The organism is Burkholderia dolosa (genome assembly GCF_902499135.1).
In the GTDB taxonomy this organism is placed as follows: domain Bacteria; phylum Pseudomonadota; class Gammaproteobacteria; order Burkholderiales; family Burkholderiaceae; genus Burkholderia; species Burkholderia dolosa.
This window is the reverse complement of the sequence record NZ_CABVPR010000026.1, coordinates 1-56,346: the sequence shown is the minus strand read 5'-3', so window position 1 is coordinate 56,346 and position 56,346 is coordinate 1. Positions and strand designations below refer to the sequence as shown.

The following is a 56,346-nucleotide window of genomic DNA, read 5'->3' as shown; positions in this document are numbered from 1 at the left end:
TAAGAACCTGCCGGCACGTCCGGCGCCACACGCGGCCGCGTCGCACGACCGGCCGCGTGCCATTTAAACCGCCTCATCGAAGGAATTCATCATGGTTGAACTGCATACGAACCACGGCGTGATCAAGCTCGAGCTCGACGCCGCGAAGGCACCGAAGACGGTCGAGAACTTCCTCAACTACGTGAAGAAGGGGCACTACGACGGCACCGTGTTCCATCGCGTGATCAACGGCTTCATGATCCAGGGCGGCGGCTTCGAGCCGGGCCTCAAGCAGAAGCCGACCGATGCGCCGATCGACAACGAGGCGAACAACGGGCTGAAGAACGACAAGTACACGATCGCGATGGCGCGCACCAACGACCCGCATTCGGCGACCGCCCAGTTCTTCATCAACGTGAACGACAACGACTTCCTGAACCACTCGTCGCCGACGCCGCAGGGCTGGGGCTACGCGGTGTTCGGCAAGGTCGTCGAGGGCCAGGACGTGGTCGACAAGATCAAGGCCGTCAAGACGGGCAACGCGGGCTTCCATCAGGACGTGCCGACCGACGACGTCGTGATCGAGAAGGCCGTCGTCGTCTGACGCGGTGACGGAGGCACTTCGATGTTGCAGGAGAGTCCGCCGCGAAGCGTCTCCGCGGGCGTGCCGGGCGAGCGCGAATACGCGCAAGCCGCACGCCCGTTCCTGTTTCTCGCCGATCTGCATCTGAGCGAGGCGATCCCGAAGACGGTCGCCGCGTTTGAGCATTTCGTCAAATACACGGCCGACAGCGCCGACTCGGTGTTCATCCTCGGCGATCTGTTCGAATACTGGATCGGCGACGACGTGCTCGACGACGATCCGTTCGTCGCGCGAATGGCCGCGCTGATGCATACGTTCTCGGAGCGCGGCATCGCGCTCTACGTGATGCACGGCAACCGCGACTTCCTGCTCGGCCGACGCTTCATGAAAGCGGCCGGCGCGATGCTGCTACCCGATCCCGCGCTGATCATGGCGTTCGGACAGCGCATCGTGCTCGCACACGGCGACGCGCAATGCACGGCCGATCGCGGCTATCAATGGTTCCGCCGTTTCGCGCGCAACCGCGTCGCGCAAGCGCTGTTTCTCGCGTGGCCGTTCCGCTGGCGTCGCGCGCTCGCGCGACGGATGCGCGCGAACAGTGAAGCGGACCGGATGCGGCCTGCTTCGTCGATCTACGACGTCACGCATGAAGGTGTGGCCGCGTTGTTCCGGAAGAGTCGCGCGAGCGTGATGATTCACGGTCATACGCATCGTCCGGCACGCCATATGGAGCCGGGCGGCATACGGTGGGTGCTGCCCGACTGGGACCTCGATCACGGCATGCCGCGCGGCGGCTATCTGCGCGTCGATGCCGACGGCATTCATCCGATGCCGCTCGACTGATGCCGCGCTACGACTGACGCTCGAGCGCCTTTCCTTCCAGAACCGCCGACAGCCTGCGCAGGTCGAGGCGCGCCGCATCGGCGCCCTGCAGCGTTTCCAGATGTGTGCCGAGCCGCTCCAGCGCCGCGACGATCTCGTCGACACGCCGGCTTTCCTTCGCCGCGTGATCGATCAGCCCGTGAATCGCGAGCGACATCGGATCGTCGGCGTTCGGCGTGATCCCGTATGCGCAGAACGCCGCGCGCTCGGGCTGCGGTTTCGGTTGCGCCGGCATCACGATGCGCGCCGGATTGCCGACCGCCGTGCCGCCTGCAGGCACCGGCTTCACCACTACCGCGTTCGACCCGATCTTCGCGCCGGCGCCGACCGTGAAGCCGCCGAGCACCTTCGCGCCCGCGCCGACGATCACGCCGGCTTCGAGCGTCGGATGGCGCTTCGCGCCGCGCGTGAGCGACGTGCCGCCGAGCGTCACGCCCTGATAGATCGTGCAGTCGTCGCCGACGATCGCCGTTTCGCCGATCACGACGCCCATCCCGTGATCGATGAACACGCGTCGGCCGATCGTCGCACCGGGGTGAATCTCGATACCGGTCAGGAACCTGCCCACCTGCGACGCGAAGCGCGCAAGCCAGTAGCGCTTCGCGCGCCAGCACGCATGCGCGAAGCGGTGCAGCATGAGCGCATGCAGCCCCGGATAACAGGTCAGCACTTCCCAGGCACTGCGAGCGGCGGGGTCGCGCTCGCGAATCGTCGCAACGTCTTCGCGCAGTCTCGTGAACATGATCCGATCGGGGAAAAGGCCGGCGCGCATCGCCGGCGCTGCCCGGCCGTTATCGCACCGGGTAATTTGTTTATGACGTCCGGGGATTGTAGGGCCAGTCGCGCGCGACCGCACGACGCGTCGCGTTCACCCCGCCGGTCGCGCGGGTATTCGGGCAGGATGCCGTGCCGCGCGTTCCGGCGCGTGTCCTGCATCCCGCGTATTGGAACAAGCGGAACCGCGGCGATCATGCGACCCGGATTCCGCGTACGCGCGAGCGCCGGTTCCACATGTGTGCCGCGTGTGCCGCTTACGCGTCGCCGTCCGGCGTGCCCGACTTCAACAGGATGTGCTTCGCGATGCCGCGCAGAATGTTCACCTCTTCGCGCTCGAGCGCCGTGCGCGAGAAAAGGCGTCGCAGCCGCGGCATCAGTTTCTTCGGATTGCGCGGATCGAGGAACTCCAGCGCGATCAGCGCGCTCTCGAGATGCGCGTACATCCGCTCGATCTCTTCGCTCTGCGCGAGCGTGCCGCCGCCGGCCTGCGCTTGCGGCGGCGGTTCGCGCCCGCCCTCGCATTCGAGAAACGCGACACGCAGCTCATAAGCGAGCACCTGCACGGCCTGCGCGAGATTCAGCGAGCTGTACGCCGGATTCGCCGGAATGTGCGCGAGCGCGCTGCATTGCTCGACGTGCTCGTTCGCGAGCCCCGTGCGCTCGTTGCCGAACACGAGCGCAACGTCGCCGGTGCCGACCTGCACGCGCGCGTGCGCGGCGGCCGCCCGCGGGGCGAGGCGCGGCGGCCCGTATTCGCGCGTGCGTGCAGTCAGCGCGACCGACCAATGCACGCCGGACAGCGCATCGCCGAGCGTCGGCACCACGTGTGCCGATGCGAGCACGTCGTCGGCGCCGCTCGCCATCGCGATCGCATCCGGATCGCTTTGCACGTGCGGCACGCGCGGCGCGACCAGCACGAGCCGCGAAAACCCCATCGTTTTCAGTGCGCGCGCGGCCGCGCCGACGTTGCCGGGATGACTGGGCTCGACCAGCACGAAGCGGGTCGATGTGAAGCCGCCGGACGGCGGCCGGGACGACGACGCGCCGAGCGCGGACGGCACGGCGTTGTTCTGCAAGGTTTCCACTACGGTACGACCCGGTTCATCAGAATGGCCGTATGGTATCGCCCATCGCCGCGACGCGCCCACTCGTCCGAACGGCCAGCACGGGTTTCCCCGCATTCCCGCCGCGTAAGACCGCCGATAATCGGGTAAAATCATGCCCTTACGCGCCGCCGTCCGGGCGACGCGGGTCGTGCCCTGCTCTTTGTCAATTCGCGTCTCACCTCGCCCGACACGCTCGCGCTGTCCCGGGCGGGTTGTTCCACTTCTTGGCGGCCCGTGCCGCCGGCTACAGGATCCAGACTCATGCATCCCATGCTCAACATTGCTGTCAAGGCTGCGCGCCGCGCCGGACAGATCATCAATCGCGCGTCGCTCGATCTCGATCTGATCGAGATCCGCAAGAAGCAACAGAACGACTTCGTCACCGAAGTCGACAAGGCCGCCGAAGATGCGATCATCGAGACGCTGAAAACCGCCTACCCAGATCACGCGATCCTCGCGGAGGAATCGGGCGAGTCCGACAACGAGTCCGAGTTCCAGTGGATCATCGATCCGCTCGACGGCACGACGAACTTCATCCACGGCTTTCCGTACTACTGCGTGTCGATCGCACTCGCACACAAGGGCGTCGTCACGCAGGCCGTCGTCTACGATCCGAACCGCAACGACCTCTTCACCGCCACGCGCGGCCGCGGCGCCTATCTGAACGACCGCCGCATCCGCGTCGGCCGCCGCGATCGCCTCGCGGACGCGCTCGTCGGCACGGGCTTCCCTTTCCGCGAGAAGGACGGCCTCGACGCGTATGCGCGCCTGTTCACAGAAATGACGCAGGCGTGCACGGGCCTGCGCCGGCCAGGCGCGGCGGCGCTCGATCTTGCAAACGTCGCGGCCGGCCGCCTCGACGCGTTCTTCGAGCAGGGCATCAACGTATGGGACATGGCCGCGGGCAGCTTGCTGATCACGGAGGCCGGCGGCCTCGTCGGCAACTACATGGGCGACGCGGATTTCCTGCATCGGCATGAGATCGTCGCCGCGAACCCGAAGATCTATGCGCAGATGATCCCGATCCTGAACCGCTACAGCCGCCTGCATTCGGCCGCGTAAGCGCGCCGAGCCGGGGTCGCATACGCCGACGGCCCGTGTCCGCTTCGTGCGGCACGGGCCGTCGGCATTTGGATCGTGAAACGCGAGCGAGGCTCGGCAGAGTCGCCGACGTTCGGCGTACACAGCCCTTTTATATTGACGTGTTCGAAGCCGGCGAGATCGGCGAGCACCCGCCCCCGCTGTACCGGCCGTCGGCGCCGCCCAAAACACACGCCATCGCGGCCGGACAAGAATCGTTTCGCTGCGCGCATGCGCAGAACGCGCAGCGGCAGCGCGTCACGTAAGCCGGCCGATCGGCCAACGTCCGCTGTAATCGTCGGCGCCGCTGGTAAACTCGGGCAACCCAAGCAACTTTACGCCGGATCTATGACCACGCTGTCGCCCGAGGCCTTCGCAGCCCATACTCCAATGATGCAACAGTACTTGCGCATCAAGGCCGACCACCCCGACACGCTCGTCTTCTACCGGATGGGCGACTTCTACGAGCTATTCTTCGAAGATGCGGAAAGAGCGGCGCGCCTGCTGGACCTGACCCTCACGCAGCGTGGCGCGTCGGCCGGCAACCCGATCAAGATGGCGGGCGTTCCGCATCACGCGGTCGAGCAGTATCTGGCGAAGCTCGTGAAGATGGGCGAGTCGGTTGCGATCTGCGAGCAGATCGGCGATCCGGCCACGTCCAAAGGCCCCGTCGAGCGCAAGGTCGTGCGCGTCGTCACGCCCGGCACGCTCACCGACGCTGCACTGCTGTCCGACAAGAACGACGTCTACCTGCTCGCGATGTGCACCGGTCACAACAAGCGCGGCGTCGTGGTCAATATCGGGCTCGCATGGCTGAACCTCGCGAGCGGCGCATTGCGGCTCGCCGAAATCGAGCCCGAACAGCTCGGCGCCGCGCTCGAACGCATCCGGCCGGCCGAAATTCTGACCGCCGATGGCACAACCGATACCGTGCCTGCCGGCGCAGGAACCATCAAGCGCGTGCCGGCGTGGCACTTCGACATCGCGTCCGGTACGCAGCGCCTGTGCGACCAGCTCGACGTCGCGAGCCTCGACGGCTTCGGCGCGCATTCGCTGACGAGTGCGTGCGGTGCCGCGGGCGCGCTGCTGCTGTATGCAGCCGCTACGCAAGGACAGCAGCTGCGGCACGTGCGCAGCCTCAAGGTGGAGAACGAGACCGAATACATCGGGCTCGATCCGGCCACGCGCCGCAATCTGGAACTGACCGAGACGCTGCGCGGCACCGAGTCGCCGACGCTGTATTCGCTGCTCGACACCTGCTGCACGACGATGGGCAGCCGCCTGTTGCGCCACTGGCTGCATCATCCGCCGCGCGCATCGGTTGCCGCACAGTCGCGCCAGCAAGCAATCGGCGCGCTGCTCGACGCGCCCGCGGACGCAAGCCTCGACGCACTGCGCAGCGCGCTGCGCCAGATCGCCGACGTCGAACGGATCACCGGCCGCCTCGCGCTGCTGTCCGCTCGGCCACGCGACTTGTCGAGCCTGCGCGATACGTTCGCCGCCCTGCCCGCGCTGCGCGAACGTATCGAGGCCATCGCCGCGAACGCCGATGCGCTGAAGCGCATTCATACGGCGCTCGTGCCGCCCGCCGAGTGTCTGGATCTGCTGACGAGCGCGATCGCGCCGGAGCCTGCCGCGATGGTGCGCGACGGCGGCGTGATCGCACGCGGCTACGATGCTGAGCTCGACGAGCTGCGCGACATCTCGGAGAACTGCGGCCAGTTCCTGATCGATCTCGAAGCGCGCGAACGTGCGCGCACAGGCATCGCGAACCTGCGCGTGGAGTACAACAAGGTGCACGGTTTCTATATCGAGGTCACGCGCGGCCAGACCGACAAGGTGCCCGACGACTATCGTCGCCGCCAGACGCTGAAGAACGCCGAACGCTACATTACGCCCGAACTGAAAACGTTCGAGGACAAGGCGCTGTCCGCGCAGGAACGCGCACTGTCGCGCGAGCGCTCGCTCTATGACGGCGTGCTGCAGGCGCTGTTGCCGTTCATTCCGGAGTGCCAGCGCGTTGCGTCCGCGCTTGCGGAACTCGACGTGCTCGCTGCGTTCGCGGAACGTGCGCGTGCGCTCGACTGGGTCGCACCGACTTTCACGGACGACGTCGGCATCGAAATCGAACAGGGTCGTCATCCGGTCGTCGAAGCGCAGGTCGAGCAGTTCATCGCGAACGATTGCCGGTTCGGCCCGGAGCGCAAGCTACTGCTGATCACCGGCCCGAACATGGGCGGTAAGTCGACCTTCATGCGGCAAACCGCATTGATCGCGTTGATGGCCTATGTCGGCAGTTACGTGCCGGCGAAGTCGGCGCGCTTCGGCCCGATCGACCGCATCTTTACGCGCATCGGCGCAGCCGACGATCTGGCCGGCGGCCGCTCGACATTCATGGTCGAGATGACGGAGGCCGCAGCGATCCTCAACGACGCGACACCGCAAAGCCTCGTGCTGATGGACGAGATCGGCCGCGGCACGTCGACGTTCGACGGTCTCGCACTCGCGTGGGCGATCGCACGCCATCTGCTCGCGCACAACGGCTGCTACACGCTGTTCGCAACGCACTACTTCGAGCTCACGCAACTGCCGGCGGAGTTCCCGCAAGCAGCGAACGTGCATCTGTCCGCCGTCGAGCACGGCCATGGCATCGTGTTCCTCCACGCGGTCAACGAAGGTCCTGCGAATCAGAGTTACGGGCTGCAGGTCGCGCAGCTGGCCGGCGTGCCGGCACCGGTGATCCGCGCCGCCCGCAAGCATCTCGCGTATCTCGAACAGCAATCGGCGTCGCAGCATACGCCGCAACTCGACCTGTTCAGCGCGCCGCCGGCCATGCCGGACGATCTCGAATGCGCGGACGCCCCGGCACCGGCTGACACGCCGCATCCGGCGCTCGAGAAGCTTCGCGACATCGATCCCGACGATCTGAAGCCGCGCGACGCGCTCGACCTGCTATATGAGCTGCGCGCGCTCGTCCGGTCACACGATGCCGACGGGCACGCATAAGCGCGCAATGCGCAAACCGCGGCACGCAGTCCGGGCTGCCGCGTGCGCTGCGGCCGCGTTCGTGCTCGTCCAGTCCGCCGCGCTAGCGGCGCCGGCCAAACGCACCGCCGCGACCCCGTCGTCGTTCGCAGTCGTATCCGGCGTCATCAACGTACCCGCGGACGAACCGGCCGCTCAGCGGCTGCTCGAATCGATTGCGCGGGAGCGCAATCTCGCGTTCATCGTCTACGCGGGCGATCTGAAAGGGGCGAAGGAGCCGTGCCGCGACGCGCTGTACGTACAGCGTGGCGCAATCCTCGACGCGTCGCGCGTGCCGCTGGTGTTCGTTCCCGGCCACGACGACTGGGTGGCCTGCAACGCGGCGGCCGGCGGCGGCTACGATCCGGTCGAGCGACTCGATTTCCTGCGGCAGACGCTGCTCGCCGACGCGGCGCTGCCCAACACCGACGCGCTGCAGATCACACGCGAAAGCGAAGTCGCGCGGTTTCGCCTGTATCGCGAAAACGCGCGCTGGATGCATGACGGCATCGTCTACGTCGCGCTCAACGTGCCGGCGCCGAATAATCACTTCCTGACGGCGGGCGGCCGCAACGGCGAGTTCGAAGATCGCATTATCGCGAACGGCTTCTGGATCGATCACGCGGCCGAATATGCGAAACGGCGCGACGCGCACGCGATGGTGGTGATTTTCGAAGGCGATCCGCAATTCGATCGCTACGAGCGCGCAGAGCGCTTTGCGTGGCTGCGTTTCAATCGGCCGCGCGTCCGCGACGGCTTTCGTGAGCTGAAACGAACCTTGGTGAAGGCGGCAGCGACGTTCCGCGGCCCGATCCTGGTCGTGCACGCGAGCGGCGAACCGCTCGCGAACGGTTTTCTGATCGATCGACCGCTGCATGCGGACGACGGTGAACTGGTCGGAAACGTGACGCGCGTCGCGATCGGCCCGCGCCACCCGACGACTCAGTGGGTAAAGATCGGCGTCTCGCCGGCGCGGCAGACGATCTTCAGCGTGAGTCTGCAGGACGTGCCGAAGAACGTCCCGGTGCCGCCGGCACTGCCGCTCGTGCCCCGGGACGACGTCCCGCTGCCTCAGATGCCGGAGATTCCGGCGTTGCCAGCGCTGCCCGACTCGTCGTCGCTCGCGCCGTCGCTGCAAGGCAATGGCGCGGCGCCAGGCGATGCGCCGTCAGGCGTCGCGCCGGTGCCCGCGCAGCCTGCCAGCTCAGTGCAGAGTACGCCCTGACGGGGACTCGCCGTTCTCGTCGTCATCCTCGTCGACGACCTCGATCCCGTCCGCGCCGTGCGCATGTTCGTGCTCGATCTCGTCTTCGGTCGCCTCGCGCACGTCCTTCACGGTGAGCGCGAAACGCAGCGCCATTCCGGCGAGCGGGTGATTGCCGTCCAGCACGACCTTGTCTTCGGCGATGTCGGTGACCGTATAGATCAGCGAATCGACATCTTCGTCGCCGTCTTCCGGCGTGCCTTCGAACTGCATGCCCACTTCGAGCGGCTCGGGAAAACGATCGCGCGGCTCGATCTTCACGAGTTCGGGATCGTAGTCGCCGAATGCGTCCTCGGGCTCGAGCTGAATCTGCGTCTGGTAACCGGGCTCCTGGCCGTCGAGCTGTTCCTCGATCTTGGGGAACGTGCCATCATAGCCGCCGTGCAGATAGACCATCGGCTCGTCGCTTTCCTCGATCAGATTGCCTTGCGCATCCGACAGCTTGTAAGCGACTGACACGACGGTGTTTTTTGCGATTTTCATCCAATTCTCCCAAATACAAGTCTCATTATACGATGCGCAACCGGTCTCAAGCCGAACCGCGGGATGCGGCCGCCCCGCTCGGCGCGCCGCCTTCCGATCTTCCCACTCCACTGCTCGGCGGCCTTACGCCGGCGCAATTCATGCGCCGCTACTGGCAGAAAAAACCGCTGCTGATCCGCCAGGCGATCCCCGGAGTGGCCTCGCCGGTCACGCGCGACGCATTGTTCGAGCTAGCGGCCGACTATGACGCCGAATCGCGACTGATTACCCATTTTCGTAACAAGTGGCAACTGACGCACGGTCCGTTCGAACCCGGCTCGCTGCCTGCCGTCACACGGCGTGCGTGGACGCTGCTCGTGCAGGGGCTCGACCTGCACGTCGACGCGGCGCGCGCGCTGCTCGACCGCTTCCGCTTCATCCCGGACGCGCGTCTGGACGACCTGATGATCTCGTACGCGACGGACGGCGGCGGCGTCGGCCCGCACTTCGATTCGTATGATGTATTCCTGCTGCAAGTCGAAGGTCGGCGGCGCTGGCGAATCGGCGCACAGACCGACCTGTCGCTGCAGCCGGACGTGCCGCTCAAGATCCTCCGGCATTTCGAGCCCAGCGACGAATGGGTGCTGGAACCGGGCGACATGCTGTACCTGCCGCCTCACATCGCGCACGACGGCGTGGCCGACGGCGAATGCATGACCTGCTCGATCGGCTTTCGTGCGCCATCGGCCGGTGAACTCGGCGCCCAATTCCTGTATTACCTCGCCGAACGCGGCGGCCTGCGCGACGGGCGTGGCGACGAGCTCTATCGCGACCCGAAGCAGCCGGCAGTCGACACGCCCGCGCAACTGCCGCCGGCGATGATCGATCGCGTGGCCGAGATCGTCGACGCGATCCGCTGGCGCAAGCGCGATATCGCCGATTTCCTCGGGTGCTATCTGAGCGAGCCGAAGCCGAATGTGGTATTCGAGCCGCCGGCGCGCCCGCTGTCCGAGGCGGCCTTCGTCGCGCAGGCGTCACGTCGCGGCGTGTGTCTCGACAGAAGGGCCGCATTGATGTATAACGCGCGCTCGTACTTCATCAATGGCGAAGAAGGGCCGCTCGAGCAGGCCAGCGAATGGCTGCCTGAACTGGCCGATCGGCGCCAAATGGAGGCGAAACGGTTTGTAACACTATCCCGGGTGCCGGCTATGACAGCCTTGCTTCACGAGTGGTATCGTGCGGGCTGGATACGGGTCGGAAACCGGATTTAGTGGAAGTTGCCCGTATGCCCGTACGGATCAAATTCTGTATGGGAAAGACAACGTATTGACCCCGCATTTGTCGACGGTCGATAGGAAAGTGCATATAATTTCCGCCCAAGCCGTAGGGAAGATTCACGCTCTAGAAGTGCGTCTCCACCAGCGGCCCAGGTCGGTGTTGGAGCACATTACCGGTATTGTTTCGCGCTGTTGCTTACCTTTAACCATAAAAGGACGTGATCATGAAGAAATCCCTCCTCGTAGCTTCCCTGTTGGCCGCTGTTGCACTGGCTGCTTGCAACAAGAGCGCTGACCAATCTGCTTCGTCGGCTGCAAGCGACGCTTCGGCCGCCGCTTCGTCGGCTGCTTCGGCAGTTGCTGGTGCTGCGAGCGACGCGTCGGCTGCTGCTTCGTCGGCAGCTGCTGCTGCAAGCGATGCAGCTGCTGCGTCGGCTGCTCCGGCAGCGTCGGCTGCTCCGGCTTCGGGCGCAAGCCAGTAAGCCTCAGCATCAGCTGAAAAAAACCGGCCCGAGGGCCGGTTTTTTTTCGCCTGTCGTTTTCCGCATCCTCCGCAACCGACGTAGATGATCGCGGCGTGCGGACGCGCAAGCCGATGCGCTCCCGCGACGGCGTTTCGGCAGCTATGCGAGCGCCAGCCAGTCGAAACCGGTGTCCTGCGTGGCGACCACCACATCGTCGCCGCTCGTCCCCAGCACGCCTGCAAACGCTTGGCGCGCCAGTTCCGGCAGATTGTTCTGCTGACTCAGATGGGCCGCGACGAGATGCTGCAGACGGCTGCGTTCCAGCGACGCGAGGATGCCGGCCGCCGCGTCGTTGCTCAGATGCCCGTGGCTTCCGCCGATACGCGCCTTCAGCGACTGCGGATAGCGGCTCGTCGCCAGCATCGCGGTGTCGTGATTCGACTCGAGCACCAGCGCGTCGCAGCCGCTCAGCACGCTCGTAATGTGCGGCGTCGCCATGCCGACGTCCGTCAGCACACCGAGACGTCGGCAGCCATCCATGAAGACGAACTGCAGCGGTTCGCGCGCGTCGTGCGGCACCGTATAAGGCATTACGGCGAGATCGCGTATCGCGACCGTTTCGTCGCCCCACAGGACGTGGAGATCGATATCGGCGTCGTCCGCGCCGACCGCGCGTGCGGTGCCCCAGCTCATATAGAGCGGCAGCGACGCACGGCGGGCGAGCGTCAACGCGCTGCCGACATGGTCGCTGTGTTCGTGTGTGACGAGGATCGCATCGAGATCGTCGATGCCGAGATTCAGGCGGCCGAGCCGGCGATCGACCTCCTTCGCCGAAAAACCGCAGTCGAGCAGCACGCGCGTGGTCGTCGTGCCACTCGAGGCCTCGACGACCAGCGCGTTGCCTTCGCTGCCGCTCCCGAGGCTGGCGAATCGCACGCTCAATTCAACTGCGCGTGCAGCAGCGTAATGATTCGCTGCGCGTCCGCCGAGTTGTCGACCTGGCCGTTCGCGTCGACTACCGCGACCTGCGTGCCGCCATTCCCCTGCGCACGCACGTTGACCAGAAACTCCTTGCCGGGCTTCGCGGCCGACGGGCCGCCGTAGAACAGCTTGCCGAACAGGCCGTCGCGCTTGAGCTCTTCCATCGTATTCGCGTAGCGCACCGTGTACAGGCCCTTCTCGCGGTCGCGATTGTCGACCGCGAAGTTCGTGCGATCGAGCGCGAGACCGACGCGCAGCCATGCGCGGTCGAACGATTCGGCCAGTTGCAGCGTCGCCGCCCCGCTGCTCGTGTCGAGCACCCGAGCCGGCACGGTCGCCGGACGCGCGTCGGTCAGCAGCTGCTTTGCCTGCGCTTCGGTCAGCCCGAACTTCTGCATCAGCTTGGTCAGGAACACGGCCTCGAGCACCGGATTGCGCGGACGCTCTTCCCAGCGCGACGACGTGCCGCCCTGCGGGCCGACCATCATTTCTTCCATCGCGCTATGCGTGATCGAGATGTCGGTATTGCCGGCCGCCGTGCGGTTCACGAGCGTCCGGAAACGGTCGCGCGTACCCGACGAGTAGGCAAAGTCGATCACCTTGCCGATCGTGCGGCGGAACCAGTCGTCGGGAATGTTCGCGCGGTTCTCGGCCCAGTCGGTGACCATGATGCCGGTCGACGGCGCATCGGTCTTCAGCGAAAAACCGTTCTCCTGCCAGAACTCCTTCAGGATCGGCCACAGCTGCTCCGGCGTGCGGCCGTCGACGACGAGCCAGCGGCGGTCGCCGTCGCGCTCGATGTGCATGCCGAGCGGATCCTGCGCGTTCGGAATGCCGTCCGTCGCGTTGCCGGCGGCCGTCGTCGCGCGCGGAGGCAGTGTGCCGAGCCCCGCGTTCGTCGGCGGCGCGACGAACTGCTGCGTGGTCGGCACGGGCTTCAGATCGCTCGGCACCGCGAGCGGCGGCGCCGAGCCGGTGTTCTTGTAGTTGACCCGGTCGGGAGCCAGATAGTCGTTCAGCGTATCGCAGCCGGCGAGCGCGCCCAGCGCCAGCGCCACCACCGAGATCTGGATGGCGCGAGAAGAAAAGGCGAAACGTTTCATGAAATCCTTCGTCTTGCTAGAACGCTCGTCAGGAGCGGCGCCGGACGGAGCCGGCCGGTGCGGGTTGATGATGAGTCGAGCCGACGGCCGCAGGACGCGGCCGCCTTTGCTTCAGGCGAGAACGCCGGCCTCGACGAGCGCCGAACGCACGGCATCGTGGCAGCGCTCGTCGAGCGCGGTGAGCGGCAGGCGGATGCCGCCCTGCATCTTGCCCATCGCCTGCAGCGCCCATTTCACCGGGATCGGGTTCGCCTCGATGAACAGGTTCTTGTGCAACGACAGCAGCTTCATGTGCAGCTCGCGCGCCGTCTTCACGTCGCCGGCCAGCGCCGCGCGGCACAACTCGCTCATCGCACGCGGCGCGACGTTCGCCGTCACCGAGATGTTGCCGTGGCCGCCGAGCAGCATCAGCGCGATCGCGGTCGGATCGTCGCCGCTGTAGATTGCGAAATGCTTCGGCGCGGCCTTGATCAGCTGCGCGGCGCGATCGATGTTGCCGGTCGCTTCCTTCACGCCGACGATGCCCGGCACCTGCGCGAGGCGCAGCATCGTGTCGTTCGCCATGTCGGCGACCGTGCGGCCCGGCACGTTGTACAGAATCACCGGCAGGTCGACCGCCTCGGCGATCGTCCTGAAGTGCCGGTACATGCCTTCCTGCGTCGGCTTGTTGTAGTACGGCACGACCTGCAGCGTCGCATCCGCGCCGACCGCCTTCGCGTGCTTCGTCAGCTCGATCGCCTCGGCGGTCGAGTTGCCGCCCGCGCCCGCGATGATCGGAATGCGCTTCGCCGCGTGCTCGACGGCCGTGCGGATCATCAGGATGTGCTCTTCGACGCTCAACGTCGCCGACTCGCCGCTGGTGCCCACGACGACGAGCGCGTCGGTGCCTTCCTCGATATGCCAGTCGATCAGTTTGCGAAACGCCGGCAGGTCGAGACTGCCGTCTTCGAGCATCGGAGTGACGATCGCGGGGATGCTGCCGCGGATTTGAATGCCGTCTTGGGTGCCGTTAGCCATGAAACGCGATTGATTGTGTACCGGTAAACGTTGAGATTGTAGCGGATTAGCCAGGCAGTTCGTAACGTGGAATTCCCGCCCCCGCGTGCGGGGTCGCGCCCTCGCGCACCGCGCAGATGCGTTGAACGAACGCTTCGCGCGGCGCGGCGACGAAGCCGTCCTCGTACGCGACCACCCGCAACCGGCCGTGCACGGCGTCCAGCAACTCGCCCGGCGCGAGCAGAAACGCAGGATTGGACGGTTTGCCGACCGTTTCGTTTCCGCGCGCGAACGTTTCGTAGATCAGCACACCGCCCGGCATCACCGCATCGAGCAGATGGGGCCAGAGCGGTCGATGCAGATAATGCGTGACGACGACCGCCGCGAACGGCTCGCCGGCCGGCAGCGGCCACGGCGCGCCTTCGAGATCGGCGTCGCGGGCATCGACGCCGGCGATCGCGCGCAACGCGGCGAGCGCAGCCGGATCGCGATCGAGCGCGACGACCGGATGCCCGCGCGATGCGAACCAGCGGGCGTGACGACCGCCGCCGGCGGCGACGTCGAGCACCGCCCCGCCGGCCGGCACGAGCTGCGACCATCGGACGACCCAGCGCGACGGCTCGGTCTGCGCAACGTGGCCGCCGCCGGCGGCGATGACGGGCTCGCGCATGCCGCCGGTCAGGTGTACGACAGGCCCATCGCCTCGCGCACGTCGCGCATCGTCTCCGTCGCGTGCTTGCGCGCCTTGTCGCAGCCGTCGGCGACGATCGCGCGCAGCAGCGACGGGTCGTCCATATACTTCTGCGCGCGCTCGAGCATCGGCTGCTGTTCGCGCAGGATCCCTTCGACGACCGGCTGCTTGCAGTCGAGACAACCGATGCCCGCCGAACGGCAGCCCTTCTGCACCCATTCGTGCGTCGCTTCGTCCGTGTAGACCTGGTGAAGCTGCCACACCGGGCACTTGTCGGGATCGCCCGGATCCGTGCGGCGCACGCGCGCCGGATCGGTCGGCATCGTGCGAACCTTCTTCGTGATCGTCTCGGCGTCTTCGCGCAGGCCGATCGTATTGCCGTACGACTTCGACATCTTCTGTCCGTCGAGCCCCGGCATCCGCGACGCTTCGGTCAGCAGCGCCTGCGGCTCGACGAGGATGATCTTGCGCGCGCCCTCGAGGTAGCCGAACAGGCGCTCGCGGTCGCTCATCGACAGGCTCTGCGATTCCTGCAGCATCGCGCGCGCCTGTTCGAGCGCCTCGTCGTCGCCTTCCTGCTGGTACGCATTGCGCAGCTCGTGATAGAGCTTCGCACGCTTGCCGCCCAGCTTTTTCGCGGCCTCGAGCGCCTTCTCCTCGAAGCCCGGCTCGCGGCCGTACAGATAGTTGAAGCGGCGCGCGATCTCGCGCGTCATCTCGACGTGTGGCACCTGGTCCTCGCCGACCGGCACGAGCGAGCCGCGATACAGCAGGATGTCGGCTGCCATCAGCACCGGATAGCCGAGGAACCCGTAGGTCGACAGGTCCTTGTCCTTCAGCTTCTCGATCTGTTCCTTGTAGGTCGGCACGCGCTCGAGCCAGCCGAGCGGCGTGCTCATGCCGAGCAGCAACGCGAGCTCCGCATGCTCGGGCACCTTGCTCTGGATGAACAGCGTCGCCTGCGCCGGGTCGATGCCCGCCGCGAGCCAGTCGATCAGCACGTCCCAAACGTTCTTCTCGATGACCTCGGGCGTCTCGTAGTGCGTCGTCAACGCATGCCAGTCGACCACGCAGAAGAAGCACGGGTACTCGGACTGCAGCTTCACCCAGTTTTTCAGCACGCCGTGGTAATGGCCGAGGTGCAGCGACCCGGTGGGCCGCATGCCGGAGAAAATACGATCTGGGAACATGATTGTCGTTAGAAAAGCGAAGCGAAAGGAGTCAGGATCGCGCTCACGACGTCGTAGCCGACATTGACGAGCGGGCGCAGCCAGAATTTCGTCAGCACGCCGGTCGTGACGAGCACGAGGACGATGATGAAGCCGTACGGCTCGATGCGCGACAGCGCGATCGATTGCTTCGGCGGCAGCAGCGCCGCCAGGATGCGGCCGCCGTCGAGCGGCGGCAGCGGAAACAGGTTCAGCACGCCGAGCACGAGGTTCACGCTGACGCCGGCGACCGCCATCCGCGTGAAGAACGGCTCGTCGACGCCGACGGCCGCGAATACGATCGTCAGCACGCCCCACAGCAGCGCCTGCACGAAGTTGCAGCCGGGCCCCGCGAGCGACACCCACAGGCTGCCCCAGCGCGGATCGCGCAGATTGCGGAACGCGACGGGCACCGGCTTCGCATAGCCGAACAGGAAAGCGCCGCCGGTCAGGAAATACATCGCGAGCGGAATCGCGATCGTGCCGAGCGGATCGATGTGGCGCATCGGATTGAACGACACGCGCCCCATCATGTAAGCGGTGTTGTCGCCGAGCAGGCGTGCGGCATAGCCGTGTGCGGCCTCGTGCAGCGTGATCGCGAAGATCACGGGCAGCGCGTAGACGGCAATGGTCTGTATCAGGGAAGCATCCATATCGCGGTATTGTAACAAGCGCACTCGCGCCAAAATTGGAGCGGCGCGCGCTCAGGCGGCTGCGAGGCCGAACGGTTCGAGCGCGCCGCGTCCGGCACGCACGAGTTGCGGCTCGTCGCCGGTCAGGTCGATCACCGTCGATGGTTCGCGCGGGCACGCGCCGCCATCGATCACGAGGTCGACCTGCTTCTCGAGCCGCGCGCGGATGTCTTCCGGATCGTTGAGCGGATCGTCGTCGGGCGGCAGGATCAGCGTCGTGCCGAGCAGCGGCTGACCGAGCGACTCGAGCAGCGCCAGCGTGATCGCGTGGTCGGGCACACGCAGGCCGATCGTCTTGCGCGACGGATGCGACAGCCGGCGCGGCACTTCCTTCGTCGCCTGCAGGATGAACACGTACGGGCCCGGCGTCACCGACTTGATCAACCGGTACTGCCGGTTGTCCACCATCGCGAAATTGGCAAGCTCCGACAGGTCGCGCACGAGCAGCGACAGGTGCTGCTTCTCGTCGAGCCCGCGGATACGGCGCACGCGCTCGACCGCGTCCTTGTCGTCGAGGTGGCACGCGAGCGCGTAGCTCGAATCGGTCGGCATCGCGATCACGCCGCCCTTGCTGACGATCTCGGCCGCCTGCTTGATCAGGCGCGGCTGCGGATTGTCCGGATGGATCCTGAAGAACTGGGACATGGGGGAACGTAAAGAGGGATTGGTCGGGTGCGCAATGACGCGAAACGCAGCGGCAGGCTGCCGCGTCGCGTCAGAGCCAGCGCTCCCACACCGGTTTCAGGTCGGACGGCAGCGGCGGCAGGCTGCCGAGCTCGACACGCCCCTCGCCCGGCGCATGGAAATCCGAGCCGCGCGACGCTTCGAAGCCGAAACGACGCGCGACGTCCGCATATTCGCGGTACTGGTCCGGCGTATGACTGCCGGTGACGACTTCGATCGCGCGGCCGCCGAGATCGATGAACTCGCCGAAGAACGCGTCGAATTCGACCGGTGTATAGCGGTAGCGGCCCGGGTGCGCGACGACGGCCTCGCCGCCCGCGCCGCGAATCCACCGAACCGCGTCGGACAGCGTCGCCCAACGATGCGGAACGAAGCCCGGCTTGCCGTCGCCGAGCAGACGGTCGAACACGTCGGCAGTCGACTCGGCATGGCCGTTCTCGACGAGAAAACGCGCGAAGTGCGTGCGCGAGATGAGGTCGGGATTCGATACGAACTTCAGCGCGCCTTCATAGGCGCCGGGAATGCCGAGCGTCGCGAGCTGAGCGCCGATCGCCTGCGCGCGAGCCGCGCGGCCGTGGCGCGTGCGGTGCAGGCCGTCGACGAGCGCGGGATTCGCCGGGTCGACGTTCAAACCGACGATATGCACGGTGCGCGACGCCCACGTGACCGAAATCTCGACGCCGCACAGATAGCGCATCCCGAGCGCTTCCGCCTCGCTGCGCGCCGCCGCCTGGCCGCCGATCTCGTCGTGATCGGTGAGCGCCCACAGCGTCACGCCGCCTGCGTGCGCGCGGCGCGCGACGTCGACGGGCGACAGCAGCCCGTCGGAAACATTGGAATGGCAGTGGAGATCGGCGTTCATTGTCGGCATGGCAGGTGAAGCTTCATTCTACTGCAACGCCGCAATTCGCCGCCGGCGTGCGTGCCGCGCCGGCCGAACCGTCACGCGCAGAACGCCTCGATCAGCGCGGCGATCTGCTCCGGCTGGTCGTGATGCACCATGTGGCCCGCGTCCTCGACGAGCTTCTCGCGCCAGTCCGGAAACGCGTTGAAGCGTGCCTTGAACTCCGGCAGCGGGATGTCGCCGGCGAGGTGCGCGAGCGTCGGCGAATTGACGGCCTCGACGTGCAGCACCTTCGCGCGTACCTGCGCCCATACGGCCATCACCTCGTCGAGCCGGTACAGCAGCGGGCCCGGCATCTTGTGCGCGGGGTCCGCGAGCAGATGGTAGCGACCGTCGTCGCCGCGCCTCGACCAGTGCGCAGCGAGAAATGCGGCGCGGCGCGGATCCAGCCGTGGATTCGTCTTGGTCAGGCGCGCCGCGACTTCGTCGAGCGACGCATACGACCGCAACGCCGGCGGCTCGCGCAGTTCGTCGAGCCAGCCGCGCAACCGGCGCGGCGCCTGCTCGGCCCGCGCGGGCGCGAGCCCGAACCCTTCGAGATCGACGACGCGCCGCACGCGCTCCGGCCGTGCGCCGGCGTACAGGCACACGACGTTCGCGCCCATGCTGTGCCCGACCAGATTGACGTCACCGTTCGGCGCGTAGTGGTCGACGAGCGCATCGAGATCGCCGAGATAGTCGTGGAACCAGTAGTGCCCGCCGCCCTGCCGCGCGACCGGCCAGTCGGACAGCCCGAAGCCGCGCGCGTCGGGCGCGATCACCTGCCAGTCGCCGGCGAGCGCGTCGACGACGAACTGGAACGATGCGGCGACATCCATCCAGCCGTGCAGCATGAACAGCGTCGGCGCATCGGGCCGTCCCCAGCGCCGCACATGCAGCCGGACGCCGCGCACTGTGACGAAATCGGAGACAGAACTCGAGGCATTCATTGCGACCGCCAAAAAAAGAATGGTCGTTCGATTATAACGGCGACGCCTCGGCGTCGGCGTGCTGACGTGGAGGCTGGGCTCTAGCAGCGGGATGGATCAATGTTCAGGCGATGCGATCGACGGTGGCTGCAGCCCAGCGCCGCCGGCTATACGGGCCGGTTAAAGACGCACATCGATGCGGCAAAAAACGCTGCAACGACGACGCTGTGCGCCGCTAGCCGTTCGCGCTGCCGTCGGCGCCGTCCTGCGCGGCCAGTTCGTCGAGTTCCGCCTGCTCGAAGCCGGCGTCGCGCCGCGCATCGAAATTGAACGGCCCGCGCAGCCGCGGCGCGCGATATTGGTCGGCGAGCTGTCGATAGGTCGGCACCGGATCGCGGCCGCTCTCGACGCACAGATGCCGAAACCAGCGATTGCCGATCGCGACGTGGCCGATTTCGTCGCGCAAGATCACGTCGAGAATCGCCGCGGATGCGTCGTCGCCGGCCTGCGCGAGGCGCGCGCGAATCGGCGGCGACGCGTCTAGCCCGCGCGCCTCGAGCGTGCGCGGCACCAGCGCCATGCGCGCGAGCACGTCGGCGCGCGTGCGTTCGCACATTTCCCACAGCCCGTTGTGCGCCGGGAAGTCGCCGTACGTATGGCCGAACGCTGCCAGCCTATCGGACAGCAGCGTGAAGTGATAAGCCTCCTCGGCCGCGACCTTCAGCCAGTCCGCATAGAACGCTTCGGGCAGCCCGGCGAAGCGCCATACCGCGTCCAGCGCGAGGTTGATCGCGTTGAATTCGATATGCGCGAGCGCGTGCAGCAGCACCGCGCGACCCTCCGGCGAGCGCATGCTGCGCCGCTCCAGCTGACGCGGCTCGACGAGCGCCGGACGCGCGGGGCGGCCCGGCAGATCGTCGGGCTCGGACAGCTGAAGCGACGGCGAAATCGCCGCCTGTCCGGCCAGCCATGCATCGTACAGCGCGCGCACCTGCGCCGCCTTCGCGAGCGGCTCGCGCACGCGCAGTGCGTCGAGTGCGGCGCGGCGCACGCAAACGGCCGCATCGGTGAAAGAAGAAGACTCCATGCTCATAAACGGGGACACGTCGCGTGCGTACGCACGAGCGTGCGCACGCGACGGTTTAGAATACGCGTCTGTGCCGCGACGCGACGCGCTCGGCCGACCGACGCGCCATTCTACCGGCGCCCACCATCGAAGAGACAAGGAGACTCCGTGACGATCTACAAGCTGGGCGATACGGCCCCGACGATCCACGAAAGCGTGTTCGTCGCCGACACGGCGGCCATCATCGGCAAGGTCGTGCTCGAGGAAAACGCGAGCGTGTGGTTCGGCGCGACGATTCGCGGCGACAACGAGACGATCACCGTCGGTGCGGGCAGCAACGTCCAGGAAGGCGCGGTGCTCCACACCGACCCCGGCTTCCCGCTGACGATCGCCGAGAACGTGACGATCGGGCACCAGGCGATGCTGCACGGCTGCACAATCGGAGAAGGTTCGCTGATCGGCATCCAGGCGGTGGTCTTGAATGGTGCGGTCATCGGCCGCAACTGTCTGGTCGGCGCCGGCGCCGTCGTGACGGAAGGCAAGACGTTCCCGGACAACTCGCTGATTCTCGGCGCCCCGGCGAAGGTCGTGCGCGAGCTGTCGGACGAGGACGTCGCGCGGCTGCGCAGGAACGCGACGACGTACGTCGAGCGGCGTGCGCATTTCAAGGAGCAACTTGTGCGGATCGGATGATCCGCGCGGATTTCAAGGAACAAGAGTGAGCGACCAGTTACAGAAATTCATGTTCAATGCGGCGCCCGTGCGCGGCGAAATCGTTTCGCTGCGCAATACGTGGCAGGAAGTGCTCGCGCGGCGCGACTACCCTGCCCCGGTGCGCACGGTGCTCGGCGAGATGATGGCCGCGTGCGCGCTGCTGTCCGCGAACCTGAAATTTCACGGCACCCTGATCATGCAGATCTTCGGCGACGGGCCGGTGAAGATGCTGGTCGTCCAGTGCAGCTCGGATCTGTCGATGCGGGCGACCGCGAAGTTCTCCGGCGATGCGGCGCAGACGATCGGCGACGACGCGAGCTTCGCCACGCTCGTGAACGCGAGCGGCCACGGCCGCTGCGTGATCACGCTCGATCCGGCCGACAAGCAGCCGGGCCAGCAGCCGTACCAGGGCATCGTGCCGCTGAACGGCGTCGACGGTCCGCTCGAATCGATTTCGCAGGTGCTCGAGCATTACATGCACCACTCGGAGCAGCTCGACACGCGGCTGTGGCTCGCGGCCGACCGCGACCGCGCGGTCGGAATGCTGCTGCAGAAGCTGCCGGGCGACGGCGGAATCGTGCCGCGCAATGCCGAGACCGACATCGACACGTGGGAGCGCGTGTGCACGCTCGGCGGCACGCTGTCCGCAAAGGAACTGCTCGAAGTCGAGCCCGAAGTGGTGTTTCGCCGGCTCTTCTGGCAGGAGAACGTGCAGCACTTCGAACCGGCCGGCACGCGCTTTCAGTGCTCGTGCTCGCGCGAGAAGGTCGGCGCGATGCTGCGCATGCTCGGCCGCGAGGAAGTCGACAGCGTGATCGCCGAGCGCGGCCACGTCGAGATCCACTGCGAGTTCTGCAACCAGCGCTACGAATTCGATCCGGTCGACGTTGCGCAGTTGTTCGCCGCACCGGAAGTCGCGGCCGGCGTGACGCCCGCGACGAGCCAGCGTCACTGAGTGAGCGGCGCACGCGCACGCGACCGCGCGGGCGCATAATGACGCACGAGCATCGCACGCAGGGCTCGCGCGCCGCAGGCCCGGCCTTCGGCGCAAGCCGCCTTCCGCCGCCGGCGCGCCGCAGGAGAAACAGATGAATCGCCCGTTCCGCACCATCGTCGTCATCGGCGTCGCCGTCGGCACACTTGCCGTGGCCGGCTGCGCGGTGCCGCCATCGTCCACGATCCTGAGCCGCCTGCCCGAATCGGGCGCGTCGGCAGGCCAGCCGCCGACACTGTCGGCCGCCGAGCGCAAACGCTACGACGAGATCGACAAGCAGGTGTTGCGCGAACAGAACGACGCGATGGCGGCCGAGGCTGCAGCGCGCGCATGGGCGTACTACGCGCCGCCGCCCGTCACCGTCTACGGCGGCTATTACAGCGGCGGATGGGGAAATCGCTGGGGAACCGGCATCGGCTACGGCTATCCGGGCTGGTGGTGGTGATGCGTCGTCGGCCCGATCGACGCGATTGACGAATCGTCGGAAATAAAAAAGCGCGGCATTTCCCGCGCTTTTTCAATCGATCGATGGATCGCCGCGTCAGTGATGCGCGGCCTTGTCCTTGCCGCCGTGATGCCGCGACGGTTTCGCGATCGATTGCGGATTCGGTACGACACGCACCGGCGCCGACGACACCGCGCCGCGCGTCGACGTGCTCGACGGCGTGTTGCTCACCGGCGCCGACGGCGCATTCGGCGATACGAACTGCACGAACACTTCGCCGTCCTTCACCATGCCCATCTCGTAGCGCGCGCGCTCCTCGATCGCCGCCGTGCCGCTTTGCAGATCCTGCACTTCGCCGGCAATGCGTTCGTTGCGCAGCTTCTCGTCTGCGTTCTTCCGGAGCTGGTCATCGAGCTGCTGACGCAGTTCATGCACCCGCAGCCAGCCGCCGTGTCCCCACCATAGCGGGTACTGAATGAGCGCCAGCAACGCAATCAGGACGACAGTGACAAGCCGCATGTAGAAGACGCAGATATAAGAAGCGCCGCTCCGCGCATCTGCACAGAGCGGCGTCGACAGGACTAACCCGATAGTAGCGCGTTAGCGCAGGTTGTAGAAAGCCGACTTGCCCGGGTAGCTCGCGATGTCGCCGAGGTCTTCCTCGATGCGCAGCAGCTGGTTGTACTTCGAGATGCGATCGCTGCGCGACAGCGAACCGGTCTTGATCTGGCCGGCATTCAGGCCGACCGCGATGTCCGCGATCGTCGAATCTTCCGTTTCGCCCGAGCGGTGCGAGATCACGGCCGTGTAGCCCGCGCGCTTCGCCATCTCGATTGCCGCGAACGTTTCGGTCAGCGTACCGATCTGGTTGATCTTGATCAGGATCGAGTTCGCGATGCCCTTCTCGATGCCTTCCTTCAGGATGCGCGTGTTCGTGACGAAGAGATCGTCGCCGACGAGCTGCACCTTCTTGCCGAGACGATCGGTCAGCAGCTTCCAGCCGTCCCAGTCGCTTTCGTGCATGCCGTCCTCGATCGACACGATCGGGAACTTGTCGGCGAGCGTCGCGAGGTAGTCGGTGAATTCGGCCGACGACAGTTGCAGGCCTTCGCCCGCGAGCTGGTACTTGCCGTCGTGGTAGAACTCGGATGCCGCGCAGTCGAGCGCGAGCAGCACGTCTTCGCCCGCGCGGTAGCCGGCCTTCTCGATCGCCTGCAGGATCGTCGACAGGCACTCGTCGTTGCTGCCGAAGTTCGGCGCGAAGCCGCCTTCGTCGCCGACTGCGGTGCTCATGCCGCGGTCGCTCAGGATTTTCTTCAGCGCGTGGAACACTTCGGCGCCGCAACGCAGCGCTTCGCGGAACGTCGGCTGGCTGACCGGCACGATCATGAATTCCTGGATGTCCAGGCTGTTGTTCGCGTGCGCGCCGCCGTTCACGATATTCATCATCGGCACCGGCAGCTGCATCGCGCCGGAGCCGCCGAAGTAGCGGTACAGCGGCAGGCCGGCTTCTTCGGCCGCGGCCTTCGCGACGGCCATCGACACGGCCAGCATCGCGTTCGCGCCGAGGCGCGACTTGTTGTCGGTGCCGTCGAGCTCGAGCAGCGTCTTGTCGAGGAACGCCTGCTCCGACGCGTCGAGGCCCATGATCGCTTCGGAGATCTCGGTGTTGATGTGCTCGACCGCCTTCAGCACGCCCTTGCCGTTGTAGCGACCGGCTTCGCCGTCGCGCAGCTCGATCGCTTCACGCGAGCCCGTGGACGCGCCCGACGGCACTGCCGCGCGGCCCATCGTGCCCGATTCGAGCAGCACGTCGCATTCGACGGTGGGGTTGCCGCGCGAATCCAGAATCTCGCGGCCGATGATATCTACGATTGCACTCATGGGTTTCCTCTGAGAATGACGATGGATTCTTCAAGCTGCGACGACATGCGCGCCGGGACTGCTTTCGCTACTGACGCGCGAAGCCGCCGCAAGGTTCATTCGGTCTTTAATTGAAATCGTTTTCCAGGAACGGGCTGCGCTTCACCGCCTGATCGAGCGTGACGAGCGTCTCGAGCAGCGCGCTCATCCGGTTCAGCGGCACCGCGTTCGGACCGTCCGACTTCGCTTCAGCCGGATTCGGGTGCGTCTCCATGAACAGCCCGGCGACGCCTGTCGCGACCGCCGCACGCGCGAGCACCGGCACGAACTCGCGCTGGCCGCCCGAGCTCGTGCCCTGCCCGCCCGGCAACTGCACCGAGTGCGTCGCATCGAACACGACCGGCGCGTCGGTTTCGCGCATGATCGCGAGCGAGCGCATGTCGGACACGAGATTGTTGTAGCCGAACGAGACGCCGCGCTCGCATGCCATGAAGCGGTCTTCGGAGAGACCCGCTTCGCGTGCCGCATCGCGCGCCTTGTCGATCACGTTCTTCATGTCGTGCGGCGCGAGGAACTGGCCTTTCTTGATGTTGACCGGCTTGCCCGAGCGCGCGCACGCGTGGATGAAGTCGGTCTGACGGCACAGGAACGCGGGCGTCTGCAGCACGTCGACGACCGACGCGACCTGCTCGATCTCGTCGACCGAATGCACGTCGGTCAGCACCGGCAGGCCGAGCTGACGCTTGACCTCGCCGAGGATGCGCAGCCCCTCGTCCATTCCGAGGCCGCGAAACGACTTGCCCGAGCTGCGGTTCGCCTTGTCGTACGACGATTTGTAGATGAACGGGACGTTCAGCTTTGCGCAGATCTCCTTCAGCCGGCCGGCCGTGTCGATCGTCATTTGCTCCGACTCGACGACGCAGGTACCGGCGATCAGGAAGAAAGGCTTGTCGAGACCGACCTCGAAATCGCACAGTTTCATGCTTTCGCTCCGACGCGCGCTTCCTTGTTCGCGAGTGCGGCTTCGACGAACGACTTGAAGAGCGGATGACCGTCACGCGGCGTGGACGTGAATTCCGGGTGGAACTGAACGCCGACGAACCACGGGTGCATCGAACGTGGCAGTTCCATCATTTCCGGCAGATCCTCGCTCGGGGTACGGGCGCTGATGATAAGGCCGCCGCTTTCGAGCTGGGGCACGAAGCGGTTATTGACTTCATAACGATGGCGATGACGCTCGTTCACGTCCTTGCCGTAGATCTCTTCCGCGAGCGTGCCGGGCTTGATCGGGCAGCGCTGCGAGCCGAGCCGCATCGTGCCGCCGAGATCGGAATCCTCGGTGCGCGTCTCGACCTTGCCTTCGCGGTCGTACCATTCGGTGATCAGCGCGACCACGCGTTCCGGCGTGTCCGGATCGAACTCCGTGCTGTTCGCGTGCTTGAGGCCGACGACGTCGCGCGCGAATTCGATCACCGCGAGCTGCATGCCGAGGCAGATGCCGAGGTACGGCACCTTCGCTTCGCGCGCATAGCGGATCGCCGCGATCTTGCCTTCGGTGCCGCGCCGCCCGAACCCGCCCGGCACCAGCACCGCGTCGAGATGCCTGAGGCTGTCGACGCCATTCGTCTCGATCTCTTCCGAGTCGATGTACTCGATGTTGACCTTCGTCGACGTGTGCAGCGACGCGTGGCGCAATGCCTCGATCAGCGACTTGTACGATTCGGTCAGGTCGACGTACTTGCCGACCATGCCGATCGTCACTTCGTGCTTCGGATTCTCCAGCTTCTCGACGAGCTCCGACCACATGCGCAGGTCGGCATCCTTCGGCGACAGCTTCAGCTCTTCGCAGATGATCCGGTCGAGCCCCTGGTCGTGCAGCATCTGCGGAATCTTGTAGATGCTGTCGACGTCCCACACCGAAATGACCGCGTCTTCCGGCACGTTCGAGAACAGCGAGATCTTCTTCGATTCGTCGTCCGGAATGCGGCGGTCCGCACGGCACAGCAGCACGTGCGGCGAGATGCCGATCTCGCGCAGCTTCTGCACGCTGTGCTGGGTCGGCTTCGTCTTCAGCTCGCCGGCCGTCGCGATGTACGGCACGAGCGTCAGGTGCACGAAGCATGCGCTGTTGCGGCCGAGGCGCAGGCTCATCTGGCGAGCGGCTTCGAGGAACGGCAGCGATTCGATGTCGCCGACCGTGCCGCCGATCTCGACGATCGCGACGTCCGGCTCGCCGCAGGTCGCCGACGCGGCGCCGCGCTCGATGAACGCCTGGATCTCGTTCGTGATGTGCGGGATGACCTGCACGGTCTTGCCGAGATAGTCGCCGCGGCGCTCCTTGCGGATCACCGATTCGTAGATCTGACCGGTCGTGAAGTTGTTGGCCTTGCGCATCTTCGTGCTGATGAAGCGCTCATAGTGGCCGAGGTCGAGATCCGTCTCCGCGCCGTCTTCCGTCACGAACACTTCGCCGTGCTGAAACGGGCTCATCGTGCCGGGGTCGACGTTGATGTAGGGATCGAGTTTGAGGAGGGTGACTTTCAGACCGCGCGATTCGAGGATCGCGGCGAGAGAGGCGGCGGCAATACCCTTGCCGAGGGAAGAAACTACGCCGCCGGTGACGAAAACATATTTGGTCATCGCTGGATGCTCGCGGGAAAAACGGATTATACCGTAAAGCTCGCGCTTCTCTCAGCAAATGGCGCGATGATCGCACCCCGTCGCGACGCCGCGCGACGCCCGTGCGGGACGGCGTTGCCGGCCGTCCGCGCGGTGCCGTCGGCGGCCGCGTCGATGCGGTTGCCGCATCGCCGGGAAGCCTTGGCAACGCCGGTGCGGCGGCCGCCCGATCGCTCGGCGCCCGCACGACGAAGCCGCTGCTCAGGCGCGCTTCGCAAGCGGCAAGTCGTGCGGCGGCGCGCCGCCCTCTTCCGCCTTCAGCGAATTCAGCATCCGCTGCAATGCGCGCGCCGTTTCGATCGGCCGCTCCATCGGAAACAGATGACTGCCTTCGACCCACTCGATGCGCCCGCGCGCCGCGCGCCGCGTCGCGTCGAGCCCGACCTGCCGCACCTCGCGCGAGCGCGTGCCGGCGAGAAAGCCGAGCGGCACCGGCGCGCCGTGCGCAAGCCGCGGGCCGAGCGTATGCGGCAGCGTCCGGTAGATCAGATATTCGATCTGCCGGTCGAACGCGAGCGCGCGTTCGCCGCCGGCGCCGGCCTGCGGAATCGCGTAGTCGATGTAGTCGGCGAGCATTCGTTCGTCCCAGCGCGCGAATGCCGGCTTCTCGCGAAAATGCCGCCAGACCTCGTCGCGGCTCGGCCAGCGCGTGCGCCGCTTGCGCGTCGCGGCGGCCGGCGACAGCCGCTCGTCGAGCCCCGCCCACTGGCTCGCACGCAATGCGCGGGCGCGCCAGCCCGCGATGATCGGCGAATCGATCATCACCACGCCGCGCACCCACTGCGGTTTCTTCAGCGCGGCCATCAACGACAGGTAGCCGCCGAGCGAATGACCGACGAGCCACACGGGACGCTCGTAACGGCTGCCGACGTCGTCGAGCAGCTGCTCGACGAGGTGCGGCCAGTCGCGCGTGACCGGATAGCGCCGGTCGTGGCCGATCCGTTCGATATAGCGCACCTCGTAGTCGTCGGCCAGTTCGGCGAAGATCGTCCGGTACGTCGACGCCGGAAAGCCGTTCGCATGCGAGAAATGGAGGATGTCCTTCAAACGCCGATGTCTCCTGTGTCGATCGGAACCCGTGCGGCGCCCCGGCTGCGATTCCGCGCTTCGCGGTCGATTCGCGATTCGATTCGGATCGCGGCTTCTGCCGTTGCGCGCTGCTTTGCACGCTGCGGCAGCGCAGCGGTGCATGCGGTCGTTGCCGGCTGCCCGCGTCGAAACACGCTCACCGATCCATCCAGTAGCGCCGCTGCGTGTCGCGATACCGCTCGAATGCGAAACCGCCGCCTGCCGGCGCCACCTCGAACCGCACCGCGCCGTCGAGATCGGTGCGCGGCAACGGAATCCCGCGCAGTCCATAGCGCGCCAGAACGGTGCGGTGCGGATGCCCGAAACGGTTGCGATAGCCTACAGGAAATACCGCGACGCGCGGCCGGACCGAGTCGAGGAAAGGCTCGATCGACGACGTGCGGCTGCCGTGGTGCGGAACGATGAGGATCTGCGCGGCGAGCGCGTCCGCCGCATCGTCGACGAGCCGGCGCTCCGCGCGCGCGTCGATGTCGCCGGTCAGCAACGCGGACGTGCCGCCCGCATCGATGCGCAGCACGCACGACTGCCCGTTCGACGAACCGGCGCCGGGACCGCCCGCCGGCCACAGCATCGTGAACGCGACGCCGTCCCAGGTCCAGCGCTGCCCGGCCGCGCACGGCAACCGGTCCGTCACGCCGGCAGCGCGCGCATCGCGCCACAGCGGGCTCGTCGGCGCAACGCCGGCGAGCAGCTGACGTACGTCGACGGCCGCATAGACGGCCGGCGCGCCGCCCGCATGATCGGCGTCCCCATGACTGATCACCAGCGCATCGAGCGTGCCGATCCCGCGGGCGCGCAGCGCCGGCGCGACGATCCGCGCGCCCGCATGCGTGGACTCCGCGCCCGGTCCCGCATCGAACAGCAACGTGCGGCGCGCGGTCTGAACGAGCACCGCCGCGCCCTGCCCGACGTCGAGCACGGTCAGCCGGAAGCCGCCGGGTGGCGGCGCATCGGATGCCGGCGCGACGAGCGGCAGCCACGTGAGCGGCGCCGCCCAGCGCAGCGGCCAGACGCGCGGCATCAGCGCCCACGCGACACCGACGCACGCGAGCACCAGCACCGGCCAGTCGGGCATGCGCAGCCACCATACGCCGGCCGGCCAGTCGGCCAGCCGCCCGAGCAGCACCATCATCGGTTCGAGCGCCGCGTGCGCGACACGAAACGCGTACGCGTCGAGCGGCGCGGGCAGCGCGATGCCGGCCAGCACGATCGGCGTGACCACCGAGCTGACCCACGGAATCGCGAACGCATTGCCGAACGGCCCCGATATCGAGATCTGCGCGAACCACGCGGCCGTCAGCGGCGCGAGACCGATCGTCACCGCGTACTGCACGCGCGCGGCCTCCGCGATGCGACGCGCCGCGCGTTTGCCCCACGCTCGCAGCCGCCGCCCGCGGCTCGCCGCATCGTCGTCTTCCGCTTCGTCCGTCCCGTCGAACGCGCGCGCGGCGCGCCAGCCGGCGACGGCGAGCAGAATCACGGCGACCGCACCGAACGACAGCCAGAACCCGGCCGACAGCACAGCCCACGGATCGGCGAGCAGCACGCCGCCGAGCGCCGCGCACAGCACCGCGGACGTCGGCACGCTGCGCCCGGCCAGATAGGCGACGCCGCCGGCCGCGATCATCCACCACGAGCGCTGGGCCGGCACGTTGAAACCGGCAAGTGCCGCGTAGCCGGCCGCCGCCAGCAGCGCCGCGACCGACGCCGCGTACGGCGCGGGCACGATCAGCGTCGCGGCCCGCGCGCGCCAGCGCACGCGGCGCCATGCGATCGACACGAGCCCGCCGGCGATCGCGCCGACCAGCCCGACGTGCAAGCCGGAGATCGCGACGAGGTGGCTCGTGCCGGTATTGCGCAGTACGCGCCAGTCTTCGTCGCCGATGCCGGACTGGTCGCCGATCGCGAGTGCGGCGACGATGCCGCGATGCCGCGCGTCGACGCCGAGCGTCGCGCCGATGCGCGCACGCAGCACGTCCCGAAGCCGATCGATCGATGCGCGCCATCCCGACGCGCGCGCATCGAGCAACACCGCGCGCTGCGGCGCGACGACATAGCCGATCGCGCGAATCCCCGCGGCAAGCCACGCCGCCTCGCTGTCGCGCACGCCGTCGTTCGCCTCCGCATGCGGACGCTTCAGCCGCACGACGACGCGCCAGCGCTGCGCGGCACGCAGTTCGGGAATCGCATCGCGCGCGTCCGTCGCGCCATAGGCGCGCCACGACAACCGGATCAACGGCGGAAATCGCGCGAGTGCCGCATCGTTCGATTCGACCGCGAGCAGCAGCCGCGCGCCGGTCTCGTCGATCGTCGGCAATCCGCGGATCACGCCCGTGACGACGATGTCGCGTCCTTCCCACTCGACCGGCAGACTGTCGCGCAATCGCCATTCGGCACGCGCGGCCGCATAGCCGAACCCGGTCGCGCAAGCGGCGAGCGCGCACAGCGTCCAGCCGAGCGCGATGCCCGCGCGTGCGCGGCAACGGCGCACGCACCATGCACGGAGCAGCGCGCAGCCCGCGAGCACGGCCGCGCCCGTCGCCCAGACGATCGCACCCGGCAACGCCGCCTGCCGCTGCAGCACGACTACGCCGAGCGCGAACGCGATCCACCACACGCGCATCGCACCTCCTCGCCCACGTCGCGCCGCGACGCCACGCGCGGCACGTTCCGACGACGATTATGCGGACGAAAGGGCGAGTCGCGGCAGCGCGGCGAGCGCGTTAGCCGAAGTGGATAGGGACAGCGCGTGCGCGTCGATGCCGCGCAATTCGGCGAGCACGTCGCCGATGCGCGGCACCTGATCGGGCGTGTTGCGGGACTTGTATGCCCATTCGGGCGCGATGTCGGGCGCGTCGGTCTCGACGACGATCGCATCGAGCGGCAATTGCGTCGCGAGCCGCCGGATCTGCCGCGCGCGCTCGAACGTCACGTTGCCGCCGAAGCCGAGATGCAGTCCTTGCGCGAGATACGCGTTCGCCTGCTGGAAGCTGCCGTTGAACGCATGCGCGATACCGCGCCGCACGCCGAAACGGCGCAGCCCGGCGAGCACGCGATCCTGCGACTTGCGTACATGGCACAGCACGGGCAGATCGAATTCGCGCGCGAGTTTCAGCTGCCCTTGATAGAAAAACTGCTGCCGCGCTTCGTCGAGCCCCGGCACGAAATAGTCGAGGCCGATCTCGCCGATCGCGACGAAACGCGGATCGTCGACGCTCGCTTCGATCTCCATGCGCAGCCGATCCAGATCGTCGTCGCGCGCGTGCGGCGTGAACAACGGATGAATGCCGAGTGCGTAGACGGCGCCGGGCGTGCGCTGCGCGAGCTCGCGCACCGTCGCGAAGTTGTCGCGCCCGACGCTCGGGATCACGATGCGCGACACGCCGGCCGCACATGCGGACTGCGCGACCGCGTCGCGGTCGGCGTCGAATTCGGCGGCATCGAGATGGCAGTGCGTGTCGATCCACATGTCGGGGTTCCGCGAGGTTGGCGCCGCGCGCCGCTGCTCCGTGCAGCCCGCTGCGGACGTTCTTTCAAACCGGGAGCACCGGCTCCTCGTGCAGTACGCCGTCGCGCAGCCGCATGATGCGGTCGCAGCGCGCGGCGAGATCCGGATCGTGCGTGACGATCACGAAGCTCGTATCGAGCGTCTCGGACAACTCGAGCATCAGGTTGAACACCGTATCGGCCGTCGAACCGTCGAGGTTGCCGGTCGGCTCGTCGGCGAGCACGCACGCGGGTTTGGTAACCAGCGCACGCGCGATCGCGACGCGCTGCCGCTCGCCGCCCGACAGTTCGCCCGGCCGGTGCTTCGCCCGCGGCCCGAGTCCGACACGGGCGAGCATCGCCTGTGCCTGCTCGCGTGCGTCCTCGGTCGTCATCCGGCGGATGCGCAGCGGCATTGCGACGTTGTCGAGCGCGCTGAACTCCGGCAGCAGATGATGAAACTGATACACGAAGCCGAGCGCGCGATTGCGCAGCTCGTTGCGCTCGCGCTCGGCGAGCTGCGTGAACGGCTTGCCGAGCAGCGATACCTCGCCCGCGCTCGGCTCGTCGAGGCCGCCCAGCACGTGCAGCAGCGTGCTCTTGCCGGAACCCGACGCGCCGACGACCGCCAGCTTCTCGCCGCGCCGCACCGCGAGCTCGGTGTTGTTGAGCACCTGCACGTTGAAGCCGCCCTGCACGAACGCCTTCGTGATCCCGCGCGCCTGAAGCACGTATTCCTGCATACCTGCCGAATCCTGTCTGATGGGTTGTCGTGATGCCGCGAATGCGGTCGCGCGGTCATTCATAGCGCAGCGCCTCCGCCGGCTTCACCTTCGCGCCGCGCCAGCTCGGGTACAGCGTCGCGACGGCCGACAGCGCGAACGCGATCAGCCCGATCTTGATCACGTCGCTCGCGACGAGCTCGGACGGCAGCTCGCTGATGAAGTACACGGACGGCGGCAGGAACTGCACGCCGAACAGATGCTCGATCATCGGGATCAGCCACGGAATGCTCCATGCGATCAGGCAGCCGAGCGCCACGCCCGACGCGGTGCCGACGAAGCCGATCGTCACACCCTGCACGACGAAGATCTTCATGATCGAGCCCGGCTGCGCGCCGAGCGTGCGCAGGATCGCGATGTCGGCCTGCTTGTTGGTCACGGTCATCACGAGCGACGACACGAGGTTGAACGCGGCGACCGCGATGATCAGCGTGAGGATGATGAACATCATCCGCTTCTCGATCTGCACGGCCGAGAACCACGTCTTGTTCTGCTGCGTCCAGTCGCGGATGTACAGGCTGCCGGACAGCGTATGCGACAGCTCGAGCGCAACCTGCGGCGCCTTCTGCATGTCGGTCAGCCGCAGCCGCACGCCGGTCGGCGCCGGCAGCCGGAACAGCGCCTCGGCGTCGCGGATGTTGATCATCGCGAGCGTGCTGTCGTATTCGTAGTGGCCGGATTCGAACACGCCGACCACCGTGAACTGCTTGAGCCGCGGCATCATGCCGGCCGGCGTGATCGTGCCTTCGGGCGCGACGAGCATGATCTTGTCGCCGACCGTCACGCCGAGGTTGCCGGCGAGCGCATCGCCGAGCACGATGCCGAACTGCCCCGGCACCAGCGCGGCGAGCTTGCCGGCCTTCATGTCCTTGCCGATGTCCGACACCTGCGGTTCGAGCGACGGCTCGATCCCGCGCAGCATCACGCCGCTCACCGCATCCTGGCGCGTGAGCAGCGCCTGCGCTTCGACGTACGGCGCCGCACCGATCACCGACGGATTGCGGCGCGCTTCCTGCGCGGTGAGCTGCCAATCGGGCATCGAGCCCGTCGGCGAGAACACCTCGACGTGCGCGAGGACCGACAGCATGCGGTCGCGCACTTCTTTCTGGAAACCGTTCATCACCGACAGCACGACGATCAGCGCCGCGACGCCGAGCGCGATCCCGAGCATCGAAACGAGCGCGATGAAGGAAATGAAGCCGTTGCCGGTCGTGCGTTTGCCGGCGCGCGTGTAGCGCCAGCCGATCTGCCATTCGTACGGAAGTTTCAAGCGAATCCTTTCTGCTGGTTGCGGCGGGATGGCGGCCCGCGGCCGGCGCGCCGCCCGGCGGCGGTCGAGGCCGGGGCGCGGTCGAAAAACGGCCGCCGGACGCGAACGGGCCGGCAGCCGGCCCGATCACGCGCGCAGTTTGCCATACAATGCGCACCATCATGCACGACCGACGCCTCCATTTTCTCGTTCCGTTCGCGCTGCCGTCGGCGGCCGATGCGGCTTCGTCCCTGCACACGCTGGACCGTCCCGCACTCGAAAAGTTGCTCGCCCGCGCAAGCATGGTCGAGCGCGTCGCCGGCGAGGACTTCCAGCGCACGCTGCCGCACGAGCGCTGGCTGGCCCGCCAGTTCGGCGCGACTCACGGGAATGCGGCCGACGAAGCGCCGCTCGCACCGTACATGCTGCTCGCGGACGGCGGCGATCCCGGCACGCATGCATGGGCGTGCGTCGAGCCCGTTCACGTCGAAATCGCGCACGATCACCTCGTGCTCGTCGATCCGGCGACGCTCGCGCTCGACGACGGCGACGCCGCCGCGCTGCTCGCGGTCGCGCGCCCGCTGATCGAAGAGCTCGGCGTGCGGCTCGAGGCGCCGAATCCCGCGCGCTGGTACTTGTCGAGCGAACAGCTTGCGCGGCTTGCCGGCGCGGCGCCGCTGCGTGCGAGCGGGCGCAACATCGAGATCTGGCTGCCGCACGACGCGCACACCGGCGAGCGCTCGCGCGTGTGGATGAAGCTGCAGAACGAAGTGCAGATGGCGTGGTTCCAGCATCCGGTCAACGAAGCGCGCGAAGCGCGCGGCCTGCCCGCCGTCAACTCGATCTGGTTCCATGCGCAGGGCACGCTGAAGCCGGTCGGCAAGCCGTTCGCGCGCGTGCTGTCCGCGTCGCCGGCCGCGCTCGGCCTCGCGCTCGCGTCGCGCGCCGACGCCGACACGCCGCCGGCATCGTTCGATGCGCTGCCCGCTGCCGACGGCGCGACGCTCATCGAGCTGCCGACCCTGACCACCCCTTTCATCGAACAGGACTGGCCGCGCTGGCACGACGCACTCGCCGCGCTCGAGCGCGACTGGTTCGCACCCGCGCTCGGCGCGCTGCGAAACGGCGAGCTGACCGGCGTCGATTTCACGCTGTGCGGCGACACGAGCTCCGTGACGCTGCGTGCGACGCGCGGCGACCTGCGCAAATTCTGGCGCCGCCGCGCGCTGGCGTCCCTGTTCGAATAACCCGACTCCGAATGACCCGCATCGTTACCCGCCCCGTCGCGCCCGCCGACGCCGAAGCGCTCGCGCGCCACGGTCTGCATCCCGTACTCGCGCGCCTGTACGCGTCGCGCGGCGTGCAGTCGCCGGCCGATATCGAGACGGCGCTCGCGCGGCTCGTTCCGCCCACCGAACTCAAGGGCTGCGCGGACGCCGCGTCGCTGCTCGCCGATGCAATCGCCGCGCGTCGCCGGCTGCTCGTCGTTGCCGACTACGACTGCGACGGCGCGACCGCGTGCGCGGTCGCGGTGCGCGGGCTGCGGATGTTCGGCGCGCAGATCGACTATCTGGTGCCGAACCGCTTCGAGTACGGCTACGGCCTCACGCCGGAGATCGTCGAGCTCGCGGCCGCGCGCCGGCCCGACCTGCTGATCACCGTCGACAACGGGATCGCGAGCGTCGCGGGCGTCGAAGCCGCGAACGCGCGCGGCATCGACGTGCTCGTGACCGACCATCACCTGCCCGGCGACGCACTGCCGGCCGCGCGCGCGATCGTCAATCCGAACCAGCCCGGCTGCGCGTTTCCGAGCAAGCACATCGCGGGCGTCGGCGTGATGTTCTACGTGCTGCTCGCGCTGCGTGCGGAGCTGCGCCGCCGCGGCGCGTTCCCGAGCAAGGAAGCCGAGCCGCGCCTCGACGGCTTGCTCGACCTCGTCGCGCTCGGCACCGTCGCCGACGTCGTGCGGCTGGACGGCAACAACCGCGTGCTCGTCGCGCAAGGGCTGCAGCGCATCCGCAACGGCCGCATGCAGCCGGGCGTCGCCGCATTGTTCCGCGCGGCCGGCCGCGACGCGCGCACCGCGTCGGCGTTCGATCTCGGTTTCGGCGTCGGGCCGCGGCTGAACGCGGCCGGCCGGCTGTCCGACATGTCGCTCGGCATCGAATGCCTGATCACCGACGATATCGGCCGCGCGTGGGAACTCGCGCAGCAGCTCGATGCGATGAACCGCGAACGCCGCGAGATCGAAGCCGGCATGCAGCAGCAGGCGCTCGCCGATCTCGCCGACGTCGATCCGGCCGACGCGTGCACGATCACGCTGTTCAACCCCGCGTGGCACCAGGGCGTGATCGGCATCGTCGCCGGCCGGCTCAAGGAAAAATTCCACCGCCCGTCGTTCACGTTCGCGCATGCGGACGAGCACGGGATGCGCGTCAAGGGATCGGGCCGCTCGATCGCCGGCTTTCATCTGCGCGACGCGCTCGACCTCGTGTCCAAGCGCGAGCCGGACCTGATCGTCGCGTTCGGCGGCCACGCGATGGCCGCCGGCGTGACGCTCGACACCGCGAACGTGCCGCGCTTCGCGGCCGCGTTCGAAGGGGTCGCGCGCGAATGGCTGTCCGACGACGTGCTGTCGCGCGTGATCGAGACCGACGGCGAACTCGAGGACGCGTACTTCACGCCGCAGTTCGTCGGGCTGCTCGACGAGGCCGTGTGGGGACAAGGCTTTCCGGCCCCGCTTTTCTCCGGCGAATTCGACGTCGTGTCGCAGGCGCTCGTGAAGGACAAGCATCTGAAGCTGCAGCTCGCGCGCGGCCGGCAGCGCTTCAACGCGATCTGGTTCAACCGCACGGAGCCGCTGCCGGCGAGCGCGCTGATCGCGTACCGGCTCGTCGCCGATACGTGGAACGGCGTCACGCGCGTGCAGCTGGTCGTCGAGCACGCGGCCGGTTGACGCACGCGCGCGCGGCGCGGCACCGCGCCCGCTTCGGCCCGCGCGCCGTGCCGAAGCGGCCCGCCGCACGCGGCCGAACACCGTTCCCGTCGCCGGGAAAGCTGGCCGATCGGCTATAATTCCGCTTTTTTACGAAGCAAGAACAGCGAACGATCATGGAAGCGGAACGTCTCAACGCGATCGAAAGCCTCCTGCTCGACCTGCGCAACCGCGCGGGCGAGCTCCGGGGGTATCTTTGACTACGACGCCAAAGCTGCGCGTCTGACCGAAGTCAACAAGGAACTGGAAGACCCGAACGTCTGGAACGATTCGAAGAACGCCCAGGCGCTCGGCCGCGAAAAGAAGCTGCTCGAAGGCGTCGTCACGACGCTCACGCAGCTCGATAGCGATCTGCGCGATGCGCTCGACCTGTTCGAGCTCGCACGCGACGAAGGCGACGAAGACACGCTCGTCGCATCCGAAGAAGACGCCGCGAAGCTCGAAGCCCGCGTTGCCGACATCGAATTCCGCCGGATGTTCTCGAACCCGGCCGACCCGAACAACTGCTTCATCGACATCCAGGCCGGCGCCGGCGGCACCGAGGCCTGCGACTGGGCGTCGATGCTGCTGCGCCAATACCTGCGCTACTGCGAGCGCAAGGGCTTCAAGGCCGAAGTGCTCGAAGAGTCCGACGGCGACGTCGCGGGCATCAAGAACGCGACGATCAAGGTAACCGGCGAATACGCATACGGCTATCTGCGCACCGAAACCGGCATTCACCGCCTCGTGCGCAAGTCGCCGTTCGATTCGTCCGGCGGCCGCCATACGTCGTTCTCGTCGGTGTTCGTGTATCCGGAGATCGACGACTCGATCGAAGTCGAGATCAACCCGGCCGACCTGCGCATCGACACGTACCGCGCGTCGGGCGCGGGCGGTCAGCACATCAACAAGACCGACTCGGCGGTACGGATCACGCACATGCCGACCGGCATCGTCGTGCAGTGCCAGAACGACCGCTCGCAGCACCGCAACCGCGCCGAAGCGATGGCGATGCTGAAGTCGCGGCTGTACGAAGCCGAGATGCGCAAGCGTCAGGCCGAGCAGGACAAGCTCGAGTCGAGCAAGACCGACGTGGGCTGGGGTCACCAGATCCGCTCGTACGTGCTCGACCAGAGCCGCGTGAAGGATCTGCGCACGAACGTCGAAATGAGCAACACGAAGGCGGTGCTCGACGGCGATCTCGACGACTTCATCAGCGCGAGCCTCAAACAGGGCGTGTAAGCGCCGCGGCGCGGCAGGTCCGCGCCGCCCTTCCCGCTTGCGTCGCCGCACCCATTCCGAATTCCGACCATCATGACCGAACCGACCCAAACGCAGCCCGCCGTCGCGGCGGACGAGAACCAGATCATCGCCGAGCGCCGCGAGAAGCTGCGCGCGTTGCGCGAGCAAGGCGTCGCCTATCCGAACGATTTCCGGCCGACGCATCACGCGGCCGACCTGCAGGCGAAGTTCGCCGAGTCGGACAAGGCGGCGCTCGAAGCGGATCCGGTCGAGGTCGCGGTGGCCGGCCGCATGATGCTCAAGCGCGTGATGGGCAAGGCGAGCTTCGCGACGGTGCAGGACGGTTCGGGCCAGATCCAGTTCTTCGTGACGCCGAACGACGTCGGCGCCGACACCTACGACGCGTTCAAGAAGTGGGATCTCGGCGATATCGTTGCCGCGCGCGGCGTGCTGTTCCGCACGAACAAGGGCGAGCTGTCGGTCCAGTGCAAGGAGCTGCGCCTGCTGTCGAAGTCGCTGCGCCCGCTGCCGGACAAGTTCCACGGGCTCGCCGACCAGGAAATGCGCTACCGCCAGCGCTACGTCGACCTGATCGTCACGCCGGAAACGCGCGACACGTTCCGTGCGCGCACGAAGACGATCGCGTCGATCCGCAAGTTCATGAGCGACGCCGACTTCATGGAAGTCGAGACGCCGATGCTGCACCCGATTCCGGGCGGCGCAGCCGCGAAGCCGTTCGTCACGCATCACAACGCGCTCGACATGCAGATGTTCCTGCGCATCGCGCCGGAGCTGTACCTGAAGCGCCTGATCGTCGGCGGCTTCGAACGCGTGTTCGAGATCAACCGCAACTTCCGGAACGAAGGCGTGTCGCCGCGCCACAACCCGGAATTCACGATGATGGAGTTCTACGCCGCGTACACCGACTACCGCTGGCTGATGGACTTCACCGAGCAACTGATCCGCCAGGCGGCGATCGATGCGCTGGGCACCGCGACGATCCAGTATCAGGGTCGCGAACTCGACCTCGCGCAGCCGTTCCATCGGCTGACGATCACGCAGGCGATCCAGAAGTACGCACCGCAGTACACCGACCGCCAGCTGTCGGACGACGCGTATCTGCGCAACGAGCTGAAGCGGCTCGGCGTCGACGTCACGCAGCCGGCGTTCCTGAACGCGGGCATCGGTGCGTTGCAGCTCGCGCTGTTCGAGGAAACGGCCGAAGCGCAGCTGTGGGAGCCGACGTTCATCATCGACTATCCGGTCGAGGTGTCGCCGCTCGCACGCGCGTCCGATACGGTGCCGGGCATCACCGAGCGTTTCGAGCTGTTCATCACCGGCCGCGAAATCGCGAACGGCTTCTCCGAGCTGAACGATCCGGAAGACCAGGCCGCCCGTTTCAAGAAGCAGGTCGAGCAGAAAGATGCCGGCGACGAGGAAGCGATGTTCTTCGACGCCGACTACATTCGCGCGCTCGAATACGGGATGCCGCCGACCGGCGGCTGCGGGATCGGCATCGATCGGCTCGTGATGCTGCTGACCGACAGCCCGACGATCCGCGACGTGCTGCTGTTCCCGCATCTGCGCCGCGAAGACTGACCGCCGCGCGCGTATGCGCCGCGCTCGGCGCGCACGCGCTTTGTAACGGCGCGTAAATCCTGCCTGCCGGCGTTCGCCGGCTACCGATCCTCCCCCGTTTTATTCCGTTGTCGTATCGGCGTCGTCCGGGTTTTCCCTGTCATGACGGCGCGCGCGTCACTGCAATTCGTTACACCTTGATACGCCGGCCGCCTTCCGCGTGGACGACACTCCTGATGCATCACCACGCATGACCACGAGGCCGGAGCGCGGCAGGTACGCCGTCTTCGATCGACCTCGCGCGTGGGACCCGTCTCAGCCGCGCACGCGCGAGCGGGTCGATACAGGAGAACAGAAAATGGACAACCAGATTCAGACCACGCCGCAAAAGCAACGCCTGCACCCGCTGATCGCCACCGCGGCGGGCGCCGTCATCGTCGCGAGCCTCGCGGCCACTGCGGCGATCACCGGCGTGTTCCCGAAAGCCGGCAGCGCCGATGCGCAGAACGGCCAGACCCAGGCCGCGCTGATCGCGTCGCAGCCGGCCGTCGATACGGCCGCCGCGGCAAGCGCCGCACAGGCCGCGCAAGCGCAACAGCAGGCAGCACAACAGGCGGCCGAGCAAAAGGCGGCCGCGCAGGCGGAGCCGAAGCCCGCGCCTCGTCATACTTCGACGGCTCATCGCCGTACGCCGGCGCCGCAGCCGCCGCAATACGCGCAGCAACCGTCCGCGCCGGCTCAACCGGCCTACTGCCAGACCTGCGGCACGGTGGTCGCGATCACGCAGACGCGCACGCCGGGTCAAGCTTCCGGGATCGGCGCGGTCGGCGGCGCGGCGGCCGGCGGCCTGCTCGGCAACCAGTTCGGGCACGGTAACGGCCGCACCGCGATGACGATCCTCGGTGCGCTGGGCGGCGGTCTCGCCGGCAACCAGGTCGAGAAGCAGGTACGCGCGGAAACCGACTATCGCGTGCAGGTTCAGATGGAAAACGGCGCGACGCGGACGTTCACGTACCACAACCCGCCGCCGTTCGGTCAGGGACAGCGCGTCCGTATCGAGAACGGGACGCTCGTCGGCGCGTAAGGCTGACGACGCGCGGGCCGCCGGCCGGCAATTCGGCGCCCTGCGCGACGCGACAACGAAAACGGCTCGCGATGCATCCGCATCGCGAGCCGTTTCTCTTCATCGGGAAAAAGAGGCGCGGCGCATCACGCCGCCGCGCCGCTCAGTCTTCGTCGTCGAAGTCCGATTCGTCGATCCAGTGCGCCTGGATCGCTTCGAGGATCTTCTCGCCCGAGCGATTCGGATCGTCGTCGAAGCCGTCGAGCGCGATCACCCATTCGCGCAGATCGACGAAGTTGATGCGCTGCGGATCGACGTCCGGATGCTTGTCTGCAAGCGCGATGGCGATTTCGCGCGAATCGGTCCATTTCATTGCCTGCTCTCCCGCGTGCGCGGCCGGGCCGCCGAACGGGAACCGCCCCGCCGGCAGTGCCGACCCGTCAGTGATTTTCCTTCGCGTGATTGATCGAGTACTTCGGAATCTCGACGACGAGATCAGAGTCCTCCTTCACGATCGCCTGGCACGACAGCCGCGACGTCGGCTCGAGGCCCCACGCCTTGTCGAGCAGGTCGTCCTCGTCCTCTTCGGACGGATCGAGCTCGTTGAAGCCTTCGCGGATCACGACGTGGCACGTCGTGCACGCGCAAGACTTCTCGCATGCGTGTTCGATCTCGATTCCGTTGTCGAGCAGGTTGTCGCAAATACTCTTGCCGGGCGTCGCGTCGATCACTGCGCCGTCCGGGCACAGTTCGACGTGAGGCAGCACCACCAGTTGAGGCATGTCCGTTCCGTCAGTCAGGGTGCGGCGTCGAGCGCCGCACGGTTCAATATCGCGCGGGCCGTCGCCGGCCGACGCGCAGCGATTCGGTCAGATGTCGTCGAGGCGGCGGCCCGACAGCGCGCGGCGGATGCTCTTGTCCATCCGGCGCGCCGCGAATTCGTCGGTGCCGTCGGCAAGCGCCTTCGTCGCCGCTTCGATCGCGTCCGCGTCGTCGCCCGGCGCGATCGAAGCCAGCGCGGCGACGAGCGCGTCGATCCGCGCGCGTTCGGCCGCATCGAGCAGTTCGCCGTCCGCGGCGAGCGCGGCCTGCGTCGCCTCGATCATCCGCTGCGCCTCCACTTGCGCCTCGCGCAGCGCGCGCGCGCGCATGTCGACTTCGGCGGTCTTGAAGCTGTCCTCGAGCATCTTCGCGATGTCGTCGTCGGCGAGGCCGTACGACGGCTTCACGACGACCGACGCCTCGACGCCCGACTGCTGTTCGCGCGCAAACACCGACAGCAGCCCGTCCGCATCGACCTGGTACGTGACGCGGATCCGCGCGGCGCCGGCCGTCATCGGCGGGATGCCGCGCAGCTCGAAGCGCGCGAGCGACCGGCAGTCGGCGACGAGCTCGCGCTCGCCCTGCACGACGTGGATCGCCATCGCGGTCTGCCCGTCCTTGAACGTCGTGAATTCCTGCGCACGCGCGATCGGAATCGTCGAATTGCGCGGAATGATCTTCTCGACGAGCCCGCCCATCGTCTCGACGCCGAGCGACAGCGGAATCACGTCGAGCAGCAGCCAGTCGTCGCCATTGCCGCGGTTGCCCGCGAGCAGATCGGCCTGGATCGCCGCGCCGAGCGCGACGACCTGATCCGGATCGAGATTGACGAGCGGCGGCTGGCCGAAAAACCGCTCGACGGCCGCGCGAATCACCGGCATGCGCGTCGCGCCGCCGACCAGCACGACGCCCTTGATGTCGGCTGTCGTCACCTGCGCGTCGCGCAGCGCCTTGCGCGTCGGCGTCAGCGTGCGCTGCACGAGCGGCTCGACGAGCGACGCGAACGTGTCGTGCGCGATCGTCTGCACGAGCCGCACGCCGCTCGACAGCGTCACGTCGAGCGACGCCTGCGGCGCGGACGACAGCGCCTCCTTCAACACGCGCACGCGATCGAGCAGCAGCCGGACGTCCTCGGGCGCGAGCGTCTGCGCGTCGATGCCGGCCTGCGCGAGCACGTGGTCGAACAGCGCGTGATCGAAATCGTCGCCGCCGAGCGCGGAGTCGCCGCCCGCAGCCAGCACCTCGAACACGCCTTTCGTCAGTTTCAGGATCGACAGATCGAACGTGCCGCCGCCGAGGTCGTACACCGCGTAGAGGCCTTCCGCAGCGTTGTCGAGACCGTATGCGATCGCGGCAGCAGTCGGCTCGTTCAGCAGCCGCAGCACGTTGATGCCGGCCAGTCGCGCGGCGTCTTTCGTCGCCTGGCGCTGCGCATCGTCGAAATATGCGGGGACCGTGATCACCGCGCCGACCAGCTCGTCGCCGAGCGTGTCTTCGGCGCGCTGGCGCAGCGTCGCCAGAATCTCGGCCGACACTTCGACCGGACTCTTTACGCCGTCGACGGTGCGGATCTGCACCATGCCCGGCGCGTCGACGAATTCGTACGGCGCATTCGCCGCACCTTCGACCTCGGCCTTGCCGCGCCCCATGAAGCGCTTGACCGACACGATCGTGTTGCGCGGATCGGTCGCGGCTTGCGCTTTCGCGTCATGACCGATACGGCGGCCGCCCTTCTCCAGATATCGGACCACCGACGGCAGCAGCACGCGGCCCGCCTCGTCCGGCAGCACTTCGGGCACGCTGTTGCGCACGGCCGCGACGAGCGAGTTCGTCGTGCCGAGGTCGATCCCGACGGCGAGTCGCCGCTGATGCGGCGCCGGCGCCATGCCCGGTTCGGAAATTTGCAGTAAAGCCATCTTGGTTCGTTCGGGCGCTCGGCCCGTTTGCTGCGCGTGCCGCGAGGCACGCGGTTAAGTTTCGAGACGCTCGATCTGCGCGGTCACTTCCGACGCGACGCGTTCAATGAACATCAGCTGACGCACGGCTTCGGCGGCAGCCTGATCGGCGCCGTTGTCCAGCAGCGTGCCGAGGCGCTCCAGGCGCACGCGCTTTTCGTCGCGCAATTCGGCAAGCAGCGCATCGAGCGCGTCGACGTTGCGAGCGGCCGCGGCATCCTCGATGCCTTCGCGCCACTCCATCTGCTGCATCAGGAATGCCGGCTCCATCGCGGTGTTGTTTTCCGCGCCGACGTCGACGCCGCGCAGCGACAGCAGATAGGTCGCGCGCTTCAGCGGATCGCGCAGCGTGCGATACGCTTCGTTCGCGCGCGTCGCCCATTGCATCGCGATGCGTTTCTGCGCATCGCCGGCCGCGGCGAAACGGTCCGGATGCACCTGCGTCTGCACCGTGCGATACGCGGCATCAAGCGCCGCTTCGTCGAGCGCGAATTGCGCCGGCAGATGAAACAGATCGAAGTGGCTGTCTTTCAGCGAAACCATCGTCGCGTTCAATTCCGGTTCGTGGTGCGGCAAACGCCGCACATTAAAAAGGCGGCTCGTGCCGCCTCTTGCCCGCATCGTGCGGAAACGCCCGCGTCACACGCGGAACGATTCGCCGCAGCCGCACTCGTCCTTGACGTTCGGGTTGTTGAACTTGAACCCTTCATTCAGGCCTTCGCGCGCGAAGTCGAGCTCGGTGCCGTCGATGTAGGCGAGGCTCTTCGGGTCGACGACGACCTTCACGCCATGGCTCTCGAACACCTGATCCTCAGGGGCGAGCTCGTCGACATACTCGAGCTTGTACGCGAGCCCCGAGCACCCGGTCGTGCGAACGCCAAGCCGCAGGCCCACACCCTTGCCGCGGCGGACGAGGTACTTCTGGACGTGCTGTGCTGCTTTTTCGGTCAGTGTAATTGCCATGATGTCCTTGCCGCGGCGCGTCACGTAAGGCGCGCCGCGTTCCCTTCACAAGCCGCTCTCGCGCTCAGGCCGCTGCCTGATCGCTTTCCTTCGTGTCGTGGCGCTTCTTGTAGTCGGCCACGGCTGCCTTGATCGCGTCTTCCGCGAGGATCGAGCAGTGGATCTTCACCGGCGGCAGCGCGAGTTCTTCGGCGATCTGCGTGTTCTTGATCGCGAGCGCTTCGTCGAGCGTCTTGCCCTTCACCCATTCGGTGACGAGCGAGCTCGACGCGATCGCGGAACCGCAGCCGTACGTCTTGAACTTCGCGTCTTCGATCACGCCGTCGGCGCCGACACGAATCTGCAGCTTCATCACGTCGCCGCATGCCGGCGCGCCGACCATGCCCGTGCCGACCGCGTCGTCGTCCTTCGCGAACGAACCGACGTTACGCGGGTTTTCGTAGTGATCCAGAACCTTGTTGCTGTAAGACATGACTCAGACTCCTTGACTCGTTACGTCTGCGTGCGCAATCCGCCCGCGGGTGTATTCCGATGCGGCGTTCAGTGTGCGGCCCATTCGATCGTCGACAGATCGATGCCTTCCTGGTGCATTTCCCAAAGCGGCGACAGCTCGCGCAGCTTCGCGATCTTGCTGTTCAGCAGGTCGATCACATAGTCGACTTCCTGCTCCGTCGTGAAGCGGCCGACCGTGAAGCGGATCGAGCTGTGCGCGAGCTCGTCGTTGCGGCCGAGCGCACGCAGCACGTACGACGGCTCGAGCGACGCCGACGTGCACGCGGAGCCCGACGACACCGCGACATCCTTGATCGCCATGATCAGCGACTCGCCTTCGATGAAGTTGAAGCTGATGTTCAGGTTGTGCGGGACACGGTGCTCCATGTCGCCGTTCACGTACGTTTCCTCGATTTGCGACAGGCCGCGCAGCAGCTTGTCGCGCAGCATGCGGATACGCTCGTTCTCGGTCGCCATTTCCTCGCGCGCGATGCGGAACGCTTCGCCCATGCCGACGATCTGGTGCGTCGGCAACGTGCCCGACCGCATGCCGCGCTCGTGACCGCCGCCGTGCATCTGCGCTTCGATGCGCACGCGCGGCTTGCGGCGCACGTACAGCGCGCCGATGCCCTTCGGACCGTACGTCTTGTGCGCGGAGAACGACATCAGGTCGACCTTCAGCTTCGCGAGGTCGATCTCGACCTTGCCGGTCGCCTGCGCGGCATCGACGTGGAACACGATGCCCTTCTCGCGGCAGATCTCGCCGATCGTCTCGATGTCCTGGATCACGCCGATCTCGTTGTTCACGTGCATCACGGATACGAGAATCGTGTCGGCGCGCAGCGCGGCCTTGAATACGTCGAGATCGATCAGGCCGTTTTCCTTCACGTCGAGGTAGGTGACCTCGAAGCCGTCGCGCTCGAGTTCACGGCACGTATCGAGCACGGCCTTGTGCTCGGTCTTCACCGTGACGATGTGCTTGCCCTTGCCCTTGTAGAAGTTCGCCGCGCCCTTGATCGCCAGGTTGTCCGACTCCGTGGCGCCCGACGTCCAGATGATCTCGCGCGGATCGGCGTTCACGAGCGCGGCCACCTGCTCGCGCGCTTCCTCGACCGCGCGCTCCGCGTCCCAGCCGTATGCGTGGCTGCGCGACGCGGGGTTGCCGAACTGCTCGCGCAGATACGGCACCATCTTGTCGACCACGCGCGGATCGACCGGCGTCGTCGCGCTGTAATCCATATAGATGGGCAGGTGGAGGGTCTGTTGGGTCATCTGTCGCTCCGGATACTCTGTGCAGGGACTATGTGCGTTATGAGGTCGCGCGCGTTCGCGCTCACGAACTCGCGATGTTGAACACGGAATTGGGACCGAGCGGCATCGTGCGCACCGGTTCGGGTGCCGCCGCGACGGGTTCCGGCGTACGCCGGTCGCGCAGCACCGCCGGAGCGCCCTCGCGTGCGCGCTGCTGATCGACGAGATCCTGCAGCGACACGGAGTCGAGATATTCGACCATCTTCTGGTTCAGCGTCGACCAGAGTTCGTGCGTCATGCAATGGCCGTCCGGCTGCTTCGAGCCGTCGCACGTGCCTTTGCCGCCGCACTGCGTGGCGTCGAGCGGCTCGTCGACCGCGATGATGATGTCGGCAACGGTTACGTCCTGCGCACGGCGCGCGAGGTTGTAGCCGCCGCCCGGCCCGCGCACGGATTCGACGATTTCATGCCTGCGCAGCTTGCCGAACAGTTGTTCGAGATACGAGAGCGAAATCCGCTGGCGCTGGCTGATGCCTGCAAGCGTCACCGGGCCCTGCTCCTGGCGCAGTGCCAAGTCAATCATCGCCGTGACGGCGAAACGGCCTTTGGTGGTGAGTCTCATGGTGTCTAGGGGACTGCAATCTTGACGATTTTGGTCAAGTATAAATATTTGACGTTTTTAGTCAAGTATCCATGTCTTGGAAAGGGTATTCGCAGGTCGCTGAATAACGAGCCGCCGTCAGTACCCGCTTCGCGCTTGCAGTGCCGTCAGCAAGCCCGCGCACGCGCGCTCGACCTGATCGAGCACCTGCTCGAAACCTTGCGCACCGCCGAAATAGGGATCGGCCACTTCCGTTTCGCTCGCATCCGGCGCGAACTCCATCAGCAGCCGCACCTTGTCGCGATGTTGCGGCGGGCAGCGGCGGCGCAGCTCCGCGAGATTGGCCTCGTCCATTGCGAGCAGCAGATCGAAACGCTCGAAATCGGCGGCGCTCACCTGCCGGGCGCGCAGCGCCGACAGATCGTAGCCGCGGGTGCGCGCGGCAGCTTGTGCGCGCGAGTCGGGCGGCTCGCCGACATGCCAGTCGCCGGTGCCGGCCGAATCGACGTCGATGCGGTCTGCGAGGCCGGCGACCTCGATTTGATGACGCATCACGCCTTCGGCGGTGGGCGAACGGCAGATGTTGCCCAGACAGACGAAACAGATTGCTACGCGGGTCATCGCACTATCGGAAAGCCGCGGCGGGCCGCGTGGGACAAGAACGCGCCATTATACAAAGGCGCCCGACATCACGCCGTCGCGCAAAGCGACGGCGTGATGCATTACAGCGTCTTCGGCGCGGCAAGCGCGACGTCGCCCGCGGCAGCGGGGAGCGACTTGGCGGAATCGCCGACGAGCCCGAACGATACCGCGCGTGCCAGTTCGGCCGATGCCTGATGAACCGCGAGCGGGCCGCGCGACGGCGCGTCGGACATCGCGTGCAGATACGCGGCCGCAGCAAGCGGTACGACGATCGCGAGCGGCCAGTACATCGATATTGTCTTTCTCATGATGCGGACCTCCTTGACTCTTCCCCGGAACCCGATTCCGGGGAGTACAGGCAGGATTCTATAGACCGCACCTATCAAGATAAATATGTAAATAGCGAATGCACTGTTGCCGTTGTGCGAACAGTCGTCAGCCGAGGTGACTTTGCGACGCGGCGTACAGTTCGCGGAACGTGCGGCCGGTCGGTGTCGGCAGATCGCGCGTATCCATCCATCCGGCCATCATCGGCAGCCGCCGCAGCGTGCCGCCGCTGCCGCCGAGCCGTTCGAGGACGCGCACCGCGAGCTTCGTCGTCAACGCATAGAGCAGCGGCCGCCTGGCGACGAAGCCCCACGCGGCCAGCGCCGCCCGCTCGCGCCACGGACGCAGGTGCCGCTCGACCTGCTTTTCGCGCAGCGTGCGCAACAGTTGCGACAACGGAATCCCGACCGGGCACACGCTATCGCACTCGCCGCAGAGCGTCGCGGCCTGCGGCAGGTCGAGCGCGCGATCGAGGCCGACGTAGCTGGGCGTCAGCACGGACCCCATCGGTCCCGGGTAGACCCAGCCGTACGTATGGCCGCCGACCTTCTGGTACACCGGACAATGATTCATGCATGCGCCGCACCGGATGCAGCGCAGCATCTCCTGAAACTCGCCGCCGAGCAGCCCGGTGCGACCGCCGTCGACGAGCACCACGTAGTTGTGCTCGGGTCCGTCCTCGTCGCCCGGGCCGCGCGGCCCGGTCAGCAGCGAAAAATAGTTCGACGTCTTCTGCCCGGTCGCCGAGCGCGGCAGCAGGCGCATCGCGGTCGCGAGATCCTCGAGCGTCGGCAGCACCTTCTCGATCCCGGTCACCGCGACGTGCACGCGCGGCATCACCGTGCACATCCCTTCGTTCCCTTCGTTCGTCACGATCGCGACCGAGCCCGTCTCGGCAATCACGAAGTTGCCGCCGGTCACGCCCATGTCGGCCGACATGAAATGCGGACGCAGCACTTCGCGCGCCTCGCGCGTCATGTCGGGAATCTCGGTGAGCCGCGCGCGGCCGTGCGTACGCGCGAACAGGTCGGCGATCTCGTTCTTGTCCTTGTGCACGACGGGCGCAATGATGTGGCTCGGCGGCTCGTTGCCGTTGATCTGCAGGATGTATTCGCCGAGATCCGTCTCGATCGACTGCACGCCCATCTCCGCGAGCACGGCGTTGAGCTGCATCTCCTCGGACACCATCGATTTCGTCTTGATCACCTTCTTCACGTCGTGACGGCGCGCGATGTCCGCGACGAGCCGCGCGGCGTCCGCGGTCGTTTCCGCGAACAGCACCGTCGTACCGCGCCGCGTCGCCTCGCGCTCGAACGCGTCGAGCCACACGTCGAGGTTCTCCAGCGCGCGGTTGCGGCGCGCCTTCAGCGCGGCACGGGTCGCCGGGAAGTCGATCGCGGTCATCGCGTCGGCGCGTGCGGACACGAACTTCGTCGACAGCTTCTTCAGGTTCTGCTGCAGGCGCTGATCGGCGAGCTTCTGGCCGGCGCGTGCCTTGAAATGCATCGATTGGACTTGCATCGCGGTATCGGGGAAAGTGAGCGGAACCGGGCGTCAGACGTCGCCCGCCAGCACTTGCGCAACGTGCAGCACGCGCGTGTCGCGGTCGCCGGTGCGGCGCAACCGCCCTTCGATGTTCAGCATGCAGCCGAGATCGCCGAGCACGACTGCGCCGGCGCCCGACGCGCGTACGTTCGCGCACTTCTCGTCGGCGATCGCGGCCGAAACGTCGCCGTACTTGACCGCGAACGTACCGCCGAAGCCGCAGCAGTGCTCGCAGTCCTTCATCTCGGTGACGGCGACGCCGCGCTGCGCGAGCAACGCGCGCGGCTGCGCCTTCACGCCGAGCTCGCGCAGGCCCGAGCACGAGTCGTGATACGTGACGGGCCCCGCGAATTCGCCGCGCGGCAGCGTGACCTTTGCCACGTTCGCGAGGAAATCGGTCAATTCGTACACCTTCTGCTGGAACCGCGCATAGCGCGCCATGAGTTCGGGATCGTCGCGGAACAGGTGGCCGTAGTGCGCGCGGATCATCCCGCCGCACGAGCCGGACGGCGCGACCACGTAGTCGAACTGCTCGAACTCGCGCAGCGCCTTCTCGGCGAGATCGCGTGCGAGCGCACGCTCGCCCGAGTTGTAGGCCGGCTGGCCGCAGCAGGTCTGCGCGGACGGCACGACGACCTCGTAGCCGGCTTCGCGAATCAGCTTGAGCGCGGAAAAGCCGATTTCCGGACGCATCAGGTCGACCAGGCAGGTCACGAACAAACCGACTCGCATACGCGCTCCTTGGAGAAAACGGCTCTCATTATCCGCCGTTTGACCGGCAAGACCAACGCCGGCTTGCGTACGAGCGGCCCTGCCGGAAACGAGGACTTCCTCGAACGGCGTTCGCTTTTTTCACAATACGAGATACAATCGACGAATACCGCTTGACGCGTCAACCGATTTTCCCCCGACATGAGCCAACCCACTCCGGATTCCAAAACGTCGATCCAGGTGATCGAACGCATGATGCGGTTGCTGGACGCGCTCGCCGCGCACAGCGACCCCGTCAGCCTGAAGGACCTCGCCCAGCGTACCGAACTGCATCCGTCCACCGCGCACCGCATTCTCAACGACATGGTCACGTGCCGCCTCGTCGATCGCTCCGATCCCGGTACGTATCGCCTCGGCATGCGGCTGCTCGAGCTCGGCAACCTCGTGAAAGCGCGCCTGTCGGTGCGCGACGCGGCGCTGATGCCGATGCGGGAGCTGCATCGGCTGACCGGGCAGACCGTGAACCTGTCGGTACGTCAGGGCGACGAGATCGTCTATATCGAACGCGCATATTCGGAGCGCTCCGGGATGCAGGTCGTGCGCGCGATCGGCGGCCGCGCGCCGCTGCACCTGACGTCGGTCGGCAAGCTGTTCCTCGCGGCCGACGAAACGTCGCGCGTGCGCGCCTACGCGACGCGCACCGGGCTTTCCGGGCATACGCAGAACAGCATTACCGACATCGCGAAACTCGAACGCGAACTGGCGCTGGTGCGCCAGCAATCGTGCGCGCGCGACAACGAAGAGCTCGAACTGGGCGTGCGCTGCATCGCGGCCGGCATCTACGACGATTCGGGCAAGCTCGTCGCGGGTCTGTCGCTGTCGGCGCCGGCCGACCGCTTGCAGGACGCGTGGCTCGGCCAGCTGAGCCGCACCGCGCTCACGATTTCGGAAGCGCTCGGCTACCGGCCGGCTCCGGAAAAAGATACGGAAGGATTGCAGCGGCAGGCATGACGCGCGCCGCCGCAACGCTGCCGGCGTGAAGCAAAAAAAGCCCCGCGACCGCGGGGCTTTTTTGTCGGCATCGGCGCGGCGAAAACCCGCCGCACACCGGATCAGGTGCCGCCGGCCGCCGTGTTGGCTGCGGTCAGCCGCTCGCCGCCGCCGGCGTCGAGCCAGTTGCGCAGGCGAGCCGCGTCGGCGAAACGCGAATACTTGCCGAACGAATCCAGCAGCACCATCACGACCGGCCGGCCGTGGATCGTCGCCTGCATCACGAGGCATTCGCCCGCCTCGTTGATGAAGCCGGTCTTCTGCAGCCCGATGTCCCACGAGCCGTTGCCGCGAATCAGCGCGTTCGTGCTGTTGTAGACCAGATTGCGCTTGCCCGTGTACACCTCGTACGTACGGTCGGTCGAGAACTTGCGGATCAGCGGGTATTGGTACGCCGCGTTGACCAGCTTCACGAGGTCGCGCGCGCTCGACACGTTCGAGCTCGACAATCCGGTCGAATTCTCGAAATGCGTGTCGGCCATGCCGAGTGCCTTCGCCTTCGCGTTCATCGCGGCGATGAACGCCGGACGACCGCCCGGGTAGTAGCGCGACAGCGCGGCGGCCGCGCGGTTTTCCGACGCCATCAGCGCGATGTGCAGCATGTCCTCGCGCGACAGCACCGAACCGACCGACAGGCGCGAGCCGGTGCCCTTCTCGTAATCGCGGTCTTCGTCGGTGACTTCGAGCTGGTCAGTCATCGGCAGCTTCGAATCGAGCACGACCATCGCGGTCATCAGCTTCGAGATCGACGCGATCGGCACGACGGCATGCGAATTCTTGTCGAACAGCGGCTCGCCGGTGTTCTGGTCGACGACGTACGCGACGCTCGAGCGCAGCGCGAGCGCATCGGGCGTGTCATGCAGGCCGAACGCCTGGCCGACGCTCGGCGGACGCGGCTGGAACGCGACCTTGCGGACCGCAGCACGGTGGCCGTGCGCGTTCGCGGCGAGCGTCACGCGCTTGCGCGACACTCTCGCGCGCGGCTCGTCGGCCGACGCGACCTTCGCGGATTTGACGGATTTGGCGGCAGCAGCGGCCGGCTTCTTCTTCGCGGACGAAGCGGAAGCGGCCTTCTTGGCGCTGTGATGCGCGTTCGCGGTCGCGGCGAAGGCGTCGACGGGCGCAGCGGTCGCGAGCAGCGCAACGGCGACCGACACAGCCGTGCCGAGCGTCATGCTCTGCAACAGTCTGCGTGGTGAAAACGATTCGGCTTTCATTGGGGTCTGGACAAAGCGGGCGGGAGGTTCCCGCAAGTGTAGTTAAAGCTTAAAAAAAGAGCAATATTAGGCACTTACCGATCGTCGTTAAACCGGAATGTAAGGTCGACCGGCATTTGGCCGATCGTCCCGCCCGCTCCCATCGAAAAAAATCATGGGACGCGCTGCCCGACAGCGCCCGCCTCCCGATTACCGCACGGTTAATTGAGATAACGTCACTTTGGAAACAATTTAAAGCGGGGGAACTACGTATCGGCGTTCGGCACGCCAACGGCGCCGATCCCGGCCGTAGCGGCGGCACGTCGCCACGGCAAGCCCGTCGGAACGGCGCGCTCTTCGACAGGAACACAAGCATAACGTTCCAAGCGGCTGTCAGGTTTACCGGCGTAAAACCATTGTGCGGCGCGCCGATGAAGGGCACGCGCGCACCATCTGGGAACGCGGCTGAAACCGATTCCGAAGAACCACGATAACTCGTTGTTTTGTCGATAATTTGTCAGGATTGTGCAACGCACAAAAATGCTTGACAACAGTTTTCTGTGCCCTAAAATAGCCCTCATTGCTGCGTTGCACAAAGCGTCGCGGCACCGACATTCCCCAGCGTAGTGCCCTTACCCTGCGATCGACGTGATCGCTTTTCAGGAGCTAGACCATGTCCTTGCTGACCCCGGAGCAAATCGCCGCTGCCCAGAAAGCCAACCTCGAAAGCCTGTTCGGTCTGACGACCAAGGCGTTCGAAGGCGTCGAGAAGCTGATCGAACTGAACCTTCAAGTCGTAAAGTCGACGCTCGTCGAGAGCCAGGAAAACGCGCAGCGTCTGCTGTCCGCGAAGGATGCGCAGGAACTGCTCGCGCTGCAGGCAAGCCTGACGCAGCCGGTCGCCGAAAAGGTGCTGTCGTACGGCCGTCACCTGTATGAAATCGCGTCGTCGACGCAAGCCGAGTTCGCGAAGGTCGCCGAAGCGCAATTCGAAGAGCAGAACCGCAAGGTCCAGGCGCTCGTCGACAACGTCGCGAAGAACGCGCCGGCCGGCTCGGAAACGGCCGTCGCCGCGCTGAAGTCGGCACTGAACGCCGCGAACACGACGTACGAAACGGTTCAGAAGGCGACGAAGCAAGCCGTCGAAATCGCCGAAACGAACTTCAACGCCGCTGCCGCTGTCGCCACGAAGGCTGCGACCGCCGCTGCGTCGCGTCGTTCGAGCAAGCCGGCCGCATAAGCGTCCTTCGCTCCTGAAAAAGCCGCGCAACGCGCGGCTTTTCCGTTTGGAGCGACGGAAAACGCACGAAGCCGGCAGACCGCCGGCCCTCGCGCGCGGCGGCCGACATGTGCGCCGGCAAACAAAAACGCCGCCGTCCGGCAGTCCGGGCGGCGGCGTTCTTCTTTCATCGTCGGCACATCGCTGTGCCGACGGTGTGGCGTTACTTCTTGCGCTGCGGCGGGAGGTCGGTACAGACGCCTTCGTACAGTTCGGCGGCCATGCCGACGGATTCGCCGAGCGTCGGGTGCGGATGAATCGTCTTGCCGATATCTTCCGCGTCCGCGCCCATCTCGACCGCGAGACACACTTCGCTGATCAGATCGCCCGCGTTCAGGCCGACGATGCCGCCGCCGATCACGCGGTGCGTTTCCTCGTCGAAGATCAGCTTCGTGAAGCCTTCGTCACGGCCGTTCGCGATCGCGCGGCCCGAAGCCGCCCACGGGAACACGGCCTTGCCGTACTTGATCCCTTCGGCCTTGCACTGGTCTTCCGTCTTGCCGGCCCACGCGACTTCGGGGTCCGTGTACGCGACCGACGGAATCTGCAGCGCGTCGAAGTACGCTTTCTCGCCGTGCGCGGCTTCCGCTGCGACGTGGCCTTCGTGCACGGCCTTGTGCGCGAGCATCGGCTGGCCGACGATGTCGCCGATCGCGAAGATGTGCGGCACGTTCGTGCGCATCTGCTTGTCGACTTCGATGAAGCCGCGATCCGTCACCGCGACGCCCGCCTTGTCGGCGCCGATCTTCTTGCCGTTCGGGCTGCGGCCCACCGCGACCAGCACGAGGTCGTAGCGCTGCGCTTCCGCCGGCGCCTTCTCGCCTTCGAACTTCACGTAGATCCCGTCTTCCTTCGCTTCCGCGCCGACCGTCTTGGTCTTCAGCATCACGTTGCCGAAGCGCTTCGCGTTGTACTTTTCCCAGACCTTCACGAGATCGCGGTCCGCGCCCATCATCAGGCCGTCCATCATCTCGACGACGTCGATCTCGGCGCCGAGCGTCGAATACACCGTCGCCATTTCGAGACCGATGATGCCGCCGCCGATCACCAGCATGCGCTTGGGCAGCTGACGCAGTTCGAGCGCGCCGGTCGAATCGACGACACGCGGATCGTCCGGCATGAACGGCAGCTTCACCGCCTGCGAGCCCGCGGCGATGATCGCCTGCTTGAACTTCACGACCTTCTTGCCGTTCTCGCCCTGCACTTCCATGTGGAACGGATCGACGAACGCACCGACACCGGTGACCACTTCGACCTTGCGCGCCTTCGCCATGCCGGCGAGGCCCGTGGTCAGCTTCTTGACGACGCCGCCCTTGAAGTCGCGCAGCTTGTCGAGGTCGACCTGCGGCTTGCCGAACGAGATGCCGTGCGCGGCAAGCGCTTCGGCTTCCTCGACGACGAGCGCCGTATGCAGCAGCGCCTTCGACGGAATGCAGCCGACGTTCAGACACACGCCGCCGAGCGTCGAATAGCGCTCGACGAGCACCGTCTTCATGCCGAGATCGGCCGCGCGGAACGCGGCCGAGTAGCCGCCGGGGCCGGCGCCGAGCACGAGCATGTCGCACTCGATGTCGGCGGCGCCCGCATAGCTGCCCGCTTGCGGCGCGGGTGCCGGTGCCGCTGCAGGGGCGGGCGCCGGCGCGGCTGCGGCGGGCTTGGCCGGCTCCGGCGCTTTCGCGGGTGCGGCTGCGCCTTCTGCTGCTTCGACGAGCGCGATGACCGTGCCTTGCGAGACCTTGTCGCCGGCCTTGATCTTGATTTCCTTGACGGTGCCGGCGACGTCGCTCGGCACTTCCATGGAGGCTTTATCGGATTCGAGCGTGATGAGCGTCTGCTCTTTTTCGATCACGTCGCCCGGCTTCACGTTGACTTCGATGACATCGACGCCGCTGAAATCGCCGATATCCGGAACCTTGACTTCGATGAGACTCATGACTGTCCCCTTCTTGATTAGCTGCAGACAGAGAGGGAGAACCCCGCAGAGAACCGCGCTTACGGCCTGACCAAAGAACGCGAACCTGGGCAGCACCACCTTTGCCGTCCGCCCAAGGACGCGCCTTTCTTTTGGTTACTTTTCTTTGGAAGACAAAGAAAAGTGACCGCCGCCCCGCGCAGGGGCGACGCTAGCAGACCGTTGGCAATACAGGTTCAAAGGCAGAGCGCGGATAACCGACAGAACAAAACCCACGCCCCCGCGAGCACTCTCCCCGCTCATCAAAGAATGATGCGACGGAAATCGGCCAGCAATGCGCCGAGATACGCATTGAACCGCGCGGCTTCCGCGCCATCGATCACGCGATGGTCGTACGACAGCGACAGCGGCAGCGTCAGGCGCGGCACGAACTGCTTGCCGTCCCACACCGGCTTCATCTGGCCGCGCGACAACCCGAGGATCGCCACTTCCGGCGCGTTGATGATCGGCGTGAAATGCGTGCCGCCGATCCCGCCGAGCGACGAGATCGAGAAGCAGCCGCCCTGCATCTGGTCCGGCTTCAGCTTGCCCTCGCGCGCGGCCTTCGACAGCTCGGCCATTTCCTTCGCGATCTCGACGAGGCCCTTCTTGTCCGCATCGCGGATCACCGGCACGACGAGGCCGTTCGGCGTGTCGGCAGCGAAACCGATGTGGTAGTACTGCTTGAACACGAGGTTGTCGCCGTCGAGGCTCGCGTTGAAGGTCGGGAACTTCTTCAGCGCGGCGACGACTGCCTTGATCACGAACGCGAGCATCGTGAACTTCACGCCCGCCTTCTCGTGCTCCTTGTTCAACTGCACACGCAGCGCTTCGAGATCGGTGATGTCCGCTTCGTCGTTGTTCGTCACGTGCGGAATCATCACCCAGTTGCGATGCAGGTTCGCGCCGGAGATCTTCTTGATGCGCGACAGCGGCTTCGCCTCGAACGGGCCGAACTTCGAGAAGTCGACCTTCGGCCACGGCAGCAGGTTCAGCTCGCCGCCGCCTGCCGGCGCGGCTGCTGCGGCCGGCGCCGCACGCTGGCCGGTCATCACGCCCTTCACGAAGCTCGTCACGTCGTCCTTCGTGATGCGGCCCTTCGGCCCCGAGCCCTGCACGCGCGACACGTCGACGCCGAGCTCGCGCGCGAACTTGCGCACCGACGGCGACGCATGGCTCGCGCGGTACTCGCGCGACGGCGCGGCGGCCGGCGCAGCCGCAGCCGGCGCAGCCTTCGCGGGCGCCGAAGCAGCCGGAGCAGGAGCCGGTGCT

Annotated in this window: 55 protein-coding genes (1 of these 55 only partly in view); 18 read left to right on the top strand and 37 right to left on the bottom strand. The window is 66.7% G+C overall.

Going from position 1 to position 56,346, the window contains the following annotated elements:
* The 3 genes from BUB20358_RS13975 to BUB20358_RS13965 form a co-directional block, all read left to right on the top strand.
* Positions 1 to 3, top strand: partial view of a peptidylprolyl isomerase gene (locus BUB20358_RS13975; RefSeq protein ID WP_006763972.1) — the 3' end only. 573 nt of this gene lie to the left of the window's left edge; only the last 3 of its 576 coding nucleotides appear in the window; its start codon lies off the left edge, out of view; it ends in the stop codon at positions 1 to 3.
* 88 nt (positions 4 to 91) lie between these two features.
* Complete coding sequence (locus BUB20358_RS13970) at positions 92 to 583, top strand: peptidylprolyl isomerase (protein ID WP_006763971.1); 492 nt, start codon at positions 92 to 94, stop codon at positions 581 to 583.
* A gap of 21 nt (positions 584 to 604) precedes the next feature.
* Positions 605 to 1,405 (top strand): UDP-2,3-diacylglucosamine diphosphatase, encoded by an 801-nt coding sequence (locus tag BUB20358_RS13965; protein ID WP_006763970.1) that lies wholly within the window; start codon positions 605 to 607, stop codon positions 1,403 to 1,405.
* 7 nt (positions 1,406 to 1,412) lie between these two features.
* Here BUB20358_RS13965 and cysE read toward each other — a convergent pair whose 3' ends face one another.
* Entirely contained in the window at positions 1,413 to 2,216 is an 804-nt protein-coding gene (gene cysE, locus BUB20358_RS13960; RefSeq protein WP_006763969.1) for a serine O-acetyltransferase, read from the bottom strand.
* Positions 2,217 to 2,475: 259 nt separating this feature from the next.
* Positions 2,476 to 3,306 (bottom strand): RNA methyltransferase, encoded by an 831-nt coding sequence (locus BUB20358_RS13955; protein ID WP_035972120.1) that lies wholly within the window; start codon positions 3,304 to 3,306, stop codon positions 2,476 to 2,478.
* A gap of 282 nt (positions 3,307 to 3,588) precedes the next feature.
* On the opposite strand from BUB20358_RS13955, the gene BUB20358_RS13950 reads away from it, so the two are divergent.
* The 3 genes from BUB20358_RS13950 to BUB20358_RS13940 all read left to right on the top strand — a co-directional run bounded on the left by BUB20358_RS13950 (position 3,589) and on the right by BUB20358_RS13940 (position 8,656).
* Positions 3,589 to 4,389: an inositol monophosphatase family protein gene (locus BUB20358_RS13950; RefSeq protein WP_035972118.1), complete on the top strand. Its 801-nt coding sequence runs from the start codon at positions 3,589 to 3,591 to the stop codon at positions 4,387 to 4,389.
* Between the two features lie 366 nt (positions 4,390 to 4,755).
* Positions 4,756 to 7,413, top strand: a complete 2,658-nt coding sequence (mutS, locus tag BUB20358_RS13945; RefSeq protein ID WP_006763967.1) for a DNA mismatch repair protein MutS — start codon at positions 4,756 to 4,758, stop codon at positions 7,411 to 7,413.
* Positions 7,394 to 8,656 carry a hypothetical protein gene (locus BUB20358_RS13940; RefSeq protein ID WP_045552514.1) on the top strand — a complete coding sequence of 421 codons (1,263 nt, stop codon included), beginning with the start codon at positions 7,394 to 7,396 and terminating at the stop codon, positions 8,654 to 8,656. Before mutS ends, BUB20358_RS13940 begins: the two co-directional genes overlap by 20 nt.
* On the opposite strand, the gene BUB20358_RS13935 is transcribed toward BUB20358_RS13940, so the two are convergent.
* Positions 8,636 to 9,178, bottom strand: a complete 543-nt coding sequence (locus tag BUB20358_RS13935; protein WP_035972116.1) for an FKBP-type peptidyl-prolyl cis-trans isomerase — start codon at positions 9,176 to 9,178, stop codon at positions 8,636 to 8,638. The two genes, BUB20358_RS13940 and BUB20358_RS13935, sit on opposite strands and share 21 nt — an antisense overlap.
* 32 nt (positions 9,179 to 9,210) lie before the next feature.
* On the opposite strand from BUB20358_RS13935, the gene BUB20358_RS13930 reads away from it, so the two are divergent.
* Both BUB20358_RS13930 and BUB20358_RS28690 read left to right on the top strand, forming a co-directional pair.
* Complete coding sequence (locus tag BUB20358_RS13930) at positions 9,211 to 10,428, top strand: cupin domain-containing protein (protein ID WP_045552427.1); 1,218 nt, start codon at positions 9,211 to 9,213, stop codon at positions 10,426 to 10,428.
* A gap of 55 nt (positions 10,429 to 10,483) precedes the next feature.
* The gene (locus tag BUB20358_RS28690; protein ID WP_081293574.1) at positions 10,484 to 10,729 is read left to right on the top strand and encodes a hypothetical protein; all 246 of its coding nucleotides are present in this window, start codon (positions 10,484 to 10,486) and stop codon (positions 10,727 to 10,729) included.
* 328 nt (positions 10,730 to 11,057) lie between these two features.
* Here BUB20358_RS28690 and BUB20358_RS13925 read toward each other — a convergent pair whose 3' ends face one another.
* The 10 genes from BUB20358_RS13925 to BUB20358_RS13880 all read right to left on the bottom strand — a co-directional run bounded on the left by BUB20358_RS13925 (position 11,058) and on the right by BUB20358_RS13880 (position 20,158).
* Positions 11,058 to 11,834, bottom strand: a complete 777-nt coding sequence (locus BUB20358_RS13925; RefSeq protein WP_006763963.1) for an MBL fold metallo-hydrolase — start codon at positions 11,832 to 11,834, stop codon at positions 11,058 to 11,060.
* A 2-nt stretch (positions 11,835 to 11,836) separates the two neighbouring features.
* Positions 11,837 to 12,982, bottom strand: a complete 1,146-nt coding sequence (bamC, locus tag BUB20358_RS13920; protein WP_006763962.1) for an NlpB/DapX family lipoprotein — start codon at positions 12,980 to 12,982, stop codon at positions 11,837 to 11,839.
* Positions 12,983 to 13,093: 111 nt separating this feature from the next.
* A complete protein-coding gene (gene dapA, locus BUB20358_RS13915; RefSeq protein ID WP_035972114.1) occupies positions 13,094 to 13,999 on the bottom strand; it encodes a 4-hydroxy-tetrahydrodipicolinate synthase in 906 nt (301 codons plus the stop codon).
* Positions 14,000 to 14,045: 46 nt separating this feature from the next.
* Positions 14,046 to 14,648 carry a class I SAM-dependent methyltransferase gene (locus BUB20358_RS13910; protein ID WP_006763960.1) on the bottom strand — a complete coding sequence of 201 codons (603 nt, stop codon included), beginning with the start codon at positions 14,646 to 14,648 and terminating at the stop codon, positions 14,046 to 14,048.
* A gap of 8 nt (positions 14,649 to 14,656) precedes the next feature.
* Complete coding sequence (locus tag BUB20358_RS13905) at positions 14,657 to 15,859, bottom strand: tryptophan--tRNA ligase (protein WP_006763959.1); 1,203 nt, start codon at positions 15,857 to 15,859, stop codon at positions 14,657 to 14,659.
* Positions 15,860 to 15,867: 8 nt separating this feature from the next.
* Positions 15,868 to 16,530, bottom strand: coding sequence for a site-2 protease family protein (locus BUB20358_RS13900; protein WP_035972113.1), 663 nt, complete (start codon positions 16,528 to 16,530; stop codon positions 15,868 to 15,870).
* A 51-nt stretch (positions 16,531 to 16,581) separates the two neighbouring features.
* A complete protein-coding gene (locus tag BUB20358_RS13895) occupies positions 16,582 to 17,214 on the bottom strand; it encodes an L-threonylcarbamoyladenylate synthase (protein WP_006763957.1) in 633 nt (210 codons plus the stop codon).
* 70 nt (positions 17,215 to 17,284) lie between these two features.
* Entirely contained in the window at positions 17,285 to 18,115 is an 831-nt protein-coding gene (locus BUB20358_RS13890; RefSeq protein ID WP_035972111.1) for a 3',5'-nucleoside bisphosphate phosphatase, read from the bottom strand.
* 80 nt (positions 18,116 to 18,195) lie between these two features.
* The gene (locus BUB20358_RS13885; RefSeq protein WP_006763955.1) at positions 18,196 to 19,086 is read right to left on the bottom strand and encodes an alpha/beta fold hydrolase; all 891 of its coding nucleotides are present in this window, start codon (positions 19,084 to 19,086) and stop codon (positions 18,196 to 18,198) included.
* 214 nt (positions 19,087 to 19,300) lie between these two features.
* Positions 19,301 to 20,158 carry a ferritin-like domain-containing protein gene (locus BUB20358_RS13880; RefSeq protein WP_006763954.1) on the bottom strand — a complete coding sequence of 286 codons (858 nt, stop codon included), beginning with the start codon at positions 20,156 to 20,158 and terminating at the stop codon, positions 19,301 to 19,303.
* A 141-nt stretch (positions 20,159 to 20,299) separates the two neighbouring features.
* Here BUB20358_RS13880 and BUB20358_RS13875 point away from each other — a divergent pair, with 141 nt between their 5' ends.
* The 3 genes from BUB20358_RS13875 (at position 20,300) to BUB20358_RS13865 (ending at position 22,284) form a co-directional block, all read left to right on the top strand.
* On the top strand, positions 20,300 to 20,824 hold the full coding sequence (locus BUB20358_RS13875; protein ID WP_006763953.1) for a gamma carbonic anhydrase family protein: 525 nt from the start codon (positions 20,300 to 20,302) through the stop codon (positions 20,822 to 20,824).
* A 25-nt stretch (positions 20,825 to 20,849) separates the two neighbouring features.
* Positions 20,850 to 21,800, top strand: coding sequence for an Hsp33 family molecular chaperone HslO (hslO, locus tag BUB20358_RS13870; protein WP_035972109.1), 951 nt, complete (start codon positions 20,850 to 20,852; stop codon positions 21,798 to 21,800).
* A 133-nt stretch (positions 21,801 to 21,933) separates the two neighbouring features.
* Positions 21,934 to 22,284, top strand: coding sequence for a hypothetical protein (locus BUB20358_RS13865; RefSeq protein WP_006763951.1), 351 nt, complete (start codon positions 21,934 to 21,936; stop codon positions 22,282 to 22,284).
* A gap of 96 nt (positions 22,285 to 22,380) precedes the next feature.
* On the opposite strand, the gene ftsB is transcribed toward BUB20358_RS13865, so the two are convergent.
* The 9 genes from ftsB to BUB20358_RS13820 all read right to left on the bottom strand — a co-directional run bounded on the left by ftsB (position 22,381) and on the right by BUB20358_RS13820 (position 33,453).
* Positions 22,381 to 22,803, bottom strand: coding sequence for a cell division protein FtsB (gene ftsB, locus BUB20358_RS13860; protein WP_006763950.1), 423 nt, complete (start codon positions 22,801 to 22,803; stop codon positions 22,381 to 22,383).
* Between the two features lie 81 nt (positions 22,804 to 22,884).
* Positions 22,885 to 24,168 carry a phosphopyruvate hydratase gene (eno, locus tag BUB20358_RS13855; protein WP_006478406.1) on the bottom strand — a complete coding sequence of 428 codons (1,284 nt, stop codon included), beginning with the start codon at positions 24,166 to 24,168 and terminating at the stop codon, positions 22,885 to 22,887.
* A gap of 106 nt (positions 24,169 to 24,274) precedes the next feature.
* A complete protein-coding gene (gene kdsA / locus BUB20358_RS13850; protein ID WP_006763949.1) occupies positions 24,275 to 25,129 on the bottom strand; it encodes a 3-deoxy-8-phosphooctulonate synthase in 855 nt (284 codons plus the stop codon).
* On the bottom strand, positions 25,126 to 26,787 hold the full coding sequence (gene pyrG / locus BUB20358_RS13845; RefSeq protein WP_006763948.1) for a CTP synthase: 1,662 nt from the start codon (positions 26,785 to 26,787) through the stop codon (positions 25,126 to 25,128). The genes kdsA and pyrG overlap by 4 nt, the downstream gene beginning before the upstream one ends.
* A 240-nt stretch (positions 26,788 to 27,027) precedes the next feature.
* Positions 27,028 to 27,873 carry an alpha/beta fold hydrolase gene (locus BUB20358_RS13840; protein ID WP_006763947.1) on the bottom strand — a complete coding sequence of 282 codons (846 nt, stop codon included), beginning with the start codon at positions 27,871 to 27,873 and terminating at the stop codon, positions 27,028 to 27,030.
* Positions 27,874 to 28,051: 178 nt separating this feature from the next.
* Positions 28,052 to 30,538 (bottom strand): DNA internalization-related competence protein ComEC/Rec2, encoded by a 2,487-nt coding sequence (locus BUB20358_RS13835; RefSeq protein ID WP_035972106.1) that lies wholly within the window; start codon positions 30,536 to 30,538, stop codon positions 28,052 to 28,054.
* Between the two features lie 57 nt (positions 30,539 to 30,595).
* Positions 30,596 to 31,384, bottom strand: coding sequence for a TatD family hydrolase (locus BUB20358_RS13830; protein ID WP_006763946.1), 789 nt, complete (start codon positions 31,382 to 31,384; stop codon positions 30,596 to 30,598).
* 64 nt (positions 31,385 to 31,448) lie between these two features.
* Positions 31,449 to 32,207 carry a lipoprotein-releasing ABC transporter ATP-binding protein LolD gene (lolD, locus tag BUB20358_RS13825; protein ID WP_006763945.1) on the bottom strand — a complete coding sequence of 253 codons (759 nt, stop codon included), beginning with the start codon at positions 32,205 to 32,207 and terminating at the stop codon, positions 31,449 to 31,451.
* Positions 32,200 to 33,453 carry a lipoprotein-releasing ABC transporter permease subunit gene (locus BUB20358_RS13820; RefSeq protein WP_006763944.1) on the bottom strand — a complete coding sequence of 418 codons (1,254 nt, stop codon included), beginning with the start codon at positions 33,451 to 33,453 and terminating at the stop codon, positions 32,200 to 32,202. The genes lolD and BUB20358_RS13820 overlap by 8 nt, the downstream gene beginning before the upstream one ends.
* A 161-nt stretch (positions 33,454 to 33,614) precedes the next feature.
* On the opposite strand from BUB20358_RS13820, the gene BUB20358_RS13815 reads away from it, so the two are divergent.
* The 5 genes from BUB20358_RS13815 to BUB20358_RS13795 all read left to right on the top strand — a co-directional run bounded on the left by BUB20358_RS13815 (position 33,615) and on the right by BUB20358_RS13795 (position 40,310).
* Positions 33,615 to 34,679, top strand: coding sequence for a regulator (locus tag BUB20358_RS13815; protein WP_094190619.1), 1,065 nt, complete (start codon positions 33,615 to 33,617; stop codon positions 34,677 to 34,679).
* A gap of 11 nt (positions 34,680 to 34,690) precedes the next feature.
* On the top strand, positions 34,691 to 36,388 hold the full coding sequence (gene recJ / locus BUB20358_RS13810) for a single-stranded-DNA-specific exonuclease RecJ (protein WP_035972104.1): 1,698 nt from the start codon (positions 34,691 to 34,693) through the stop codon (positions 36,386 to 36,388).
* Between the two features lie 155 nt (positions 36,389 to 36,543).
* A protein-coding gene (gene prfB / locus BUB20358_RS13805; RefSeq protein ID WP_105773950.1) for a peptide chain release factor 2 occupies positions 36,544 to 37,648 on the top strand; the annotation gives its coding sequence in 2 pieces (ribosomal slippage) (positions 36,544 to 36,624 and positions 36,626 to 37,648; 1,104 coding nt in all).
* A gap of 72 nt (positions 37,649 to 37,720) precedes the next feature.
* A complete protein-coding gene (lysS, locus tag BUB20358_RS13800; protein ID WP_006763941.1) occupies positions 37,721 to 39,247 on the top strand; it encodes a lysine--tRNA ligase in 1,527 nt (508 codons plus the stop codon).
* Positions 39,248 to 39,584: 337 nt separating this feature from the next.
* Entirely contained in the window at positions 39,585 to 40,310 is a 726-nt protein-coding gene (locus BUB20358_RS13795) for a glycine zipper 2TM domain-containing protein (protein WP_035972102.1), read from the top strand.
* Between the two features lie 142 nt (positions 40,311 to 40,452).
* On the opposite strand, the gene iscX is transcribed toward BUB20358_RS13795, so the two are convergent.
* The 12 genes from iscX to BUB20358_RS13735 form a co-directional block, all read right to left on the bottom strand.
* Positions 40,453 to 40,662, bottom strand: a complete 210-nt coding sequence (iscX, locus tag BUB20358_RS13790; protein WP_006412879.1) for a Fe-S cluster assembly protein IscX — start codon at positions 40,660 to 40,662, stop codon at positions 40,453 to 40,455.
* A 67-nt stretch (positions 40,663 to 40,729) separates the two neighbouring features.
* Entirely contained in the window at positions 40,730 to 41,071 is a 342-nt protein-coding gene (fdx, locus tag BUB20358_RS13785) for an ISC system 2Fe-2S type ferredoxin (RefSeq protein WP_006401949.1), read from the bottom strand.
* Between the two features lie 87 nt (positions 41,072 to 41,158).
* Positions 41,159 to 43,027 (bottom strand): Fe-S protein assembly chaperone HscA, encoded by a 1,869-nt coding sequence (gene hscA, locus BUB20358_RS13780; protein ID WP_006763939.1) that lies wholly within the window; start codon positions 43,025 to 43,027, stop codon positions 41,159 to 41,161.
* Between the two features lie 54 nt (positions 43,028 to 43,081).
* On the bottom strand, positions 43,082 to 43,609 hold the full coding sequence (gene hscB, locus BUB20358_RS13775) for a Fe-S protein assembly co-chaperone HscB (protein WP_035973324.1): 528 nt from the start codon (positions 43,607 to 43,609) through the stop codon (positions 43,082 to 43,084).
* A 96-nt stretch (positions 43,610 to 43,705) separates the two neighbouring features.
* Complete coding sequence (gene iscA, locus BUB20358_RS13770; protein ID WP_011885413.1) at positions 43,706 to 44,029, bottom strand: iron-sulfur cluster assembly protein IscA; 324 nt, start codon at positions 44,027 to 44,029, stop codon at positions 43,706 to 43,708.
* A 64-nt stretch (positions 44,030 to 44,093) separates the two neighbouring features.
* The gene (iscU, locus tag BUB20358_RS13765) at positions 44,094 to 44,501 is read right to left on the bottom strand and encodes a Fe-S cluster assembly scaffold IscU (protein ID WP_006763936.1); all 408 of its coding nucleotides are present in this window, start codon (positions 44,499 to 44,501) and stop codon (positions 44,094 to 44,096) included.
* Positions 44,502 to 44,569: 68 nt separating this feature from the next.
* Positions 44,570 to 45,793, bottom strand: coding sequence for an IscS subfamily cysteine desulfurase (locus BUB20358_RS13760; protein ID WP_035972100.1), 1,224 nt, complete (start codon positions 45,791 to 45,793; stop codon positions 44,570 to 44,572).
* A gap of 61 nt (positions 45,794 to 45,854) precedes the next feature.
* Positions 45,855 to 46,394, bottom strand: a complete 540-nt coding sequence (iscR, locus tag BUB20358_RS13755; RefSeq protein WP_006763935.1) for a Fe-S cluster assembly transcriptional regulator IscR — start codon at positions 46,392 to 46,394, stop codon at positions 45,855 to 45,857.
* Positions 46,395 to 46,511: 117 nt separating this feature from the next.
* Positions 46,512 to 46,994: a low molecular weight protein-tyrosine-phosphatase gene (locus tag BUB20358_RS13750; RefSeq protein ID WP_006763934.1), complete on the bottom strand. Its 483-nt coding sequence runs from the start codon at positions 46,992 to 46,994 to the stop codon at positions 46,512 to 46,514.
* A gap of 101 nt (positions 46,995 to 47,095) precedes the next feature.
* Entirely contained in the window at positions 47,096 to 47,323 is a 228-nt protein-coding gene (locus BUB20358_RS13745) for a hypothetical protein (RefSeq protein WP_006763933.1), read from the bottom strand.
* A gap of 127 nt (positions 47,324 to 47,450) precedes the next feature.
* A complete protein-coding gene (locus BUB20358_RS13740) occupies positions 47,451 to 48,863 on the bottom strand; it encodes a lactate utilization protein B (protein ID WP_006763932.1) in 1,413 nt (470 codons plus the stop codon).
* A gap of 33 nt (positions 48,864 to 48,896) precedes the next feature.
* Positions 48,897 to 49,619: a (Fe-S)-binding protein gene (locus BUB20358_RS13735; RefSeq protein WP_006763931.1), complete on the bottom strand. Its 723-nt coding sequence runs from the start codon at positions 49,617 to 49,619 to the stop codon at positions 48,897 to 48,899.
* A 180-nt stretch (positions 49,620 to 49,799) separates the two neighbouring features.
* On the opposite strand from BUB20358_RS13735, the gene BUB20358_RS13730 reads away from it, so the two are divergent.
* Positions 49,800 to 50,609, top strand: a complete 810-nt coding sequence (locus tag BUB20358_RS13730) for an IclR family transcriptional regulator (protein ID WP_006763930.1) — start codon at positions 49,800 to 49,802, stop codon at positions 50,607 to 50,609.
* A gap of 101 nt (positions 50,610 to 50,710) precedes the next feature.
* Here BUB20358_RS13730 and pbpG read toward each other — a convergent pair whose 3' ends face one another.
* Positions 50,711 to 51,865, bottom strand: coding sequence for a D-alanyl-D-alanine endopeptidase (pbpG, locus tag BUB20358_RS13725; protein WP_006763929.1), 1,155 nt, complete (start codon positions 51,863 to 51,865; stop codon positions 50,711 to 50,713).
* Positions 51,866 to 52,517: 652 nt separating this feature from the next.
* On the opposite strand from pbpG, the gene BUB20358_RS13720 reads away from it, so the two are divergent.
* Positions 52,518 to 53,084, top strand: coding sequence for a phasin family protein (locus BUB20358_RS13720; protein ID WP_006763928.1), 567 nt, complete (start codon positions 52,518 to 52,520; stop codon positions 53,082 to 53,084).
* A 202-nt stretch (positions 53,085 to 53,286) separates the two neighbouring features.
* Here the strand turns inward: BUB20358_RS13720 and lpdA are convergent, their stop codons facing one another.
* Positions 53,287 to 55,056, bottom strand: coding sequence for a dihydrolipoyl dehydrogenase (lpdA, locus tag BUB20358_RS13715; RefSeq protein ID WP_035972099.1), 1,770 nt, complete (start codon positions 55,054 to 55,056; stop codon positions 53,287 to 53,289).
* A gap of 281 nt (positions 55,057 to 55,337) precedes the next feature.
* The coding region (locus BUB20358_RS13710; protein ID WP_174905078.1) for a dihydrolipoyllysine-residue acetyltransferase at positions 55,338 to 56,346 on the bottom strand (1,009 nt) is incomplete at its 5' end.

Coding starts and splice junctions, on each gene's coding strand:
- BUB20358_RS13970 (WP_006763971.1), top strand. CDS start 92: ATGGTTGAACTGCATACGAACCACGGCGTGATCAAGCTCGAGCTCGAC.
- BUB20358_RS13965 (WP_006763970.1), top strand. CDS start 605: ATGTTGCAGGAGAGTCCGCCGCGAAGCGTCTCCGCGGGCGTGCCGGGC.
- cysE (WP_006763969.1), bottom strand. CDS start 2,216: ATGCGCGCCGGCCTTTTCCCCGATCGGATCATGTTCACGAGACTGCGC.
- BUB20358_RS13950 (WP_035972118.1), top strand. CDS start 3,589: ATGCATCCCATGCTCAACATTGCTGTCAAGGCTGCGCGCCGCGCCGGA.
- mutS (WP_006763967.1), top strand. CDS start 4,756: ATGACCACGCTGTCGCCCGAGGCCTTCGCAGCCCATACTCCAATGATG.
- BUB20358_RS13940 (WP_045552514.1), top strand. CDS start 7,394: ATGCCGACGGGCACGCATAAGCGCGCAATGCGCAAACCGCGGCACGCA.
- BUB20358_RS13935 (WP_035972116.1), bottom strand. CDS start 9,178: ATGAAAATCGCAAAAAACACCGTCGTGTCAGTCGCTTACAAGCTGTCG.
- BUB20358_RS13930 (WP_045552427.1), top strand. CDS start 9,211: ATGCGCAACCGGTCTCAAGCCGAACCGCGGGATGCGGCCGCCCCGCTC.
- bamC (WP_006763962.1), bottom strand. CDS start 12,982: ATGAAACGTTTCGCCTTTTCTTCTCGCGCCATCCAGATCTCGGTGGTG.
- dapA (WP_035972114.1), bottom strand. CDS start 13,999: ATGGCTAACGGCACCCAAGACGGCATTCAAATCCGCGGCAGCATCCCC.
- BUB20358_RS13910 (WP_006763960.1), bottom strand. CDS start 14,648: ATGCGCGAGCCCGTCATCGCCGCCGGCGGCGGCCACGTTGCGCAGACC.
- BUB20358_RS13905 (WP_006763959.1), bottom strand. CDS start 15,859: ATGTTCCCAGATCGTATTTTCTCCGGCATGCGGCCCACCGGGTCGCTG.
- BUB20358_RS13900 (WP_035972113.1), bottom strand. CDS start 16,530: ATGGATGCTTCCCTGATACAGACCATTGCCGTCTACGCGCTGCCCGTG.
- BUB20358_RS13895 (WP_006763957.1), bottom strand. CDS start 17,214: ATGTCCCAGTTCTTCAGGATCCATCCGGACAATCCGCAGCCGCGCCTG.
- BUB20358_RS13890 (WP_035972111.1), bottom strand. CDS start 18,115: ATGAACGCCGATCTCCACTGCCATTCCAATGTTTCCGACGGGCTGCTG.
- BUB20358_RS13885 (WP_006763955.1), bottom strand. CDS start 19,086: ATGAATGCCTCGAGTTCTGTCTCCGATTTCGTCACAGTGCGCGGCGTC.
- BUB20358_RS13880 (WP_006763954.1), bottom strand. CDS start 20,158: ATGAGCATGGAGTCTTCTTCTTTCACCGATGCGGCCGTTTGCGTGCGC.
- BUB20358_RS13865 (WP_006763951.1), top strand. CDS start 21,934: ATGAATCGCCCGTTCCGCACCATCGTCGTCATCGGCGTCGCCGTCGGC.
- ftsB (WP_006763950.1), bottom strand. CDS start 22,803: ATGCGGCTTGTCACTGTCGTCCTGATTGCGTTGCTGGCGCTCATTCAG.
- eno (WP_006478406.1), bottom strand. CDS start 24,168: ATGAGTGCAATCGTAGATATCATCGGCCGCGAGATTCTGGATTCGCGC.
- kdsA (WP_006763949.1), bottom strand. CDS start 25,129: ATGAAACTGTGCGATTTCGAGGTCGGTCTCGACAAGCCTTTCTTCCTG.
- pyrG (WP_006763948.1), bottom strand. CDS start 26,787: ATGACCAAATATGTTTTCGTCACCGGCGGCGTAGTTTCTTCCCTCGGC.
- BUB20358_RS13835 (WP_035972106.1), bottom strand. CDS start 30,538: ATGCGCGTGTGGTGGATCGCGTTCGCGCTCGGCGTAGTCGTGCTGCAG.
- BUB20358_RS13830 (WP_006763946.1), bottom strand. CDS start 31,384: ATGTGGATCGACACGCACTGCCATCTCGATGCCGCCGAATTCGACGCC.
- lolD (WP_006763945.1), bottom strand. CDS start 32,207: ATGAATGACCGCGCGACCGCATTCGCGGCATCACGACAACCCATCAGA.
- BUB20358_RS13815 (WP_094190619.1), top strand. CDS start 33,615: ATGCACGACCGACGCCTCCATTTTCTCGTTCCGTTCGCGCTGCCGTCG.
- recJ (WP_035972104.1), top strand. CDS start 34,691: ATGACCCGCATCGTTACCCGCCCCGTCGCGCCCGCCGACGCCGAAGCG.
- lysS (WP_006763941.1), top strand. CDS start 37,721: ATGACCGAACCGACCCAAACGCAGCCCGCCGTCGCGGCGGACGAGAAC.
- BUB20358_RS13795 (WP_035972102.1), top strand. CDS start 39,585: ATGGACAACCAGATTCAGACCACGCCGCAAAAGCAACGCCTGCACCCG.
- iscX (WP_006412879.1), bottom strand. CDS start 40,662: ATGAAATGGACCGATTCGCGCGAAATCGCCATCGCGCTTGCAGACAAG.
- fdx (WP_006401949.1), bottom strand. CDS start 41,071: ATGCCTCAACTGGTGGTGCTGCCTCACGTCGAACTGTGCCCGGACGGC.
- hscA (WP_006763939.1), bottom strand. CDS start 43,027: ATGGCTTTACTGCAAATTTCCGAACCGGGCATGGCGCCGGCGCCGCAT.
- hscB (WP_035973324.1), bottom strand. CDS start 43,609: ATGGTTTCGCTGAAAGACAGCCACTTCGATCTGTTTCATCTGCCGGCG.
- iscA (WP_011885413.1), bottom strand. CDS start 44,029: ATGGCAATTACACTGACCGAAAAAGCAGCACAGCACGTCCAGAAGTAC.
- iscU (WP_006763936.1), bottom strand. CDS start 44,501: ATGTCTTACAGCAACAAGGTTCTGGATCACTACGAAAACCCGCGTAAC.
- BUB20358_RS13760 (WP_035972100.1), bottom strand. CDS start 45,793: ATGACCCAACAGACCCTCCACCTGCCCATCTATATGGATTACAGCGCG.
- iscR (WP_006763935.1), bottom strand. CDS start 46,394: ATGAGACTCACCACCAAAGGCCGTTTCGCCGTCACGGCGATGATTGAC.
- BUB20358_RS13750 (WP_006763934.1), bottom strand. CDS start 46,994: ATGACCCGCGTAGCAATCTGTTTCGTCTGTCTGGGCAACATCTGCCGT.
- BUB20358_RS13745 (WP_006763933.1), bottom strand. CDS start 47,323: ATGAGAAAGACAATATCGATGTACTGGCCGCTCGCGATCGTCGTACCG.
- BUB20358_RS13740 (WP_006763932.1), bottom strand. CDS start 48,863: ATGCAAGTCCAATCGATGCATTTCAAGGCACGCGCCGGCCAGAAGCTC.
- BUB20358_RS13735 (WP_006763931.1), bottom strand. CDS start 49,619: ATGCGAGTCGGTTTGTTCGTGACCTGCCTGGTCGACCTGATGCGTCCG.
- BUB20358_RS13730 (WP_006763930.1), top strand. CDS start 49,800: ATGAGCCAACCCACTCCGGATTCCAAAACGTCGATCCAGGTGATCGAA.
- pbpG (WP_006763929.1), bottom strand. CDS start 51,865: ATGAAAGCCGAATCGTTTTCACCACGCAGACTGTTGCAGAGCATGACG.
- BUB20358_RS13720 (WP_006763928.1), top strand. CDS start 52,518: ATGTCCTTGCTGACCCCGGAGCAAATCGCCGCTGCCCAGAAAGCCAAC.
- lpdA (WP_035972099.1), bottom strand. CDS start 55,056: ATGAGTCTCATCGAAGTCAAGGTTCCGGATATCGGCGATTTCAGCGGC.